The organism is Martinezella lusitana (assembly GCF_016901135.1).
GTDB classification, from domain to species: Bacteria; Pseudomonadota; Alphaproteobacteria; order Rhizobiales; family Rhizobiaceae; genus Rhizobium; species Rhizobium lusitanum_D.
Genome location: NZ_JAFEVL010000073.1, coordinates 339,799 through 394,775 on the forward strand (window position 1 = coordinate 339,799; position 54,977 = coordinate 394,775).

The window sequence follows — 54,977 nt, forward strand, 5'->3', positions numbered from 1 at the left end:
AGGTGCGTGAAGGCGGACGAAACGAAATAATCAAGATGTGGAGCCGTCGCTCCACCATCATGCCGCAGTTCGTTGGTCTTACCTTCGGCGTCTACAACGGCAGCAAGCACATTCCGGTCAGCGTCAATGAAGACATGGTCGGACACAAGTTCGGCGAGTTCGCCCCGACCCGTACCTATTATGGTCACGGTGCGGACAAGAAGGCGAAGAGGAAGTAACAATGGGCAAGGCAAAAACCGAACGCCGGCTGAAGGACAACGAGGCGCAGGCAATTGCGCGCACGCTCCGCGTCAGCCCGCAGAAGCTCAACCTGGTCGCGGCTTCGATCCGCGGCAAGAAGGTTGATCGTGCACTCGCAGAGCTGGAATTCTCCCGCAAGCGCATCGCAGGCGCCGTCAAGAAGACGCTTGAATCTGCGATTGCCAATGCAGAGAACAACCACGATCTCGACGTTGACTCGCTCGTCGTGGCGGAAGCCTACGTCGGCAAGTCGATCGTCATGAAGCGTTTCCACGCTCGTGGCCGTGGCCGTGCGTCTCGCATCGAGCGTCCGTTCGCGCATCTGACGATCGTCGTTCGTGAAGTGGAAGCTCAAGGGGAGGTCGCATAATGGGTCAGAAAATCAATCCGATCGGTTTTCGTCTTGGCATCAACCGTACCTGGGATAGCCGCTGGTTCGCGGACAATGCCGAGTATGGCCAGCTTCTCCACGAAGACCTGAAGATGCGCAAGTTCGTCATGAACGAACTGAAGCAGGCTGGTATCTCCAAGGTGGTCATCGAGCGTCCGCACAAGAAGTGCCGCGTCACGATCCACTCGGCTCGTCCGGGCCTGATCATCGGCAAGAAGGGCGCTGACATCGACAAGCTCCGCAAGAAGCTGTCGGACATGACGAATTCCGAAACGCACCTCAACATCGTTGAAGTGCGCAAGCCGGAAATCGATGCGACGCTGGTTGCCCAGTCGATCGCTCAGCAGCTCGAGCGCCGTGTTGCTTTCCGTCGCGCCATGAAGCGCGCCGTTCAGTCCGCGATGCGTCTTGGCGCCGAAGGCATCAAGATCACCTGCGCCGGCCGTCTCGGCGGTGCTGAAATCGCTCGTACGGAATGGTACCGCGAAGGTCGCGTGCCGCTGCATACGCTGCGCGCCGACATCGACTACGGTACGGCTGAAGCAGAAACCGCTTTCGGCATCTGCGGCATCAAGGTTTGGATCTTCAAGGGCGAAATTCTTGAGCATGATCCGATGGCCTCCGAACGCCGTGCGATGGAAGGCGACGCCCAGGGTCCGGCTAGCCGTGATCGCGATAGAGACCGCCGCCGCGACAACGCTTGATAGCGTTCGTGGCAGATAAGTTCGGAGAATAGGAAAATGTTGCAGCCAAAGCGTACGAAGTACCGCAAGCAATTTAAGGGCCGCATCAAGGGCGTTGCCAAGGGTGGTTCTGATCTGGCGTTCGGCGAATTCGGCCTGAAGTCGCAGGAGCCTAACCGCGTCAACGCTCGTGAGATCGAAGCGGCTCGCCGCGCGATCACCCGTCATATGAAGCGTGCCGGCCGTGTGTGGATCCGCGTGTTCCCGGATGTTCCGGTAACCAAGAAGCCGACCGAAGTCCGTATGGGTAAGGGTAAGGGCTCTGTCGAATACTGGGCATGCAAGGTCAAGCCCGGCCGTATGATGTTCGAGATCGATGGTGTGAGCGAAGAAATAGCTCGTGAGGCTCTGCGCCTTGGTTCCGCCAAGCTCTCGGTCAAGACGCGCTTCGTGCAGCGCATTGCAGAGTAAGGAAGAAGCTCATGAAAGCCGCAGATGTTCGCGCCCTGAGCGCCGACCAACTCAAGGACGAGCTTGCCAAGCTGAAGAAGGAGCAGTTCAACCTGCGCTTTCAGAAGGCGACCGGCCAGCTTGAGAAGTCCTCGCGCATCAACGAAGTCCGCAAGGACATCGCTCGCGTGAAAACCATTGCCCGCCAGAAGGCGGCAGAAGCAAAGGCCTAAAGGAAAAATAACATGCCGAAGCGCATTCTGCAGGGCGTCGTGGTCAGCGACAAGAACGAGAAGACGGTAGTAGTCCGCGTAGAGCGTCGTTTCGCTCACCCGCTGCTCCAGAAGACCGTTCGTCGTTCCAAGAAGTACAAGGCTCACGACGAGAACAATCAGTACAAAATCGGCGACACCGTTTCCATCGAGGAATGCGCGCCGATCTCCAAGGACAAGACCTGGACGGTCGTTTCCGCCCAGGCCAAGTAACAGAATTTCGCTCAGGCCCTTGCGCTTGGGCGAAATATCTGTATGAAGCACGAGCTTGGAAGCAGGACGCTCGAGTACGAGCGTTCTTTTGCTTTATTGATGGCCGGCGAAGATGACCCTGGTGGTCCCGAACGCTGGAGAAATCAGACAAGAGACTAGTCCATAAGCCGGGGTAGGGGGTCGTTAGGCCCAACCATTCCGGTAACAACAAGAAGGCGACCTGACATGATTCAGATGCAAACAAACCTCGACGTGGCGGATAATTCCGGCGCACGTCGTGTCATGTGCATCAAGGTGCTGGGCGGCTCGAAGCGCAAGTATGCCTCGATCGGCGACGTCATCGTCGTTTCGATCAAGGAAGCTATTCCGCGCGGCCGTGTGAAGAAGGGTGACGTGATGAAGGCGGTTGTTGTTCGCACCGCCAAGGACATCCGTCGTCCGGATGGCAGCGTCATCCGCTTCGATACCAACGCAGCAGTCCTCATCGACAACAAGAAAGAGCCGATCGGCACCCGTATCTTCGGACCGGTTCCGCGCGAACTTCGCGCCAAGAACCACATGAAGATCATCTCGCTGGCTCCAGAAGTACTGTAAGGAGCGGAGCGATGCAAAAGATCCGTAAAGGCGACAAGGTTGTCGTATTGGCCGGCAAGGACAAGGGCCGCACCGGCGAAGTCATTCAAGTAATGCCGAAGGAAGACCGTGCGGTCGTCCGTGGCGTCAACGTCATCAAGCGCCACCAGCGCCAGACGCAGACCCAGGAAGCTGGCATTATCAGCAAGGAAGCCTCGCTTCACCTGTCCAACCTGGCGATCGTCGACAAGGACGGTAAGCCGACCCGCGTCGGTTTCAAGGTTGTAGAAGGCAAGAAGGTCCGCGTGGCCAAGACCTCGGGAGAAGTGATCGATGGCTGAGGTAAAATACGAGCCGCGGCTCAAGAAGGAATACGGCGCCCGCATCCGTGCGGCCATGCAGGAGAAGTTCTCCTACGCCAACGAGATGCAGATCCCGAAGCTTGATAAGATCGTGATCAACATGGGCGTGGGCGAGGCAACGGCTGATTCGAAGAAGCCGACCGTTGCTGCTGCCGATCTCGCAGCGATCGCCGGCCAGAAGCCGGTCATCACGCACGCACGCAATTCCATCGCAGGCTTCAAGGTCCGCGAGAATATGCCGATCGGCGCCAAGGTGACGCTGCGCGGCGCCCGCATGTATGAGTTCCTGGATCGTCTGGTCAACATCGCGCTTCCGCGCGTTCGCGACTTTCGCGGCCTGAACCCGAAGAGCTTTGACGGTCGTGGCAACTTTGCCATGGGCATCAAGGAACACATTGTGTTCCCTGAGATCAACTACGACAAGGTTGATCAGATGTGGGGCATGGACATCATCGTTTGCACGACGGCGAACACGGACGACGAAGCTCGGGCTCTTTTGACAGAGTTCAACTTCCCGTTCCGTCAATAACCGTAACGACGAGCGTAGAAAAGGAACCCTGATATGGCGAAGACAAGCGCAGTTGAAAAGAACAAGCGCCGCCGCAATACGGTTGCCACCCAGGCCGCGAAGCGTGCTGCTCTGAAGGCAATCATCATGAACCAGTCTCTTTCGATCGAAGACCGGTTCAAGGCCACACTGAAGCTGGCATCGCTCCCGCGCGATGGATCGAAGACCCGTGTTCGCAATCGTTGCGAAGTGTCGGGCCGTCCGCGCGCCTACTACCGCAAACTGCGCATGTCGCGTATCGCGCTGCGTGAACTGGGCAATTTCGGCAAGGTGCCGGGCATTGTCAAGTCAAGCTGGTAAGGAGCAGATTAGATGACTATGACTGATCCTTTGGGCGATATGCTCACCCGCATCCGCAATGGCGCTTCGCGCCGCAAGTCGTCGGTTTCGACGCCTGCGTCCAAGCTCCGTGCACGTGTTCTCGATGTTCTGCAGGCTGAAGGCTACATCCGTGGCTACTCCGTCGTCGATTTCGGCAACGGCAAGTCTGAGCTCAGCATCGAGCTGAAATACTATGAAGGCTCGTCGGTGATCCGTGAGATCGGCCGCGTGTCCAAGCCGGGCCGCCGAGTTTATGTCTCGGTTAAGTCCATTCCGCAGGTCGCGAACGGTCTCGGCATCACCATCCTTTCGACTCCGAAGGGTGTGATGGCCGATCACCAGGCTCGTGAACAGAATGTTGGTGGCGAGGTTCTCTGCTCGGTCTTCTAAGATCGGACAGGGATCTCCTTCGAAACAGACAGGTTTGAAAAAATGTCTCGTATCGGTAAAAAGCCCGTTCAGGTGCCTGCAGGGATCACGGCCTCGGTTGATGGCCAAAAAGTGACTGCCAAGGGCCCCAAGGGTGAGCTGTTTTTCGTCGCTAACGACGAAATCGGTCTCAAGCTGGAAAACAATGCAATCGTCGTAACGCCGATTAACGACTCGAAGGATGCTCGCGCAAAGTGGGGCATGTCCCGCACGATGATCGAGAACATCTTCAAGGGTGTTAAGGACGGCTACGAGCGCAAGCTCGAAATCAACGGCGTCGGCTACCGTGCCTCCATGCAGGGCAAGAACCTGCAGCTCGCGCTCGGCTTCAGCCACGACGTGGTCTATGAGCCGCCGCAGGGTATCTCGATCGCTGTGCCGAAGCCGACGGAAATCGTCGTCACCGGCATCAACAAGCAGCAGGTCGGCCAGGTTGCCGCAGAAATCCGCGAATACCGCGGTCCTGAGCCCTACAAGGGCAAGGGTGTTAAGTATGCTGACGAGCGCATCGTCCGCAAAGAAGGCAAGAAGAAGTAAGGATCACGCGAAATGGCTAGCAGGAAAGAAGCACTTGCGCGTCGCGCCAACCGCGTGCGCCGTCAAATCAAGGCGGTGGCCAATGGCCGTCCGCGCCTGTCGGTTCATCGCTCGTCAAAGAACATCTACGCCCAGGTCATCGATGACGCGGCTGGCAAGACCCTTGCGGCTGCCTCCACGCTCGACAAGGATCTGCGCGGTTCTCTGAAGACCGGTGCCGATACCGCCGCAGCTGCCCTGGTTGGCAAGCTCGTTGCCGAGCGCGCCTCCAAGGCCGGCGTGAAGGAAGTCGTGTTCGATCGCGGCGCCTTCATCTATCACGGCCGCATCAAGGCTCTCGCCGATGCGGCTCGCGAAGGCGGCCTGACCTTCTAATCAAGTTTCCGGCCGGCAGCCAATAGGCGCCGGCCGGATTTCACCGGACCGCAAATCTCCGTTTGGAGGTTGATGCGGTCCTTGTTGTTTGCCGATTGCACCCGGAAAAGAAAAAGGAAGAGGACAATGGCACAGGAAAAGAGGGGCTCGCGGGATGACCGCCAGAGCCGTGACGAGCGCGATAGCGAATTCGTCGACAAGCTGGTCGCGATCAACCGCGTCGCCAAGGTTGTAAAGGGTGGCCGCCGCTTCGGTTTCGCCGCTCTCGTTGTTGTTGGTGACCAGAAGGGCCGCGTAGGCTTCGGTCATGGCAAGGCACGCGAAGTGCCGGAAGCCATCCGCAAGGCCACCGAAAGCGCCAAGCGCGACCTGATCTTCGTACCGCTGCGCGACGGCCGTACGCTGCATCACGACGTCCATGGCCGCCATGGCGCCGGCAAGGTTCTGCTGCGCTCGGCCAAGGTCGGTACCGGCATCATCGCCGGCGGTCCGATGCGCGCCGTTTTCGAAACGCTCGGCGTTCATGACGTCGTTGCCAAGTCGACCGGTTCGTCGAACCCGTACAACATGGTTCGCGCCACGTTCGACGCCCTGAAGCACCAGGTTCACCCGAAGGACATCGCAGCTCAGCGCGGCATCAAGTATGCCACCCTGCAGGCTCGTCGTACCGCTTCGGGCAACGCCTCCGAAGAATAAGGGAGTTTGACCTATGGCCAAGACGACCAAGAAGGCTGAAGCCAAGACCGTTACGGTCGAGCAGGTTGGCAGCCCGATCCGCCGTCCGGACGTTCAGCAGAAGACGCTGATCGGTCTCGGACTGAACAAGATGCACCGTCGCCGCACGCTGGAAGATACCCCGGCCGTTCGTGGCATGATCCGTGCTGTCCAGCATCTCGTTCGCGTTGTCGACGAGAAGTGAGCCGGAGGTAATTCGCTATGAAATTGAATGAGATCAAGGATAACGAAGGCTCGACCCACAGCCGCAAGCGCCTCGGCCGCGGCATCGGCTCCGGCTCCGGCAAGACCGGTGGCCGTGGTGTGAAGGGTCAGAAGTCCCGTTCGGGTGTTGCGATCAACGGCTTCGAAGGTGGTCAGATGCCCATCTATCGTCGCCTGCCGAAGCGCGGCTTCACCAACATCTTCGCCGCCGATTACGTTGTCGTATCGCTGGCTCGCATTCAGGCTGCCGTCGATGCCGGCAAGCTCGATGCCAAGAAGACCGTTGATGCCGCTGCCCTCAAGGCTGCAGGCGTGATTCGCCGCGTCAAGGATGGCGTTCGCGTTCTCTCGGACGGCGAGCTGAAGGCGAAGATTACGCTTGAAGTTGCAGGCGCTTCCAAGTCTGCGGTCGAAAAGATCGAAAAGGCTGGCGGCTCCATCAAGCTGCTCGCTGCTGCCGCCGAAGCTTCTGCCGCAGAATAATCTTATCAATAATCGCCCGAGGTGCTTCACTTCGGGCGATTTTTCTCCCATATGTGAGCCTCACGAATCTGAACGATGCGGCAGTGTCTTTCCGGTTGACAACGGGAACCAAGGGTGAGGCGCCCGATTGCATGGCAATCCGCCCGAAGCCCGAATTTTGAACAATTTACTTACTGATTCCGGACCCGGCCGATTATGCCGGAATTGGTAGTGCGGAGATTTGCATGGCTTCTGCAGCGGAACAACTGGCGTCCAATCTCAATTTCTCGACTTTCGCCAAGGCCGAGGATCTCAAGAAGCGCTTGTGGTTTACGCTCGGCGCTCTCCTCGTCTACCGGCTCGGCACCCACATTCCGCTTCCTGGCCTCAATCCTGCCGCTTACGCCCAGGCTTTCCAGAATCAGTCGGGCGGTATCCTTGGCCTGTTCAACATGTTCTCGGGCGGTGCCGTGCAGCGCATGGCGATCTTCGCGCTCGGCATCATGCCCTATATTTCAGCCTCGATTATCGTTCAGCTGATGACGTCGGTCGTGCCTTCGCTTGAGAACCTGAAGAAGGAAGGCGAGCAAGGCCGTAAGATCATCAACCAGTACACCCGCTACGGTACGGTGCTGCTCGGCGCATTGCAGGCTTACGGCATTGCGATCGGCCTTGAGCATGGCAACGGCGTCGTCATAGATCCAGGCTGGTTCTTCCGTCTTTCGACCGTCGTCACGCTGCTCGGCGGCACGATGTTCCTGATGTGGCTCGGCGAGCAGGTTACCTCGCGCGGCATCGGCAACGGTATTTCGCTGATCATCTTCGCGGGCATCGCGGCCGGGCTGCCGACGGCACTTGCCGGTACGCTCGAACTCGGCCGAACCGGCGCTCTGTCGACCGGTCTCATTCTTGCCGTGCTCGTCGTCGCTGTTCTGGTCATTGCGCTCATCGTTTTCGTCGAGCGCGCGCAGCGTCGTCTGCTGATCCAGTATCCTAAGCGACAGGTCGGCACGCGGATGTTCCAGGGCGATACGTCGCACCTGCCGCTGAAGCTGAACACGTCTGGTGTTATCCCGGCGATCTTTGCCTCGTCGCTGCTGCTGCTGCCTGCAACCGTCGCCGGTCTCGGCAACAACACGGCGCTGCCAACCTGGGTCACCTCGATCGTCGCGGCCCTCGGTCACGGCCAGCCGCTCTACATGGTGCTCTATGCCGGCCTGATCGCCTTCTTCGCCTTCTTCTATACCGCGCTGGTCTTCAACCCGAAGGACACGGCGGACAACTTGAAGAAGCACGGCGGCTTCATTCCCGGGATTCGTCCGGGCGAGCGCACCGCCGAATATATCGATTACGTGCTGACCCGCATCACGGTCATCGGCGCGATCTACCTCGTCTTCGTCTGCATTCTGCCCGAAATTCTCGTGTCCCAGACCGGTATTCCCTTGTCTCTGGGTGGCACTTCGCTTCTGATCGTGGTTAGCGTAACGCTGGATACGGTGGCGCAGATTCAGGGTCACCTGATTGCACAGCAATATGAAGGCCTGATCAAGAAATCGAAGTTGCGTGGAGGAAAGAGGGGGCGATGAGACTCATACTTTTAGGGCCGCCGGGAGCAGGTAAGGGGACCCAGGCCCAGCGTATCGTGGAAAAGCACGGCATTCCGCAGCTTTCCACAGGCGATATGCTGCGGGCTGCGGTGGCGGCTGGGACTGAAGTTGGCAAGCGCGCCAAGGCCGTCATGGACGCCGGCAAGCTTGTTTCCGATGAGATCGTCAACGCCATCGTTTCCGAGCGCATCGATCAGCCGGATTGCGCCAGGGGTTTCATTCTCGACGGTTTCCCGCGCACTCTGGTGCAAGCGGATGCCACCGAGCGGATGCTGAAGGCCAAGGGTCTGGAGCTTTCCGTTGTCATCGAGCTCAAGGTTGATGATGCTGAACTGATTCGCCGCGTCTCCGGCCGTTATTCTTGCTCGAACTGCGGCAGTGTCTATCATGACACCGACAAGGTTCCGGCGACGGCTGGTCTCTGCGACAAATGCGGCTCGACGCATTTCAAGCGCCGGCCGGATGACAATGCCGAGACCATGGCAACCCGTCTCCAAGTCTACTACAAGGAGACCTCTCCGCTGATCGGCTACTACTACGCCAAGGGCAAGCTGCAGAGCATCGACGGCATGGCCGATATCGAGCATGTGACGGACAGCATCGAAGGTATCCTGGCTAAGCTTTAGATAGCTTAAAATAAACTTGCCGGAGCGGTTGCTTTTTTGCGCTGATTCCGCTAAACACCGCGCCAACTCGCGACATGCTATGCGATCGGCGCGGATTTCCATCGGGAAGTCCGGGTACGGTCGTTTTGACATGTTGCGGACTCAATCGAACAAGCAGCTCCCGGGCTGCATAACAAGACCCTTTGCCCTAAGGCAAAAGGAATGCAAGGAGAACAGGCGTGGCTCGTATCGCTGGCGTCAACATCCCGACTGCAAAGCGCGTAGTTATTGCGCTTCGTTACATTCACGGGATCGGACCGAAGTTTGCACAGGAAATCTGCGAGAAGGTCGGTATTCCGGCCGAGCGTCGCGTCAATCAGTTGACGGATGCTGAAGTTCTGCAGATCCGCGAAACCATCGACCGTGACTATCAGGTCGAAGGTGACCTGCGTCGCGACACCGCGATGAACATCAAGCGTCTGATGGACCTGGGCAGCTACCGCGGCCTGCGTCATCGTCGCGGCTTGCCGGTTCGTGGCCAGCGCACGCACACCAATGCTCGTACCCGCAAGGGGCCGGCAAAGGCGATTGCTGGTAAGAAGAAGTAATTTCCGGGCAACCGGATGGGGGAGGCTGGCGGTCCGCCGGCCTCTTTTGAGTTTGGAACGGCGCTAATCGGGCGCCGCTCCGGTGGAGCCGCTGGCATTACGGCGGTGCAGAGATCCAAGAAAGGACTACCATGGCCAAGGAAGCCGTACGCGTTCGCCGTCGCGAGCGTAAAAATATTTCGTCGGGCGTCGCACACGTCAACTCGACCTTCAACAACACGATGATCACCATCACCGACGCACAGGGCAACGCTATTGCCTGGTCGTCTGCTGGTGCCAAGGGCTTCAAGGGTTCGCGCAAGTCGACCCCGTTCGCTGCTCAGATCGCCGCTGAAGACTGCGCCAAGAAGGCTCAGGAACATGGCATGAAGTCGCTGGAAGTTGAAGTTTGCGGTCCGGGCTCTGGTCGTGAATCCGCTCTGCGCGCGCTCCAGGCTGCTGGTTTCATGATCACGTCCATCCGCGACGTGACCCCGATCCCGCACAATGGTTGCCGCCCGCGCAAGAAGCGTCGCGTCTGATCATCGCCACTCTCGACACCGGCCGGGGCAGATGCGCCCGGCTTGGTGTTTCTCAAGCTCGGTTGCCACGATTGGATGGTGGCAACGAACGGAAGGCAAAAACATGATTCAGAAAAACTGGCAGGAACTGATCAAGCCCAACAAGGTCGAGTTCACCTCGAGCGGCCGCACCAAGGCAACGCTCGTGGCCGAACCGCTGGAGCGTGGCTTCGGTCTCACCCTCGGCAACGCGCTTCGTCGCGTTCTGCTGTCCTCTCTGCGTGGCGCCGCTGTGACGGCCGTGCAGATCGACGGCGTGCTGCATGAGTTCTCCTCTATCCCGGGCGTCCGGGAAGACGTGACGGACATCGTGCTGAACATCAAGGAAATCGCCATCAAGATGGATGGCGATGATGCCAAGCGCATGGTTGTCCGCAAGCAGGGCCCAGGCGTGGTAACGGCTGGCGACATCCAGACGGTCGGCGATATCGAAATCCTCAACCCCGAGCATGTTATCTGCACGCTCGACGAGGGCGCCGAAATCCGCATGGAATTCACCGTCAACAACGGCAAGGGCTATGTCCCGGCCGAGCGCAATCGTGCGGAAGATGCCCCGATCGGTCTCATCCCGGTCGACAGCCTTTATTCGCCGGTCAAGAAGGTGTCCTACAAGGTTGAAAACACCCGTGAAGGACAGGTTCTCGACTACGACAAGCTGAGCATGTCGCTCGAAACCGATGGTTCGATCAGCGGTGAAGATGCTGTCGCTTTCGCGGCTCGCATCCTGCAGGATCAGCTTGGCGTGTTCGTCAACTTCGACGAGCCGCAGAAGGAAACCGAAGAGGAAGCAGTTACCGAACTCGCTTTCAACCCGGCTCTCCTCAAGAAGGTGGACGAACTCGAACTGTCCGTTCGCTCGGCAAATTGCCTGAAGAACGACAACATCGTCTACATCGGCGACCTCATTCAGAAGACCGAAGCAGAAATGCTCCGCACGCCGAATTTTGGTCGCAAGTCGCTGAACGAAATCAAGGAAGTTCTCGCTTCCATGGGTCTACACCTCGGCATGGAAGTGCCGGCATGGCCGCCTGAGAACATCGAAGATCTCGCCAAGCGTTACGAAGACCAATACTAAGGCCGCAAGCGCTCCGATGGAGCGCTTAAAGCTTGGCCTTAGAATTTTTGAATTGCGCATGTACCTTTCGCTCCATAGAGCGGGACATGCGCTCGTTTCAAACGGCAGGCGAGTGATGCCTGCAAGTGAAGGAGAATAGCCATGCGCCACGGTAAAGCCGGCCGCAAGCTGAATAGAACCGCTAGCCACCGTAAGGCGATGTTCGCCAACATGGCGGCTTCGCTCATCAACCATGAGCAGATCGTCACCACGCTCCCGAAGGCGAAGGAAATTCGTCCGATCGTCGAGAAGCTGGTTACCCTCGGCAAGCGCGGCGACCTGCACGCTCGTCGTCAGGCCATCTCGCAGATCCGCGACGCCGTTGTCGTCGCCAAGCTGTTCGATGCGATCGCAACGCGCTACGCCACCCGCAACGGCGGCTACCTGCGCATCATGAAGGCCGGCTTCCGCCAGGGCGACAATGCCGCTCTCGCAGTCGTCGAATTCGTCGATCGTGACACCTCTGCCAAGGGCGCAGCCGACAAGGCTCGCGTTGCTGCCGAGGAAGAAGCTGCAGCCGCTTAAGGCAAGCTTCGAATAAAAGATCGAAGGCCGGATGATCGCTCATCCGGCCTTTTGGCGTTTGCGGTTTGCCACGCGTTGACTTCAGTTCCCGGTGGTCACCACGGAATATCAACATGCCGTAGCCGAGTCGTCCCATGACTTGTGCCGGGTTACCTGCGGGGAGGGCCGTTGGACATGCAGCGACAATTTATGCGCAGAAGGGTATCGCTGCTTCTGGCGCTGTTGCTGACAATAGCCGGCGGCCTCGCGCTCCGGCGATTTGGGTATGCGGCCAATCTTCCCTTTGCCGTCGTCAAATATGGCGGTTCGATATTGTGGGGAGCGATGGTCTATTGGCTGCTGGCCACGATATTCGTCTCCAGCAGGCCTTTCAGGATTGCCACCGTCGCCCTGATCGTGGCGGTGGCTGTCGAGTTCTTCAGGCTTTGGCATACGCCCGCTCTGGACGCGTTTCGATTGACCACCGCGGGAGCCCTGTTGCTGGGAAGAGTGTTCTCGCGCTGGAATATCGCGGCCTATGCCTTGGGAATAGCGGCGGCCCTGGCGCTCGATCGCATCCAGTCGGCGTCGAAACGCACGATCTGATATTTTTGGCAAAACCTGACGATCGAGCGCGGCATCGCGAAGGCCGGATGAGCGATCGTCCAGCCGTTTGCTGGCACGCGCGCTGAAGCCCGAGAGCTTCCGTTATTCGGCCGCCACGGCTTGTCGCCGCGAGGGTTCGCTGCGGTGAAGATAGACGGCGAATGTGTCCCAGGGCGGCGTGATGGAGAGCTGCGCCAGCAGCCGGCCAATCTCGCCCCTGTGATACCCTCCGTGAATGACGACCTGGGTGAGCATTTCCTGACGCGACATGCAGCCCCTATCTCCGTCGGTGAATACGAACGGCAGGGATTCGGCCAGCAGGTCGGGACTGACCGTTTCGAGATATCGGAGATACCATTGATCCGAGGCGACGACTGCGGTGCGAAGCTCCGCCAGCGACGGCGTGTCGGGCGTATTATCAGCCGTGAAGCCATGCTCTTGCCCGGTGAGATGAGCCGCAAATATCCGGCCGACGACATGGGAATGGTTCATCAACCGTATCGCCATGTGGCGCTCCTTGCCATGCCGTACGGGATCGAGATGACCGATACTGTCGAGCAGTTCCTCATTCGCCCAGGCCTGATAGCTGAAAAGAGTGCTTAGCAACGACAGTTCGCTCATGCTGAATCTACCTTTTGTTGTCCCGGAAAATGCGAGTAATGTGTGCACATTTTCCTGGAGCAGGGAGCACATGTCTACTCGCATTAAAAAGTCGGGATCGCCGATGCGGAAAGAGCCGAGCCAGGCGCGTTCCCGCGCGACGGTCGAGGCAATTATCGAAGCAGGTGCTCGCGTTTTGGGCGACCGCGGATGGGCAGGGTTCACGACCAATGCCGTCGCAGTGGTCGCCGGGATAAGCATCGGTTCGCTCTATCAGTATTTTCCCGACAAGCTTTCCTTGGTCGAGGCCATTCGTCGCCACCACTTCGATGAAGTTCTGGATGTTATGCGGAGGGCGACGGCCGGTGAACTGCCGTTACCACAGAGTGCCGAAGCTCTCGTTCAAGGCATGATCGATGCTCATAACGTGAATCCCGAGCTTCACAGGGTGCTCTTGGATGAAGCGCCGGGGTATGATGGTTCGAGGTTGGCCCATGATGCCTTCCTGACGGAGTATCACGGTCATTACAGGGGTTTTGTCGCCACACATCGTAACGGCCACGGCGGTCCCGCCGACAATGTTCTGGCGCAGCTGCTGTCCGGTGCGGTCGAGGGCGTGATCCATAGTGCGGCCCGAAAGCGTGCGCTCGGGTCGCCGGAACTGAAGCAGGAGTTGATCAGGATGATCTGTTCCTATCTGCGCAGCGCCGATTAGCCCCGGTTATAATCCGCGGCCCGTCGCTGCGTGCATAGCTGCGTTTCGCATTTCAGATGGCAATATGAGCCCATATGCTTTGAATCCTAATTAGTTTAGTGCTAATAGATTGCTATGAAATCGTTTAACGCCCTGCAACGCATCTTCACCGCCAATCTGCTGTCAACCGGTCGCCAATGGCGCCGCGTCGTCGATCTCGCGCTGAGCTCCTACGGCTTGTCGGAGGCCGCGGCAGCACCACTGCTGTGGATCGGCCGTCTCGGAGGAGGCGTCCGGCAGGTGGTTCTCGCCACCTATGTCGGCATCGAGGGTCCGTCCCTGGTCCGGCTGCTTGATCAGCTCGAAAGCATGGGCCTTGTCATCCGCAAGGATGATCCGACGGATCGGCGCGCGAAAGGTCTGTGGCTGACGGCGGAAGGCGAGGTGCTCGCCTCCCACATGGAGGACGCACTCGACACGCTGCGTGGCAGGATCCTCGCCAATGTCGACAAGGCCGATATCGAGGCCGCTATCCGCGTCCTGAAGGCCTTCGAGGAGTTTGAGACGCCGACGGTGGCCGGAGCCCAGCAGGAGCGAGAAAAGGTCTTATGAATATCCCATCCTGGCGCGACTGGCTGTTTTCGGTCAAGGCATTCGTGGCGGCTATCCTGGCGCTGTTCATCGCGCTGTCGCTGGATCTGCCACGCCCCTATTGGGCGATGGCCGCCGTCTACGTCGTTGCCAATCCTCTTGCCGGCGCAACGAGCTCGAAGGCGCTCTATCGCGCTCTCGGCACGCTTATCGGCGCCTGTGCCTCGGTGATCCTCGTTCCGCTCCTGGTCAATGCGCCGGAATTACTCTCCGTCGTCGTGGCGCTGTGGACTGGGACCCTGCTGTTCATCTCGATGCTCGACCGTACGTCGCGCAGTTATGTCTTCATGCTCGCCGCCTATTCGCTGCCATTGATCGCACTGCCAACAGTCGGCGCGCCCGAAACCGTATTCGATGTGGCGCTTGCCCGCTCCGAAGAAATTATCATCGGCATTGTTTGCGCAAGCGTCGTTAGCTCCATCATTTTCCCTAGCAGCGTCGGGACCGTGCTCGGCCAGCGCATCAGTTCCTGGCTCGACGACGCCGGCACCTGGGCCGATGAAATCCTGCGTGGCGAGGGCGCTTCGCCCGCGACGCCGCTGAAGCGGCAGAAACTTGCCGCCGACGTCTCCGGCCTCGATCTCGTCATCAGCCAGCTCAAGTACGATGCGGGCAGCCGCGATATTGTCAGGCATTCCCGTGAGTTGCGTGGCCGTCTGCTGATGTTGCTGCCACTCTTCTCGTCCCTGGCCGACCGCTTGCATGCACTGAAGGCCGGCGAAAAGCCGTTGCCCCAAGAGCTTATCTCGGTTCTGAACGAGGTTGCCGATTGGCTGGGGCAGGGCGGTCGCGGCAAGGCCGATAATACCGCCGATGCCCTGCCGAAAAAGATCGAGGAGCTGCAGCAGAATGACCTTGATCTCGGCTGGGACGACCTTGTCCGCTCGAGCGCTCTCGCTCGCCTGAAGGAAATCGTCGATCTCTGGCAGGATTGCCTGACGTTGCGCGACCAGATTGTCTCCGGACAGCAGGTTGGCACCTGGCGGCCCGCCTTTCGGCACCGCAACGTCGTCGGGCACATCAGGCACTATGACTATGCCCTGCTTGCCTTTTCAGCCTGTGCGGTCGTCGTCGGTATCGCCGTTGCCTGCTTCTTCTGGATCTATTCCGGATGGGAGGATGGCGCCGGTTTCGTCACCATGGCGGCCGTAGCATGTTCGTTTTTCGCCTCGCTCGATCGGCCCGCGCCCTTCATCACCTCGATGTTCATCTGGAGCGCGATGAGCCTGGTGATCGCCTGCCTCTATATTTTCGCCATATTGCCCTCCATCTCGGGCTTCGAGATGCTGGTATTGGTCTTCGCACCGCCCTTCCTGGTGATGGGTCTTTTGATCCCACGGCCGCAGACGAACCTGCTTGCCATGCTGCTCGCAGTGAACGGCGCGACCTTCATTGCGCTGCAGGATCGCTACACGGCCGATTTCGCCAGCTTCACGAACAGCGCGATCGCAGCCCTGGCAGGCATCGGCTTCGCACTCGTCTGGACTTTGGTCACCCGTCCTTTCGGCTCGGAACTCGCCGCATGGCGGCTGGTGCGGGCCGGCTGGGCCGACCTTGCCGAAACGGCCGCCGGCATCCGCCGTGCCGACCACGAGCGCCTGTCCGGCCGCATCCTCGATCGTCTCGGCCAGCTCGTGCCTCGCCTTGCCGGTATTGAGGACCGCGAGCTGAAGAAGGTCGATGGCTATGCCGATGTCCGGCTCGGCTTCAACGTGCTGATGCTGCAGAGGGAGCGTGGACAATTGAACGCCGCAGCGGCTTCATCCGTCAGCGAAGTCCTGATCGGTGTATCCGATTTCTATCGCTCACGGCTGAGGGCCAAGCGAGCCATCGATCCCTCCGACGAGCTGCGCGTATCGATCGATCGCGGCCTCGAAGCCGTAGCGCAGAACAAGCGCGAGCCCGGTCGAGCCAGTCTCGATGCCCTGGTGGGCCTTCGCCGCGCGCTCTTCCCCCATGCCGAGCCGCCGGCGAGCTGGCAACCGCCCGTATCGAACACGTCTCAATCTCTTCCCATTGCCGCCGAGTAATATCATGCCCGCAGAATTCGATCTTTATGGCGTCTACATTCCGCGCCTTCTCGTTCTCATGCTCGTGACGCTGTTTGTCGTCATCATCTTTCGACGCCTGCTCGCATGGGCCGGAGCCTATACTCTGGTCTGGCATCGCGGTCTCTTCGATCTCGCGCTCTACATCCTGCTGCTAGGCGCCGTTTCCTCAGTCTCCCGTTGGTACTTCACATGAACGCGTTAAAACTCATTGGCCGCGTGGCCGTCACTCTCATCTTCGTTGTTGCTGCCGTCTATGTCGGCCGTCAGCTCTGGGGCCATTACATGGACGAGCCCTGGACGCGCGATGCGCGCCTGCGGGCCGATGTCGTCGGTATTGCGCCTGACGTCTCCGGCCTCGTCAGCGAGGTCATGGTCAAGGACAACCAGACCGTCAAGAAGGGCGATCTTCTCTTCCGCGTCGATCGTGATCGCTTCGCCATCGCCCTCGAACAGGCGGATGCTGCGCTCGCAAGCAGCAAGGCGGCTCTCGATCAGGCCAGCCGCGAAAGTCAGCGACAGGAGCGCCTCGGCGACGCGGCCTCGCTGCAGCAGAAGGAGCAGGCGCAGACGACCGAACAGCAGGACGAGGCCGCTCTCCGTCAGGCAACGGCCAATCATGAACTCGCCCAGCTCAACCTCGATCGTTCCGAAGTCAGAGCCACCGTCAACGGCACGATCTCGAACCTCAGCCTGCGTCCAGGCGATTATGTGTCGGCCGGCACCGCCAAGGTGGCGCTGATCGATACCGATTCCCTGCGCGTCGAAGGCTATTTCGAGGAAACCAAGCTGCCGCGCATCCATGTCGGCGACGAGGTCTCCATCCATCTGATGGGTCAGGCGGAGAAGCTGACTGGCCATGTCGAAAGCATCGCCTACGGCATCGAGGACCGCGAACGCACGTCCGGCAGCCTGCTCGCCAACATCACCCCGACTTTCAGCTGGGTGCGCCTGGCGCAGCGCGTGCCGGTGCGCATCGCGCTCGACAAGGTGCCCGATGGCACGAAGCTGATTGCTGGCCTGACGGCGACCGTCGAGGTGCAGGAACAGGGCCAAGCCAAGATCGCCAGCGCTGCGGAATGACTATCGCTTGAAAAAGTCAGGGCGGCCGAGTTCAGGCCGCTCTGGAATTGGAAGCCGCAACCGGCCTGCGCGCGGCTCGGCGTCTCTCCATCATGATCGGCCTGTAGGATCTGTAGAGGATCATGGCGATCAGCAGGCCGATATAGATAAACTGCTCCAGCGACAGGATCTTGGTCGACAGCGCGAAGTGCAGCGCGCCGCAGGCGGCGACGATATAGACCAGACGGTGCAGCCAGATCCATTTCTTGCCGAGACGTTTGATCGAGAAGTTGTTCGAGGTCACGGCTAGCGCCAGCAGCATGACGAGGCCTGCCATGCCGAACATGATGAAGGGCCGCTTCAGCACGTCGTCGATGACGGCTTGCACGTCCAATGCCTGATCCAGGACCATATAGACGGTCAGATGCATCAGCGCGTAATAGAAACAGAGCAGGCCGAGCGCGCGGCGATAGCGTAGATAGTTCCAGCCGAAGAGATCCCGAAGCGGCGTCACCGCAAGCGTCAAGAGCAGGAAGCGGATCGCCCACAGTCCCAGGAAAAGCTCGAAGGTCTTCACGGCGTCGGCGCCGAGCTGGTCCGTGGCGCCGAGATAGAATTCCCAGGCAGCCGGCAGCAGCCCGACGACGTAGAGCGCCCAGACCGAGGCGGATTGCCAGCGCTTGGGCAGGGTGAAGGAAAAAGCCATCAGAAATTCACCCGAAGGTCCATACCGGTATAAAGGCTCGCAACCTGATCGGCATAGCCGTTGAAGGGCAGGGTGGGGTGACGGTTGGAGCTGAAGAAGCCGCCTTCACCGATCCGCCGCTCCGTTGCCTGGCTCCAGCGCGGGTGATCGACGGCCGGATTGACGTTGGCGTAGAAGCCATATTCTTGGCTATTGGTCACCTGCCATGTGTTCAGCGGCTGCTTGTCGGTCAGCGTGATGCGCACGATCGACTTGATGCCCTTGAAGCCGTATTTCCACGGCACGACGAGGCGGATCGGCGCGCCGTTCTGGTTCGGCAGCGTCTCGCCGTAGAGCCCGACGGCAAGCAGCGTCAGCGGATTGCGCGCCTCGTCCAGGCGCAGGCCTTCGACGTAGGGCCAGTCAAGCGATTGGAAGACGCCCGATTGCCCCGGCATCTCCTCCGGCCGGACCACTGTCTCGAAGGCGACAAATTTTGCGCTCCCCTGCGGCTCCACCTTGTCGAGCAGGGCGGAGAGCGGAAAACCGTCCCAGGGGATGACCATCGACCATGCCTCGACGCAGCGCATGCGATAGACACGCTCTTCCGGCGGGAATTCCTTGATCAGAGCGTCGATGTCGAAGCTGCCGGGCTTGTTGACCATGCCATCGACCTTGACGGTCCATGGCCTCGGCTTGAACTTGCCGGAGAGGTTGGCCGGATCTGATTTGTCGAGGCCGAATTCGTAGAAATTGTTGTAGGTGGTGACATCCTTGATCGGTGTCAGCTTCTCGTCGACGGTGTAGTTGCTTTTCGTCACGGTCAGTGCGTCCGCCAGCGCAGCCCTGCCGCCGACGCCAGCCATGCCGATGCCGGCCGCGGCAGCCGTCAGGAAGTCGCGGCGCTTGAGGTAGACTGAGCGCGGCGTGATCTCGGAAGACGCAATTTTCGGCGGACGGTAAGAAGGCATGACTATTCCTTTATGCGATCGCAGCTTCGATATGAGGTATACGCAGCAGACGCATATTTTGTTACACTCTTAGGCTCGCAATTCTTCGCTAGGGAAACCAACTTTTTGTGTGCACTTGTGATCGGGCCGCCTCGTTCCCAACTCTGATCATATCATTTGATCCTGCTGAGGCCGATCGTAGCTTCGAACCCGCGCTTGCCCTTGCGGCGTACCGGATTCGCTTGAGTTGATAGTGACAGTACTGCACGATTGGATTAGGACAATTCCAAAAAGCAGGAATGTCGGCGCTCCCTTCGGCGCAAAGCCCAGGCCGGCCGACACCGCATAAATTCCAGGATGACGAGGAAGACACCATGCCAGCTTATCGTTCCAGAACCACGACCCACGGCCGCAACATGGCCGGCGCACGCGGCCTTTGGCGCGCGACGGGTATGAAGGACAGCGATTTCGGCAAGCCGATCATTGCGGTGGTCAACTCCTTCACCCAGTTCGTGCCCGGTCACGTGCATCTCAAGGATCTCGGCCAGCTCGTGGCGCGTGAAATCGAAGCGGCCGGCGGCGTTGCCAAGGAATTCAACACCATCGCCGTGGATGACGGCATCGCCATGGGTCATGACGGCATGCTCTATTCGCTGCCGTCGCGCGAGCTCATCGCCGACAGCGTCGAATACATGGTCAACGCCCACTGCGCCGACGCCATGGTCTGCATCTCCAACTGCGACAAGATCACGCCAGGCATGCTGATGGCTTCGCTCCGTCTCAACATCCCGACGGTCTTCGTCTCCGGCGGCCCGATGGAAGCCGGCAAGGTTATCATGCACGGCAAGAAGGTCGCGCTCGATCTGGTCGATGCCATGGTTGCTGCCGCCGATGACAAGATCAGTGACGAGGACGTCGCCACCATCGAACGCTCGGCCTGTCCGACCTGTGGTTCCTGTTCCGGCATGTTCACCGCCAATTCGATGAACTGCCTGACCGAAGCGCTCGGCCTGTCGCTGCCCGGCAACGGTTCGACGCTCGCCACCCATTCGGATCGCAAGGAACTTTTCCTAGAGGCTGGCCGCCGTGTCGTCGCTCTGGCGAAGCGTTATTACGAGCAGGACGATGTGACGGCACTGCCGCGGACGATCGCCAGCAAGGGTGCGTTCGAGAATGCCATGGCGCTCGATATCGCCATGGGCGGCTCGACCAACACCGTGCTGCATATCCTCGCGGCAGCGCATGAGGGTGAGATCGATTTCACCATGGATGATATCGATCGCCTGTCGCGGCGCGTTCCCTGCCTTTCCAAGGTCGCTCCGGCCAAGGCCGACGTTCATATGGAAGACGTACATCGCGCCGGCGGCATCATGGCGATCCTCGGCGAGCTGAACCGTGCCGGGCTGTTGAACTCCGATCTGCCGACTGTCCACGCCCCGACGCTGGGCGAGGCGCTGGCGCAATGGGATATTGCGGTGACCGACAACAAGGCGGCTCTGGAGCTCTTCAGCGCTGCCCCTGGCGGTGTCCCGACGCAGGTTGCCTTCAGCCAGAGCGCGCGCTGGGAAGAGCTTGATCTCGATCGTGAAAAGGGTGTCATCCGCGATGCCCAGCATCCGTTCTCCAAGGATGGCGGTCTCGCCGTCTTGAAGGGCAATCTGGCGCTGGACGGCTGCATCGTGAAGACGGCCGGTGTCGATGAATCGATCCTGAAATTCTCCGGTCCGGCCAAGGTCTTCGAAAGCCAGGATTCGGCCGTCAAGGGCATCCTCAGCAACGAGGTCGTGGCCGGCGACGTCGTCGTCATCCGCTACGAAGGTCCGAAGGGCGGCCCCGGCATGCAGGAAATGCTCTATCCCACAAGCTACCTGAAGTCGAAGGGTCTCGGCAAAGCTTGCGCACTGATCACCGACGGCCGCTTCTCCGGCGGCACCTCGGGCCTCTCCATCGGCCACGCCTCGCCGGAAGCGGCAAACGGCGGCACGATTGGCCTGGTGCGCGAAGGCGACATGATCGACATCGACATCCCGAACCGCACCATCAGCCTGCGCGTCGACGACGCTGAACTCGCCGCCCGCCGCGAAGCCCAGAACGCCAAGGGCTGGCATCCGGCTGAGTACCGCAAGCGCAACGTCACCACGGCGCTGAAGGCCTACGCGGCTTTTGCGACCAGCGCGGACCGTGGTGCGGTCAGGGATTTGGGCGGGAAGTAACTAAGCCCCTTCGCCCCGCAAGGCGGGGAGAAGGTGGACTCGAACGGTCGCGCGGAGCGAGACTGTTCGAGGACGGATGAGGGGCCTTCTCGATATTCACAGCGACAGCAGAGTTTGCCGGCCCTGCGGTCGCCCCTCACCCTAGCCCTCTCCCCGCCTGGGGGGAGAGGGGACGACAGCGCAAGATCCCGTAACTCGTCACAGCGGCCGATTGATCTGCTTGTACGTCTCGTTCAGTTCCTTCAAACGATCCTGATAGGACGAGGTCAGGCAGGCGACATCGGCCGCGCAGGTCTGCCGCTTCTTCAGCCACTCCGTCTGCTGGTCCTGCATCGTGCCGCGCGCGCCCATGGCGAGGAGACCCGAGAGCAGGTCGAACGTCGTCACCATCTTCACGTCGGCATCGTTGAGTGCCCTGACGTCGCATATCGTCTTCTCATCCGGCTTCAGGTTCTGCGCCTCGCAATCGAAGCTCGCGGCATGGGAGGTGCCGGCTGCGCTGGAGGAGATGAGGAGGACGGCGGCGGCAAGGCTGTTCAATCGCATGATTCTGCTCCGGTTGAGGATCTCCAACGCAAAATGCATGACAGCATGTTTTTGTTCATCGAACCTGTTTTTTATCGCTGCAAACTTCCATTTATGCTTCATGCTTCCGCCCTCTTTCCTTTCTAGCGTCGGGCGCTACAACGTTGTTTCAAGAGCATTAAAAAAGGAAGTTTCCATGCATGTCCTCCTGAGGCGCACCGCCGTTTCGATGATTGCCCTCATCATGGCGATGCCGCTTTCCGCTGAGGCGCAGACGGCGAAGTCGGTGCCGCAAAGCCAGATGCAGATGCAGCTTTCCTTCGCGCCGCTGGTCAAGCAGACGGCTGGAGCGGTGGTGAACGTCTATGCCGAGCGTATGGTGCAGCGGCAGTCGCCCTTCGCCGGCGATCCCTTCTTCGAGCAGTTCTTCGGCCAGCGCATGCCGAATCGCACGGAGAAGCAGTCTTCGCTCGGCTCGGGCGTCATCGTGGAGGCGAACGGCACTGTCATCACCAACAATCACGTCGTCGACGGTGCAGACGACATCAAGATCGCGTTGTCGGATGGCCGCGAATTTCCCTGCAAGGTCGTGCTGAAGGATGACAGGGTCGATCTCGCAGTGCTGAAGATCCAGTCGAAGAACGAGAGCTTCCCGATCCTCCCCCTTGCCAATTCCGATGCGGTCGAGGTCGGTGATCTCGTGCTGGCGATCGGCAACCCCTTCGGCGTCGGGCAGACGGTGACAAGCGGCATCGTATCGGCGCTCGCCCGCAACCAGGTGAAGAACGAAGTCGGCTTCTTCATTCAGACCGATGCTTCGATCAATCCCGGTAATTCCGGCGGCGCGCTGGTGAACATGGGCGGCGAGCTGATCGCGCTTAACACCGCCATCTTCTCGCAGGGCGGCGGCTCGAACGGCATCGGCTTCGCCATCCCCGCCAACCTGGTCAAGGTCTTCCTTGCGGCAGCCGATCGCGGCGACAAATCTTTCGAGCGCCCCTATATCGGCGCTTCCTTCGAACCCGTGACCTCGGATGTCGCCGAAGCGCTCGGCCTGGACAAGGTGCGTGGCGCGCTGGTGACCAAGGTCGTCGATGGCGGTCCGGCTGCCAAGGCCGGTCTGAAGCCGGGCGAGGTCGTCACCGCCATCAACAATATCCCCGTCGAACACCCGGACGCGCTTGGCTATCGTCTGACGACGGCCGGTCTCGGCGCTACCGTGGCCTTGACCGTCCTGGATGGTGGCAAGGAGCATCAGGCCAGTATGACGCTTGCTGCAGCACCTGAATCCACGCCACGCGCGGAGAAGCTGATCCAGGGTGACAATCCCTTCGCAGGCACGACGGTCGCTAATCTTTCGCCGCGCGTTGCCGACGAACTGCATCTGCCTCCGGACACCGTCGGTGTCGTCGTCGAGAGCCTTAAGGCTGGCTCTCCGGCCGATCGTCTCGGTTTCGCGCCGAAGGATATCGTCATCTCCATCAACGGCGTCGCCATCACCTCGACGGACGTGCTACAGCAGACCGTTACTGGCAATCCAAGCTTCTGGCGCGTCGAAATCGAACGCGATGGCCAGCGTATACGGCAGTTCTTCCGATGAATGACGACCTGTTTGCACCGCGGATACCGGAAGAGGTCGCCAACAAGCGACCGCTTGCCGATCGTCTGCGGCCGCAAACGCTGGCCGAAGTCACCGGCCAACCGCATCTGACCGGTGAGGACGGCGTTCTGCGCCGGATGATCGAGGCGGGTTCGCTGGGCTCGATGATCTTCTGGGGGCCACCGGGCACCGGCAAGACGACGGTGGCGCGGCTGCTATCGGGCGAGGCGGGCCTGGCCTTCGAGCAGATCTCGGCAATTTTCTCCGGCGTCGCGGACCTCAAGAAGGTGTTCGAAACCGCACGTCTGCGCCGAATGGATGGCCGCCAGACGTTGTTGTTCGTCGACGAAATCCATCGTTTCAACCGCGCCCAGCAGGACAGCTTCCTGCCCGTGATGGAGGACGGCACGGTCATTCTGGTCGGCGCCACAACGGAGAACCCATCCTTCGAGCTCAACGCCGCTCTTCTCTCCCGCGCCCGCGTTCTGACATTCCACTCGCATGACGAGGAAAGCCTTGAGGAGTTATTGCGTCGCGCCGAAGCGGTCGAAGGCAAACCGCTGCCGTTGACCGAAGATGCCCGAGCCAGCCTGATCGGCATGGCCGACGGCGATGGCCGCTCGGTGCTGACGCTTGCCGAGGAGGTCTGGCGCGCTGCGCGCAAGGACGAGCTTTTCGATCCCGACATGCTTGTCAAGATCGTGCAACGCCGGGCTCCGGTCTACGACAAGGCACAGGACGGGCACTACAATCTCATATCGGCCCTGCATAAATCCGTGCGCGGCTCCGATCCCGATGCGGCCCTTTACTATCTGGCCCGTATGTTCGATGCCGGCGAAGACCCGCTTTATCTCGGCCGGCGGCTGGTGCGCATGGCGGTCGAGGATATCGGGCTTGCCGATCCCCAGGCATTGGTGATCTGCAACGCTGCCAAGGATGCCTATGATTATCTGGGGTCACCGGAGGGTGAGTTGGCGCTGGCGCAGGCCTGCGTCTATCTCGCCACCGCTCCGAAATCGAATGCCGTCTACACCGCCTTCAAGGCGGCCACGCAGGCAGCCAAGCAGAACGGCTCGCTGCTGCCGCCCAAGCATATCCTCAACGCGCCGACGAAACTGATGCGCACCGAGGGATATGGCGACGGCTATCATTATGATCACGATGAGCCGGATGCCTTTTCAGGCCAGAACTACTTTCCGGAGAAGATGGGCCGACAGACCTTCTACGATCCGCCCGAACGCGGCTTCGAGCGCGAAATCCGCAAGCGGCTGGACTGGTGGGCAAAGCTGCGCAAGGAGCGCGGCGAGCGCTAGATTTCACCTGCCGGTGACGTCCTGCGGTGCCTTCTGTATGCGCGGAACCGTTACTCTGTCCACCATTTTGACGCTCGATTCCGCCAGGCTTTTGTGACCTTCCATATCGACCACCAGATGCCAATGGCCGACCTCCGGAATGATCAGCCGTATTGGCGATTTCTTGGCAACGCCGCCGAGAAACTGGTGCTTGAGGGTTTCCGTGAAGCGCTCGAAATTCGAGCTGTTCATCAGCCGGACATTGGCGATCGCCGAGAGTGTGATTTCGATCACTGTCCCGGCGAGCTGTTCCTTGAGATCGTAATGGCTGTAGCGAAAGGCAGGCTTCGACATTGTGGTCTTGTTCTTTGCATATCTGGCCTGAAAGCTTACTCGAAAGCGGGTTAAGGAAGCGTTTGGCCGGATGGCTGTCGAAGCCTGCACCCGGGCGGGGGTCTAAAAGCATGTCGTGCAAAAATGTGCAGCGGTTTTGTGATCACGACATGCGAAGTGTCAGGAACCTAAAGCGCAAGGAGTGAATTTGAAGATTCGCGATGCGCTTTAGTGCAGATTGGACGAGGTGGATACGAAACCATCCAGGTCGAGGACTGCGCCTTCGGGCGCATGGCAGATGTCGGCCGGGTTATGGTTGCATTCTTCAGCCGCAAAGTGCAGGGCAGCGGCCTCGTTGCGGAACAGGCCGCCGACCAGACCCTGCCGGTCCTGAACGATCCAGCTGCCGCGACGGTCACGGCCGACGATGAAGCGGGCCGGAGCCGGCAGGAGAGAGCTGTGAGCCGAGCGGCGTTGGATATGCTGTGCGTTTGCCATGTGATTTTCCTCGTGGATCTCTTCGATTGCACTCAATGTCCGGCCCAATGCAGCAGCATCTGGAGGACGCCGGCGATGAGAAGGACAAGTCCGAGGCGCGGAGCGACGGCGTGAAGGCCGTCCAGCAACGCGTGTGAAGAGATGCGCCACTCGCTGGCTGCGAGGGTCGCAGCACGAGGGCGTTGGAGGGGATCGGCGGGTACGCCGGCATGCGTAAAGCGTGACATCATAGTTCCTTTCCAGTGTCACCGGCACCGTCTGGTCTGCTAAGACCGCTTCGGTTGCCACGCCTTTGAATCTATTGATGAGCCGCTAGGATTTCTATTTGTCTGAAATGGCAAAAATATAAAAATCTCATAGGGATGGAGCGGTTTTACAATCCCAGCCGGAGGGCATGGAGGGACGCAAGCCGACCGCTGCCGTCAAGCTGGAGCGGCGCGACTGCTGCCTGGATCGTCGCTGCGGTTTGACTTTCGACGCGGACCAGCGGCAGGCGTACCTCCGGTTCGAAGTCTCTGATGAGTGACAGGGCGTGCTTGGCCGTTGCGGGCTCGCTCTCTTGTCTCAGCGAGCCGAACAGTGGCCGCAAACGGTCATCGATTGACCGGGCGGCGGCGAGGTGGCCACAGGCGGCTGAATGCTGCATGGAATGGAAGAGCCGAGGCACGATATTGGCCGCGTCGGAAAAGCAGCCATGACCGCCCGCAATCGTAAAGGCGAGCGCGCTCGTGTCGCTTGATGTGTAGAGACCGAACCATTCCGGCAGCAGGGGACGCCAAAGATCCAGGCGCGTGATATCGCCGCTGCCATCAGCAATCCCGATAATGCCGGGAATTTCGGCCAACCGGGCGATCGTCGTCGGAGCGAGATCGATTGCGGTATGCGATGGCTGGTTATGGACGATAAGCGGCAGGTCGGTATGTTCAGCAACCTGCTCGAAGTGGTGAAGGACACCCTTCTGCGTCGGCTTCGAATAGTAGGGCACCGTCACGAGGGCGGCGCCGGCGCCAAGCCGTTGCGCCTGCAGCGTCTCTTCCACGGTCGTCGCCGTGTCGTTCGTGCCTGTTGCAACGATGACGGGCGTCCTGCCTTCGGAGAGCTCGACGCAGGTTTCTATGATGCGCATCCGCTCGGCATCGGTCAGCGTCGGCCCTTCGCCTGTCAGGGAGCAGGCGAGCAGCCCATCGATGCCGCTCAGCAATTGCCATTCGACATGTGCCGTCAGATTGACGGTATCAAGCGCACCGTCGCGAAATGGTGTGACGAGAGCGGTGATCGCACCGCCGATGCGCCTCTGCAAGCTCGGCCTGCTCATGTTCGCGGCGCCTCAGAGATAGTGCAGCACGATGAAGAGCTCCAGGCCGCCAAGCAGCAGTCCGAAGGCGAACATCGCCTGAAAGGTGCGCTTCTCGCGAACCTGACGATTGCGAACCCGGCGTCCGGGCTGGGTCTTTGCTGTTGGGGCCGACGCGGCAACGCGATGGTGTCTCTCGTCGCTGTCGTGAACGAGGACGCGGATGGATTCCGTCAGATTGGGTGCGTGCGTGTCGAGCATGGCATAGGCCTCCAGATTTCGACGCAAGCGTAATGCCGGGCAGCATAGGAAATCCATTCGCGGCGGGAGGCGAAGAAGTAAGGGAGATATAAAGAGCCGCGTTGCCGGGGCCTCAGCGAATCTCGCGGCATGCCGCATCCGTTGACGAATGCGGCATGCGAGATCCGCTGGCGAACCGCTATCCGGCGGCCTGCAGGTTTTTCCGGTCCAGCTGCGTCACCAATGCCAGGATCGTTGCCGAAGTCGGCGTCGGTACGCCCGTCAGCTTGCCGAGCGAGACGACGACGCCGACGAGGGGCGTGATTTCCAGCGCCTTGCCGGCAAGGAGATCCTGCAGCATCGAGGTGCGCACAGGCCCGATCTGGCGCGAACGCTCGAGACGCTCTTCGACAGACATCGCCATGTGCGATCCCAAAGCCTCGGCAACGGCCTTCACCTCGCTCATCACCTGACCGACCATCGCGGAAAGAGCGGGATCGTCCATGATGTCGGACATCAGTCCCCGCGTCAGCGCGCTGATCGGATTGAAGGCGGCGTTGCCCATCAACTTGCTCCAGATGTCGTCGCGAATGCGCGCCGAAATGGAGATGTTGATGCCCGCCTTCTGCAGCAGCGCTGCGATGGCCTCCATGTCCGAGGTCGTCTCGCCGGATGGTTCGCCAAGAATGAAATGGCCGTTATTGCTGAGCTTGATCTCGCCGGGGCTGATGACCTCAGCTCCCTGATAGGCAACGCAGCCAATGACGCGCTCGGGGCCGATCAGCCGCCAGAGATCGCCGTTCGGATCCAGTTCCTCCATCTGGTGCTCGGCATGGCCGCTCTGCCGGTCCCGGTGAAAATACCACCACGGCACGCCGTTGAGGATCATCACGATGCGCGTGCCGGCATGCAGGAGCTTGGCGATGCCGGGAGCTGCCGCGCCGAGCTGGTGCCCTTTAAGCCCTGTGATGACGAGATCCTGCGGTGGCAGCTCGCTTGCATCGTCGGTTGCTGTCATCCGGGCGACAAGGGGGCGATCCGCATCGGCTTCCCAAAGGCGTATGCCGCCAGAGCGAATGCCGTCCAGATGTGCTCCGCGCGCGATAACGGAGATGTGTACCTGCTCCTCTTGTGAGGAAGCCAGCTTTGCCGCAATAGCACCGCCAAGCGCGCCCGCGCCGTAGATGCAGATAGTCTTGGGAGGGGAGGAAATCATGGCGTAGTGCTCCGAGTCGATCACGGTTGCTGCAAGGTAGGTCATATCAGCGATTTGGCGAATGGTTTATTAGATCAGGCGCAATTGGAATTGAAATTCGTCGGGCCTTCATTCACATTACAGCCTTGTGGAAATTTCACCATTTCTTTGAACGGCTCGCTCGAGCTTGACTGAAACCAATCCGGCAAGGGATCACAGTTTCGGCTTGTCCTGCCAGCATTGGCTGATGCGGATTTCATGAACACGAATATGTTGTCGCTGCATACATTTGGTGGTTTGAAGCTTCTGGACGGTGATGGCCGCGAGATCGCGTTTCCTGAGAAGGGCCTGTTGATTCTGGCTTATCTGATGGCGGGGCCGGCGGAGCGCGCGCCGCGCAGCGCGATAGCCGAGCTTTTGTGGGGGCAGGACGATAACGGCAATGCCAAGGTCAACCTGCGCAAGCTGGTTTCGAGAATAAGAAGCCGCCAGGGCGAGCTGGGCAGGGCGTTTCTCCGGTTTAGCGAAACCACCATCGAGCTTGAGCCGCCGCGACTGGCTTCCGACATCTCGCTTCTGAACGCTGATCGGGCCGATCCGGTCTTTGCGAAGCTGAAACTGTTGTTGGAAACGCTCGAAGCGGAGTTCCTGCGCGGCATCAATTGCCAAAGCCCGATTTTCTTCCATTGGCGCGAAGCGCAGAAGCATCGCCATGCGCAGGTGCTGAAGGAAACTTTGATGGTGGTCGCCGCACAGGCCAGCACGAAGGACGAGATCGCTCTGGTGAAGGAGGCTGCACTCCTGGTTTTTGGTGCCGATCCGGAGGACCCGGATATCGGTCGAATTCTGCTGTGGATATTCGACGCGGCCGGGGAGGTCGAGCACTTCAGGCGCATTTTCGAACGACGAGGCGCGCTGCTGGCGTCATTTTCGCGGTCGGAGGATAAGTCACCAACTCATGGTCAAAGTGCCGCCGGCCCGGCGGAAGGATCTGTGGATGCGGGGCAAAAGATAGGGATACCGCTGCGGATATTGCGTCCCTCCGACACGCAGATGAGCGCATATGATGCGTCGTCCCTCATGGACGACATCACCATCGGCTTCTGCGCGCTGAATAGCCTGGAGGCGAATGATCGCTGCACCGCTATCCGCATTGGCCGGCGGGACGAGGATGCGGCCTCCGGTCAGCAAGATCGGTCTTATGTTCTGCACATGCGTCTAAGCACGCAGAACCACAACACCCTGCTATTTTCACAGCTTGTCGAAACTGCCAGCAACGAGATCGTCTGGGCGGACCGCCTCAGCCTTGAGCAATCTCCCCACGAACAACAGAGGCAGAAGATCGCGCGTCATATCGTGTTGTCCCTGACGGGGCAGATCGAACGCCGGGAAATGATGCGGGCTCATTTCGACAAAAGTCCAGCGGCCTATCAACGCTATCTCTCCGGTCGACGCTACCTTGGCCGTTTGTCGCTGCCGAATCTACAGAAGGCGCGAACGGAGCTCGAGGCTGTATTGCGCAGTGGCGACCATTTCGCCCCTGCCTTGAGCTCCATCGCCCGCACCTATTCCAAGCAATGGCTGTTGACGTCGGGCGGCGATGCGGCCCTGCTGAAGGAGGCTGAAGGTTATGCCATGCGGGCGATTGCCGCGCGGCGGGGCATCGCGGACGGCTATCGCGAGCTCGGCGTTGCGAAAACCTTCCAGGGCGCGAGTGACGAAAGCCTGGAGGCGCTGGAATTGGCCGAAGCCTTGAACCCGAACCATGCCGGCATCATTGCCGACCAGGCGGAGGCACTGATCTATTCGTCACGGCCGGATCTGGCCCTGCAAAAGATCGAAACTGCCATCGCGCTCCATCCGCTGAGCCCCGATTCCTATTTCTGGATCGCGTCGGCGGCCAGCTATATGCTCGGCTGCTTCGAGGCCGCCCTGGGCTATATCGACCGGATGGCGGATGCCCGCCTGGCGGACAGGATTTCGGCGGCGAGCTGGGCGATGCTCGGTGATAAGGAAAGGGCGGGTTTCTTCGTCCGGCGCGTTCATGACACCAATCCCGGCTTCGATATCGACAAGTGGCTTTCCGTGGTGCCGTTCAAGGAGCAATGGCAACACGAGATCTATCGCGAGGGGCTGCGCAGAGCGGGCTTCTGGGGGAGCAGTCCAAATCCGGCCGGAGCATAGTTCCTAAGGATAGATCGCCGTTGGAACCGCCAAGTCTGGCGCGGCCGGAACGAGCGTTTTCCGCTCACTGTCCCATCGGGCTAGTCTTTACCACAATCGCATCCTAACCTTGGCTAGATCGCTATGGACCGGGAACAACCGGTGCGGTATCGATCTATCGTTTGTCCTTTTTAAGTTGATGAATTCGCCGGGGAAGATCATTGCGTTTCGAAGCCTTAAACCGCCTCTGGGAAAGCGTTCGGGAGACCAGCCATGATTTCCGGGCCTCGACGGACGTCTTTCCCGTCGTCGATATCGACAAGCTCGGGTCGACCCTCGACTTGAAAGAGAAAGGTGCCGCAGCGGGACGGTTGAACCGGCCCGGATCAGACGCGCAATCATTCGACGAGACGGAGCAGCGGATCGTCGCCTGGGTCGAAGCGGAGAAGAAGAGCTCCTATCAGGTCCTCGAGGATCAGCTCCAGACCTTCGACAGCCGCCTGCGCAATCTCGATTTCGAAGGACAGTTCGGGCTGATCCGCCAGGCGAACGCCTCGAGCCTATCGGATTTCAAGGCGGAGGTGGCAAGCGGCGTCGACGAGCTGCACGGCCTGCGCCGCAATCTGAAGACCGCCGAGGATGAAATGGTGGATTTCAAGGCCAGGCACAGGCTGCAGCGCGCGGCAAAGGTCTCCAGCAAGGCCGCCTGGGGCTTCAAGGTCTCTCTCATCGTCTTTCTCGTTCTCATTGAAATGGTGATGAACGGCAGTTTCCTCGCCAAGGGGAGCGAGCAGGGCGTCGTCGGCGGCGTGACGGAAGCGGCTGCCTTCGCGTTTCTCAACATCGGAACGGCGCTGATGTTCTCCTTCTTCTGCGTCCGCTTCCTCCTGCATCGATCCTATGCACTGAAGCTGCTCGGCTTGATCGGGCTCGTCGCCTATGTCGGCGTGGCCTTGGGGATCAACATCGCGCTGGCGCACTACCGCGAGGTCTCGGCCACCATTTTGAGCGGCGCCGGCGCCGAGGTGATACAGCGCTTGAAGACGGCGCCGCTGGGGCTGCAGGAGCTGAACTCCTGGATGCTTTTCGCCGTCGGCCTGATGTTCTCGCTCGTCGCCTTTATCGACGGCTGCTATCTCACCGATCCCTATCCTGGCTTCGCCGGCGTGCAGAAACGCCTCGATGTCGCGAGAGACAATTATATCGACCGCAAGCTGGATCTGATCGAGGACCTTCGCGAGATCCGCGACGAGCACAACAGCAAGATCGAGGAAATCATCCGCGACCTCTCGCTGCGCCGGCAGGAGACGGCGGCCATCATCGCTCATCGCAGCAGGACCGCCGGCCTTTTCGCCGAACACCAGAACCATCTCGAACGCGCCGCCAACGTGCTGCTCACCGCCTACCGCGATGCCAACAGAGGCGCACGCACCGAGCCGGAACCGTCCTATTTCGCATCCGCCTACAAAATGGAGCGGTTGACGTCGGTGCTGCGCACCGAAGAAGAATGGGACGACAAGGTGCTTGGCGCACGCATCCAGAGCGCACAGGCCGAGCTGTCGGAGCAGATCAAGCGGATCGGCGACGAATTCGAGAGCGCCATCGAGAAGTACCACAAGCTCGACAATCTTTTCCCGGAGAGCACCCTTGGCGCGACGCAAGCGGCGTAGTCGGCGCGGCGGCTCCGCCGGCCTCATTATCGCAACGGTTTGCCTTGCCGTCCTGTCTCTCGGGATCGTCGGCGCCTATGGCTGGCTGCGCTACAAGGCGAGCGGCAATGTCGCCGTCGATCAGGCGTCGCTCTGCCAGGTGGACGGACCGAAGGCGGAAACGGCCATATTGCTCGATGTCACCGATCCGATCTCGGATACGACGGCGCTCGATCTGCGCAACCAGTTCCAGAAGATCGTCGCCGAAGTGCCCGTCGGTGGTGCGATCGACATCTACGCTCTGACGGAAAAGGAGGGCGAGCTCATCCAGACCTTCCACGGCTGTAACCCAGGAAGCGGGGCGAATGTGGACGAATGGACCAGCAATCCTCGCCTGGCGCAGGCGCGCTGGGAAAAGGGTTTCCAGAAGCCGCTTGCGGATATTGCCGGTAAGCTGAGTGTCGGAGAATCCGGCACGCAATCGCCGATCATGGCGGCCATCCAGAAGATCAACCTGGAGGTCTTCGCCGGCGCGCCGGGCGGCATGCCGAAACGCCTGTTCGTCGCCTCCGACATGATCGAACATACGACAGCCTTCTCGAATTATCGCGATGGCGCCTCCTACCAGAAGTTCCTGCATAGCTCCGCCAACGATAGGTTCCGCACGTCGCTGGACGGTGTCGCGGTCAAGATTCTCGCCTTTCAAAGGCCGAATATGAAGTTCAGCATTGAGGATCTCGCGAATTTCTGGGCGCAGTGGATCAAGGACAATAACGGCCATTTCGACGGATTCGTGCGATTGGAGGGGATACGCTGATGGCCGGCACCGAGGCGAGATACGTCATTCGAGACTACGGGCCGATGCTCCTCTTCGCATCGGTCACCATCGGCGGCATGATCTTCATCTGGTCGTCGAAGCTCATGGGCTTGTCGCTGCCGATCGTGACAGGCGTGCCTCTGCTGCTGATGGGCATCTACTTCGTGGTATCGCTGGCCTTCGCCGGATTTCGGCTGCACAACGAGCAGGCCGGCGACAATCTCTATTACATGGGCTTCCTCTTCACCCTGTCGAGCCTGGGCGTTTCGCTCTATCTCTTCGCCGGCGAAACATCGATCGAGACCATCGTCCGCAATTTCGGCATCGCCGTGACCTCGACGATCGCCGGTGTGACGCTGCGCATCCTCTTCAACCAGATGCGGCGCGACCCGATCGACATAGAACGCAGCGTGCGCCACGAGCTTGCCGAGATGACCCGGCGGGTGCGCACCGAACTTGACTCCTCGTCGCGCGAATTCTCTCATTATCGGCGGGTCAGCAATCAGATGCTGTCGGAAGGGTTCGAGGAGATCGCGCACCAGGCCGAGCGCAACGGCCAGGAGATCAGCAAGATCCTGGAGGTGCTGGCGAAGCAGGCGGTAACCCCGATCAACGATGCGGCGGCACAGCTGACGGCAACGACGTCGCAGCTCTCCGATATCATCGGCAAGTTCGGCACCACTGTCGAAAGCGTCGGCAAGAAGCTGGAGGAGATCCGTTCGCCTGAGGATGTTGTCAGTGCCGAGCTGGCGCCGGCGATTGTCGCCATCAAGGAGATGTCCGAGGCGCAGCTGCAGCCGTTGCGTAATATCGAAGAGGCGCTCAATCGCATGGCGGAGGCGATGGGGCAAACGCCGCCGCCAAAACCGAAAGCCGATGATGGCGGCACCGTAGCGAAGGACGAAGCCGTGCCACGAAAACGCTGGTGGCGCCTATGGTAACGGAAGCCCCGGACAGCACGACGAAACTGGAGCACAGGGGCTATAATCGTGGCCTTATCCTCGGTCTGACGATGGCCGAATCCATGTTGCTTCTGGTCTTCTGCCTGCTGCTCGTCGCTGCCGCCATGATTTCGGCAGAGAGAAATCGCCGCTACGAGGTCGAGCGCAAGCTTGAGAAGACCGAACAGCAAATCGTCTTGCTGGAAAGGAAGCGGGTCGAGCAGGCAGCGCAGATCGTACAGTTGCAATCGAAGCTCGTCTCTGGCGATCTCTCGGCAGCGGACAAGGCAATCGTGGAGAAGCAGTGGCGTGAGTTGGTCCTTGCGCGCGAGACGCTCGACAGCATAGCGAGCGACGGTGCGACACCAGCCGATCTACAGGCGCTTTCGAAGGTCGCGGCGGTGCTGAAGGAACATGGCGTCGCGTTGACGGCAGCCCCGGACGAGGTCGACAAGCTGCTGGCCGGCAATGCAGGCGGGAAGGGCGCCCATGACTGGCCCCCCATCATCAATCTCGACGATGCCAAGAAGAACTATTTCCAGTCGGGCAGCGCCGAGCTCACCGGCACTTTCGCGCGACTGCTCGACACCACGATCACGGACGAAATTGCCAGCAATCTGAGCCTCTACGGCGCCAATATCGTCGAGGTGATCGGCCACACCGACGAACAGCCGATAGCGCGCGAAAAATCCAATCTCGACGATACGCTGATCAGCGCGATGGACGGCAAGCTGCCGATATCGGCCTTGCTGCCGGCCGATAATGCCGGGCTGGGGCTCGCCCGCGCCATCGCGGTCGCCAACGTTCTCAAGGCCAATCCCAAGCTGAAGGATGCCACCATCCTGCCGATGTCCGCCGCTCAGCTGATCCTGCCCGGCGATACGATCACCTCAGGCCAAGGCGGTGCCGTGGAGTCACGCCGCCGCATCGAAATCCGCGTGCGCGGCAGAACGGTGCCCGTTGCCGTCATCAATGCCGGAGCCGCACTGCCTGCAGACGTGCACTGACGCTGGCTCGCAGGGGCGTCAGCTATGCAGACCGGGCGCCTCATGGCCGGTGCGCGCCACATATTCCGTATAGCCGCCGCCGTACTGGTGAACGCCCTCGGGCGTCAGTTCCAGCACACGATTGGAGAGCGCTGCGAGGAAATGCCGGTCGTGCGAGACGAACAACATGGTGCCCTCGTATTGCGACAATGCCTTGATGAGCATTTCCTTCGTGTCGAGATCCAGATGGTTCGTGGGCTCGTCGAGCACGAGGAGGTTCGGCGGGTTGAAGAGCATGATCGCCATGACAAGCCGCGCCTTCTCGCCACCCGACAGCACCCGGCATCTCTTCTCGACATCGTCGCCGGAGAAGCCGAAGCACCCTGCAAGTGCGCGCAGCGACCCTTGGCCCGCCTGCGGGAAATCGTGTTCGAGCTGCTGAAACACGGTGCGCTCGCCATCGAGAAGATCCATGGCGTGCTGCGCGAAATAACCCATCTTGACGCTGGCGCCCAAGGCAACGCTGCCAGCGTCCGGCTGCGTCGAGCCCGCCACCAGCTTCAGCAGGGTGGACTTGCCGGCGCCGTTGATGCCCATGATGCACCAGCGTTCCTTGCGGCGCACCATGAAATCAAGCCCTTCATAGATGATGCGGCTGCCGTATTTCTTATGGACGTTTTTCAGGTTGACCACGTCTTCGCCGGAGCGCGGCGCCGGCTGGAATTCGAAAGCGACCGTCTGGCGCCGCTTCGGCGGTTCGACGCGATCGATCTTCTCCAGCTTCTTCACGCGGCTCTGCACCTGAGACGCGTGCGAGGCGCGCGCCTTGAAGCGCTCGATGAACTTGATTTCCTTGGCGAGCATCGCCTGCTGGCGTTCGAACTGTGCCTGCTGCTGCTTCTCGTTCTGGGCGCGCTGCTGCTCATAGAACTCATAGTCGCCCGAATAGCTGGTCAAGTTGCCGCCATCGATTTCGATGATCTTGGTGACGATGCGGTTCATGAACTCGCGGTCGTGCGAGGTCATCAAAAGCGCGCCTTCATAGCCCTTCAGGAAGGACTCCAGCCAGATCAGGCTTTCGAGATCCAGATGGTTGCTCGGCTCGTCAAGCAGCATGACATCAGGGCGCATGAGCAGGATGCGGGCAAGCGCCACGCGCATCTTCCAGCCGCCCGAAAGCGCGCCGACATCGCCGTCCATCATCTCCTGGCTGAAGCTCAAGCCATCAAGCACTTCGCGGGCACGGCCTTCCAGCGCATAGCCGTCAAGCTCCTCGTAGCGCGCCTGCACTTCGCCGTAACGCTCGATGATCTCATCCATCTTGTCGGCCTGGTCCGGATCGACCATGGCGGCTTCCAGCTCGCGCAATTCGGCAGCAACGATGCTGACAGGGCCGGCTCCCTCCATCACTTCGGCAACGGCGCTGCGGCCCGCCATCTCGCCGACATCCTGGTTGAAGTAACCGATGGTCACGCCCTTATCGGCCGAGACCTGGCCCTCATCGGGCTGCTCCTGTCCGGTGATCATCCGAAAAAGCGTCGTCTTGCCGGCGCCATTGGGGCCGACAAGCCCGACGCTCTCACCCCTGTTGAGCGCAGCGGACGCCTCGATGAAGAGGATGCGATGGCTGTTCTGCTTGCTGATGTTTTCTATACGGATCATGTCTACGAGAGGCCCAAAGAATAAGTTTCGGGGGCCTTATGCCACGGGTTGGCGGCTCTGTCGCAGGTTTTTGAGAGCATGACGGTAAGTAGTGGAGTTCAGTGGCATGGATAGAGGATCTCTGTCTATGCCGCCCGTCACGGAGCCGTCTGTAAGTCCTTATATCGGCGTGCAGAACAACTGCACGAATTTGAAGCTCGTCAGCCAAGTAATATCCAAGGCTGTGCCGACATCCGCAATGTCCTTGCCATCGTAGCAGTCCACTTTGAAGCTGTATTCCAGATCCTCAAATATCTCGACGATTTTGGAGACTGTCCTCGTGGGGTTTTCGAAGAGAAAATTGTGAAGCTCGAGGTTGATATAGGGACGATCAGACAGAATTCGGGGCGCCCCCAGCATAACTTCGAGCTCGGCGCCATCTACGTCGATTTTCAGGAAGTCAACCTTTCTGGAGTGATCATAATCATCGTCGAGCCTGACGACCTCGACTTTCGTCGATAGTCTTGGATCATCGTCAGACGGTAGAACCATGAATGAACCCAGGCTATCGTGAACCGGGAGCAATCCATCCCTGTCTCCGGCCGCGCGCGGGTGAACGACAATATTGTGCAGATTGTTCAGCTTTGCATTGCGCTCGATCATCTCGGCATTGCTGGGTGATGCCTCCCAGGCATGAACTACCCCTGTCGGCCCCGTGCATAAGGCCAGGAGAACGGTCGTCAGGCCCTGATGGGCACCGCATTCGAGGACCATCGAGCCCGGTTTGATAGTGTCGATCCACCATTGCCGCTCGCTCTGCCATTGATTGGGATAGTTGTACCATTGGCGCGCCAGTTCGTCCTCAATGTAGACATCGAACTTGTGCGGGCCGACAATCCGCTCTCTGGCAATAAACGATTCAAAGACATCAGACATGCAATCGCCCCTTATCCAACATTGAAGTCATTCACTCAAAGACGGAGAGCTTCCCGCAAGTCATTGAAGTCGTGCATGATTACGCGACACCGACAACCGATCTGCAGGCAAGTGCACACGGACGATATCGTCGTTCCCGCTGTGGTGGTATTTTTAAAGCGAGAATTTAGTACAGATTGCGCCTGATGCGTTGATTGGGTTTCGTATACCCTGGGTCGCTGCTTTTGACTCCGGAATCGCTTCATCGCGATGAGAGCGGATTATTGAGGATATCCGCTGTGCCGCCGACAAGCGTGGCGATTAGCCGGCCGGCAGGCGCTATGCGCGCACCGCATCGATTGCCTCTTCGTCGCAGATGATATCCCGACGCGTAGGCTCGATTGCCACGACCTGCGCCTCCTCTTTGCGCCGGAATGAATACGTCGGATCGGCTGTGTAATTCCTGACAAAGCAACGCATGGCGTGGGCAACGCCGCGTGAATTCACCTCGCGGTAATCGGCTTCATAATAGAGACCGCCGGCATAGCTCCCGGTGATGATTTCATATGAGGGAAAATAGTCGACCCACTCGAAGCGCGAAACGACCTGATCCGCGACCACCCGCAACACAGACTTGCTGTAGGTCGTCGACACAAGAACATTTCTGTTCTCGTAAGTGGCAATGAGCGGCACCGGAGAAACGGTCAGCAATATTTTTATGCGAGGGTTCCTTTCCTTAAGCTTCTCGAGGAAAAGCGTAAGGTCCGTATCGACGTCAGCCACGGTGAAATTAATGAACTCGTGCCGTTCCGGATCGAAAGAGCCCGCAACCACGCCAGGGGCAAGGGGAAATACGGAACCGTCGACCTTCGATTGCCACGCTTCCGTAAGACCCAGAGTGAAAACCAGCACATCCGCTTCCGTGAAAACGGAGCGTACGTCGGCAAGATGCTGTCTGCGGGCATCCTTCACCGCTTCGATCGTTTCGAACCCGTCCGGCTCGATCTGCGGCCTGTAGGGGTCGACATACCGCCCGTCGCTGCGTTGCCAAGCCTGTTCCGCCGGTGCTCTACCCTCGAAAGCCTCCTCGAACAGTTGCAGCAACTGCCGGGCGGTATAGAGATTGCCATAACGTGCTGAGAAAACGCCGAAATTCCGCCGCATGCGCTCGTCTTCCGCCAACCCCTCGCCACTTTCCGGAACAAAGTAATGGAAGCCGATCCGCTGGAGCTGGCGAGAAATATGCTGAGCGAAACAGCTTCCAGCGGTTGCGATCTTCGTCGTCTTGTCGAGGCGGAATTTCGGATTCACGACCGGATCAAAAAGATGAGTTTCGACACGCGCTACCGAACGCCGCCAAAGCTGGTAACTCTTTATCGCCGTATAGGGATTTGTCATCAGGCTGCCTCCGCAATGACTGCTTTGACGTTTTCGTACCGCGGGCGAACCGCGCCCTCGACGTGGATCGAGCGAGGTGGAAGACGCGAATAGATCCCGAAGCTGAACTCAATGAACTGCTCCAGGGAAATGAGGCGATATTCATTAGGCAGTTTGAAAAGATATGATCCCTTGACGCCAAGCGTCTCGGCAATCTCCGGATAGACCGGATAGCATGGACCATTCAAAAGATTGTCGGCAGGCATGATCTCGCCGTCGGCGGTATCGACTCCCAGCCGCCGCAGGAAGGTGCGGGCTATATCATATATGCAGCGAATCTTCGGATGGTTCACGGAATACATGAAGGCATCGCCGCGAGACCATTGCATGAAGGAGGACGAAATATCCAGGCCATGCTCTGAAAAGTGTTGGAGGAGCTGTGCCCGCTCCTGTTCCCAGCGTGAGAAGAAGCCGCAGCCTTCGAAGACATCGCGCCGGAAGAGCCTGCGCGTTGCCTCTACGCCCAATCCAGCCTCATATGCCGCCAGAACGATCATGGAATGATAGGACCCCATCGGGCTTTCGATCGGACCGTCCGAAAAGGCGTAGCAGACGTCCGGATGGTAAGCGTCGAAATTGATCGAGGGGATGAAGTCAAGATTCTGAGCGATACCGAAATCAAAGTCGATATTGCGGAATTGTGGGTGAATGATAACCCTGAAATATCGGGGCAATTCTTCCTTGTATTTTTCGATGTTCTTTCTGAACGCCCATACGTCCATGGAGTCTATGTGGAAACGAGGACCGAGAAGCTTCAAGGAATTCGCAAGACCAAATGTTTGGCAATTCGATAGTACGAGCCATGTCTCCATCAGAAAACTACCCCAAACAGCCGCACTCAAACCTCCGCTATCATATTGAAAAATAGAATATTTACGTCACTTAGATCTTCCAGAGACGTTGAATTTCGCGGCAACGGCCCATTGTTTTCCCGGAGTTTGGGCTTGTCTATATAAATGGCGTCAGAGTTGGTCGATTTGCGGGGGAGGAGAGGTAATTGACGTTTAATCCATCATGCGGCACGGCACAAAGCGCTCGAACGGCATCGCCGTAACGTCTATTCGAACTATCGATTTTTTCAGAAAGATTTGGTGGACATTGATCTCAACAAAAAGGCCCCGGAAGCTTTCGCCTCCGAGGCCTTTCCAATGTCTCCGTTACAGCACGCCAGGTCTATCGAGACGCGCCTTCAGGCCTCCTAACCCGCTTCCTTGTCAGCCGGTACGTCCAATGTTTGCACGCCGAAACACATTTGGTATCTGCAGGTGCTTGAGGGAGTGCTGGCATCTATTGCAGCGCACCATCCCCGAAGAAATCGTCCAGCCCACGAAAGCTCAAAGTGGGTGCCGTCCAAATTGCTTCAATCGATCTAATGGATGTAACGATTTGCTCTCGCATTATGATGATGTCTTTGGGAATTGTTATGTTGCGCTTCTCTGCTTTCGCAATGTTGCTATCGATTTTCTCAAGCAGGAAGACACCAGCTTTGTCGTCAATATGCGCGATTTCGCGCGACAAATAGCAAAACGCACGGAACGCCAAGCCATGATTCTTTCGATTGATCGCCTTCTCCATGGCTTCGATGTATTTATCTAAACCACTTTCGGGACGGCTTTCACGAAAGTCGAGCAACCCGCTTGAGGCCAATACGATAATTTCTTCGTCTTCGTCGCCGTCCGTTGCTTGAGCTCGCAGCAGCAGGGCATGCGACTCTTCGAGCTGACCTTGGAATGCTTTGACGACCGCCAGATTGTTCAAAAGCGTCTTGTTTTTCGAGTTCGCAAGCAGACCTAGGGTTCCAAGTGCGGATGCAGCACCGAGTGCTTCCATCGATACGCAGGCAACGAAAGTTCCGTGAATTACCGGGCGAGCACTGAAAGGCTCAATCTTTCTCCAAGCCTCGCAGTGGCTAACAGCTTCACTCCAATTCCCCTGCTCATATGACGCGTATGCGGAAGCCTCATGGGACAGAGAAACGTCAACATCCAGCTCTCCCGCTCGGAGTCCTCTTTTTTTGCGGGCTACCCATCCGATTTGCGCAACAGCATTCTCCGTTGGACTAACTGCACCAAGGCGCAGCATGCGAAGAGCCTGCTTTCGGGAACCCGCTTCATACTCCATCGAGCCCATTTGCACGGCGAGCTCGGACAAATCCCTTGGAGAGAAACTTGAATCTGTGAGGAGCGCCTTCGCCTTCTTCCAGCCGCTGGGAGATCGACCTGATACAGCCTCGATCGCAAGCCGTGCTGACTTTAGCCACGGATCAATGCGAACGGCCGGCGAATGGGATAATACGTCCAGCGCTACGTCGGGCTCACCTCTGTGCATGAAGAATCGAGACGTTGCCCGCAAAACGTACCGATCGTCAGGACGTAAAATCAATGCACGACGAAGCAAGGACCAAGCCTGCTTCGTCTGGCCGATGATCACATACAAAAGAGCAGTCTCTGTAAGGCGAAGAGCATCGCGAGGGTTCAGATCCAGCAGCCTCTTGCGCCTAGATATTTCAACCCTTATCTGCGCTTCCTCCGTAGGCAGAGAACCGTTCGAAGTATTCCTATGCTCTAATAGTCGGCTTAGGAAACCTTGCCGGATTTCGTCTCGTTGCAAGCGCTGCAGAAGAAAGTCACTTGCACGTTTTACTTCGGGGTCATCGATTCGGTTCGCAATCGACGCTATGCTGATCAATTCTTCGGCATCGGCATCGGCATCAGATCGGCTGGCGAGCCATCTTTCCAACCCGAGTTTATACTCAGCCTCTAAGAAACGCTCCGCTTGAGCAATTATGTCAGTATGAGACAAGAGAACCTTGGTGCTGGGCGCGCCGAGTTCCCCTAGCAATCGCGACTCCTTTATCGACAACCAGCGTGGGATAGTTTGCCGGTTTGAGAGGTCGTCATTCTCGATCACTTAGATGGCCGTTCTGAAATTAATTTCGGCTTGCTTTGCAAGGCGGTCAAAAAGCGCGATATACCGAACGAGCGAGAAGCGGTTTCCTGCTCGACCTCGGTCAATTGGATGGCCTCGATAGGCGGGATCCGGGTTGCAAAGTTCCGATGCCGCCTTGATAAGCTCATCGGCAACCGCAGTATCAAGTCCCTCGCGAAGTTCGGCGAGAAGATCTGTAAAATAGTGCTGAATGATCGGAAGGGCGGAAGCATAGTCGCTCTTCCATGTACCACGCAAAGTCTGGGGGCGTTCCGATACAGATAGGCGAGAAATCAGTTGCTGAGTGCATCCGAATCCAGTTGCGAAAAAGAAAATCATGCTTCCGAGCAAATAAAGGTCACATCCAAGGCGACGGGTGGCCCAATCAGGGTCGAGCTGCGTATACAGAATTTCTGGCGGTGCATATCCAAAATCGCCAGAGAATAGTAGTTCGTCGTGTGGGCCTGCCGTTCCGTCCCAGATGGCGCGTCCAAGGTCGGCAACTCGAAAGTCGCGCGTATTGCCGAAAGCCAGCACATTCGATGGCTTCAAGTCTTGATGGGCTATACGTCTCGAGTGAAGTTGGTTCAATCCGACGGCTATGTGGTGCATAGCATGGAGCCACCAAGCAAGTCTGTGGCCGTCGTTAATCTTCTGGACACGGCGACGAACGTCTCCGTCAGCTAACTCGAAGATGAGATAAGGCGCTTTGTCTTGTAGGTTTGGACCGACCGAAACCTGTCCGCTTTCGAGCGCTACAACGACTCGATCCATTTTTTCGCCGTCACATATCTTGAGGATCCGTGCCTCGAAGCTGTGGGCGGAAGTGATCTGATGAAGCGCATCAAGAACATTCATCGATCGCATAGCAGACGTTAGATCGATGGCTTTTAGAAAGGCACGTATTCCATTCCTTTCAACGATGTACGGTACTGAGAAATGGCCACCAGTTCCGTTGTAGTGGTCAATCCCCATACCCGTTGAGGGATCCCAGCCAACGGTTTCAACAATCCTCCAACCGCTAGGAAGCTGCACGTCGAGCAACCGCCATGCACCTGCAAGATGTTCTACCGTCATTCTGGAGTCCCTTCCGGCGTAAGCCCTTTCAACTAACGTGTATCATGATGTCCCCATATGGCGCCGAGTCATACTTCATGGCACGGCACTAACCCCAACTAGGTGAATGCTCAGCTGCAGCCGCTCGTGCTTCCGCAGGTGTCGCACTTCTCGCAAGTCCCGTTCCGAACCATCGTGAAGTTCTGGCATTCCGTGCACATGTTGCCGGTGTAGCCCTGCATGATGGAGCGGGCGCGGCGTTCGGATTCCAGCTTCTTGGCAGCTGCCGCTTCGCTTGCGGCCTTGTCGGTGAAGAGGCCGGTGGATTCGGCGACTTCGCTGACAACTTCTTCTGCGATCTCTTCGGCCAGCTCCTTGGCGCGTTCCTCATAGTCGCGCTTGAAGGCGACGACTTCCGAGGTGGAGATGGCGGTCGCCGGTTCCAGCTTGCGCACCGTGTTGCCGGCAAAAGCCGTGACGGTCGCGAGCGAGGCTGCGCGTGCCGGGGCGGCTGTGGCAGCGCCCTTTACCTCGGCTGCCGGGCGCTCGCCGCTGGTTGGCACCAGCGTCGGCTTGTAGCCACGGGTCAGACCCTTTGAAAAGACATCGGCCTTGCCTTCCGATACGCCGCGGCCAAGCGCCGTATTGTTGAAGTCGGACGTATCGACATGGGCGAGGTCGTGACGGCCGAGATAGGAGATGGCCAGTTCACGGAACACATAGTCGAGGATCGACGTGGCGTTCTTGATCGCGTCGTTGCCGGTGACGATGCCGGCGGGCTCGAACTTGGTGAAGGTGAAGGCGTCGACATATTCCTCGAGCGGCACGCCGTATTGCAGGCCGAGCGAGACCGAGATAGCGAAGTTGTTGATGAAGGCGCGCAGCGCCGAGCCTTCCTTGTTCATGTCGAGGAAGATTTCGCCAAGGCGGCCGTCGTCATATTCGCCGGTGCGCAGGAAGATCGTGTGTCCGCCGATCTTGGCCTTCTGGGTGTAGCCCTTGCGGCGACCCGGCAGCTTCTCCTGCGTGCGTATGACCTTTTCGATCACGCGCTCGACGATCTTCTCGGTGATGGTGACGGCCTGGGCGGCAGCCGGAGCCTGCAGGAATTCCTCCATCGCATCCTCGTCGCTGTCGTCCTCGATCAGCGAAGAGTTGAGCGGCTGGCTGAGCTTCGAGCCGTCGCGATAGAGCGCGTTCGCCTTGAGGCCGAGCTTCCAGGACAGCATGTATGCGTTCTTGCAATCTTCGACGGTTGCTTCGTTCGCCATGTTGATCGTCTTGGAGATGGCGCCAGAGATGAAGGGCTGGGCAGCCGCCATCATGCGGATATGGCTCTCGACCGAGAGATAACGCTTGCCGATCTTGCCGCAGGGGTTGGCGCAATCGAAGACGGCGAGGTGCTCGTTCTTCAGGAACGGCGCGCCTTCCAGGGTCATCGCACCGCAGACATGGATGTTGGCGGCCTCGATGTCCTTCTTGGAGAAGCCGAGATGGTCGAGCAGGCTGAAGCTGATGTCGGCCATCTGCTCGTCGGAAACCTTGAGCACGCCCTTCAGGAAGTCGGCGCCGAGCGTCCACTGGTTGAAGACGAACTTGATGTCGAAGGCGCTTTTGAGGGCAGCGTTGACGGCGTCGATCTTCTCGTCGGTGAAGCCCTTGGCCTTCAGTGTCGAGGGGTTGACGGCCGGAGCCTGGTTCAGATTGCCATGGCCGACGGCATAGGCCTCGATCTCGGCGAGCTGGCTTTCGGAATAGCCGAGTGAACGCAGCGCTTCCGGAACGGCGCGGTTGATGATCTTGAAGTAGCCGCCGCCGGCGAGCTTCTTGAACTTTACGAGAGCGAAGTCCGGCTCGATGCCGGTCGTGTCGCAATCCATGACGAGGCCGATCGTGCCGGTCGGCGCAATCACGGTCGCCTGAGCATTGCGGTAGCCGTGCTTCTCGCCGAGTTCCAGCGCCTTGTCCCAGGCGGCCTTGGCATGGGCAACGAGATCCTTGTCCGGATTTTCGGAGTGGATCAGCGCCACCGGGTTGACCGACAGGCCTTCATAGCCCGAAGTCTCGCCGTAGGCGGCGCGACGATGGTTGCGGATGACGCGCAGCATATTCTCGCGGTTCGGCTTGAACATAGGGAACGTCCCGAGTTCCGACGCCATCTCGGCCGAGGTCGCATAGGCGACGCCGGTCATGATCGCGGTCAGCGAGCCGGCGATGGCGCGAGCTTCGCCGCTATCATAGGGAATGCCCGACGACATCAGCAGGCCGCCGATGTTGGCGTAGCCGAGGCCGAGCGTGCGATACTCATAGGAAAGCTCGGCGATGCGGCGCGACGGGAACTGCGCCATCATCACGGAGACTTCGAGAACGACGGTCCAGAGCCGGACGGCATGTTCGTAATCGGCGATGTTGATGCGCTTCGTCGCCGCGTCCTTGAAGGTCATCAGGTTCAGCGAAGCAAGGTTGCAGGCCGTGTCGTCGAGGAACATGTATTCCGAGCACGGATTGGATGCGCGGATCGGGCCGGCAGCCGGGCTGGTGTGCCAGTCGTTCATCGTCGTGTTGAAATGCAGGCCCGGATCGGCCGATGCCCAGGCGGCATAGGAGATCGATTCCCAGAGGTCGCGGGCTTTCAGCGTCTTGATGACCTTGCCGTCCTTGCGGGCCGTCAGGTTCCAGTCGCCATCGTTCTCGACGGCGCGCAGGAAGTCGTCCTTGATCGAGACCGAGTTGTTGGAGTTCTGACCTGATACAGTGAGATAGGCTTCCGAATCCCAGTCGGTGTCATAGGTCTTGAACTCGAGATCCTTGTAGCCCTGGCGAGCGAACTGGATGACGCGCTGGACGTAGTTTTCCGGAACCTGATCCTTCTTGGCGGCGCGGATTTCGCGCTTCAGGGCAGGGTTCTTGGCCGGGTCGAAGCAATTGTCGTTGTCGCCTTCGCAATTGACCGTGGCCTTCATGATCGCCTTCAGGTGCTTGGCGACGATCTTCGAGCCGGTGACCAGGGCGGCAACCTTCTGCTCTTCCTTGACCTTCCAGTTGATGTATTCCTCGATATCGGGATGATCGATGTCGACGACGACCATCTTGGCGGCGCGGCGCGTCGTGCCGCCCGACTTGATGGCGCCGGCAGCGCGGTCGCCGATCTTCAGGAAGCTCATCAGGCCGGAGGAACGGCCGCCGCCGGACAGCTTTTCGCCTTCGCCGCGCAGCAGCGAGAAATTCGAGCCGGTGCCGGAGCCGTACTTGAAGAGGCGGGCTTCACGAACCCAGAGGTCCATGATGCCGCCTTCGTTGACGAGGTCGTCCTCGACCGACTGAATGAAGCAGGCATGCGGCTGCGGATGCTCATAGGCCGACTTGGACTTGGTGATCTTGCCGGTGAAGGGGTCGACATAGAAGTGGCCCTGGCCGGGGCCGTCGATGCCGTAGGCCCAGTGCATGCCGGTGTTGAACCACTGCGGAGAGTTCGGCGCGACGCGCTGGGTGGCAAGCATATAAGCGAGCTCGTCCTGGAAAGCGGAGGCGTCTTCCTCGGACGAGAAATAGCCGCCCTTCCAACCCCAGTAGGTCCAGGTGCCGGCCAGACGGTCGAAAACCTCACGCGCATCGGTTTCGGAGCCGGTCTGTTGCTCTTTGGGCAAATCCTTCAGGGCAGCATCATCGGGAACGGAACGCCACAGGAACGAAGGAACGTCGTTTTCCTCGACCTTCTTAAGCTTGGCGGGCACGCCGGCCTTGCGGAAATACTTCTGCGCCAGAATGTCGGCGGCAACCTGCGAGAACTGCGCGGGCACATCGATATTCTCAAGGCGGAACACGATCGAACCGTCGGGGTTCTTGATCTCGCTGGTCGCCTTGCGGAATTCGATATCCGCGTAGGGTGACTGACCGGCCTTCGTAAAGCGACGTTCGATGCGCATGGTCCCAATCCTCATTCGTTGGCGCGCCTGTGGGGAGAACAGGGCGCAAAAATCCCAATCCGGCCTCGCGATTTCAACGCGCAGCCAGTCTTCAATCCGCTTTCAGACAGGAGGTGTCATCCGGAGATGGCCTTCCTGTATCTTGTGGTGATGGTGGCTGCAAACACTAAATATAGTATTAACAGCTTATTGCCGCCAGTCCCCGCATACGTTTTTTTGGCAGCATCGATATCGGCACAAAAACCCTCACGGCGGCCACCGGTCATGGTGCATCGCCCTGAATCCAAATCCGATTTCGAGTTGAGGACCAGCCCTCGTCATTCCATCCGGTCCAGTCGCCGCCGCAACGTCGTCCATTAACTTTGAAAGACCCGTTTTCGTCAAGGGGTGGTTTGAGAAGGATTGTTAACCACAATATCTTGTGGGCTTGTCTGTGGAAACTGGGGAAATGTCAGGAGATCAAAGGATTCAACAGCTTGTGGGCGGACGCTCGCCCATCGCTCGATCGGGGATGCGGTAAAATCCATCGCTGCGGGGGTCAAACGCGACAATATTGTGACCGTGACCCTGAAACCATTGGCGGCGAGGCAAAAGCATGCCGTGGTGTCTTATGATTCGCTGGGAAAGCCTTGAATCTCACATGTTCTCATCGTTTAGCATCCGCTAAATATAGTGGACGCCGCAGCGCCCACCTCTATTTCGATAGTCCGAGTCCCGCTTTGGTACAGCGGACAGAATCATTGCTGATTCGCGCGGCTTGCGCGGAATTCAGCCGCGATGACCCTTGGCGATCGGCTCCTGATAGGTGAAGCCCATGTCCCAGGGGAAGTAGATCCAGGTGTCCTGGCTTACCTCGGTGATGAAGGTATCGATGGTCGGCACGCCCTTGGGCTTGGCATAGACGCAGGCGAAATGCGCCTTCGGCAGCATGGCGCGGACTTCGACGGCTGTCTTGCCGGTATCGGTCAGATCGTCGATGACGAGGACGGCTTCGCCGCCGTTGACCGCCAGTTCCGGCGCAATGCCCTTGAGAAGGTTCATCTCCCCCTGGCTTGTGTAGTCGTGATAGGACGCGACGCAGACGGTCTCTATCACGCGGATATTGAGTTCGCGCGAGATGATAGCGGCCGGTACCAGGCCGCCGCGGGTGATACAGACGATCGCCTTGAATTCGCGGTTGAGGCCGGCAAGCCGCCAGGCAAGCGCGCGGGCATCGCGATGGAACTGATCCCAGGATACGGGAAAGGCTTTATCGGGCAGGGACATGGCAGCAGGCTCCGGGGCATGGAATAACGACGCGCCGGCGCTGCCGGCGACCCTGAGCAGACCCCCGCGGCGGGCGCGGACCATAAACCAAATCCGGAACGCGATTCGCTTGATATCGACTTGAACAGGATCTCATCCGGAAAAGAGCGATATGCCTTTCGGGATCATGTTCCATGGACCGCGCGAACGGTTCCCTGACGGGAATTCTGTCATCGGTCGCTGCTTTCTGCTGGATTTGCGGTCAAAAGGCAATAGCTGCCATGCAGCGAACCGGTGCAGTTTCCAGTGGGGAACCGTCTGGTTTAAGCGGCAAAGCCGATCAGCGGGCCAGAAGCGTCATCGCCGTCATGGATTGCAGCAATGTCCGCGTCGTGCCGCCGAAGATCATCTGCCAGAGCCAGGAATGCGTATAGGCGCCCATGACGAGCAGATCGATGCTGTTGTCGGCAAGGCGATTTTCGATGACTTGCGATGGCGTGGACTTGCCGGTACAGGCCGCCGTTTCGAATCTGGCGCGAACGCCGTGGCGCGTCAGCGCCGCCGCGATCTGAACGCCGCTTTCCTTCGAGGGGTGTGTGTCTCTCTCGGATGTGCTGACCGAAAGAATTTCCACGGAATCGGCGGCTTTCAGGAAGGGCAGGGCATCGAAGGTGGCGCGCGCCGCCTCCTTGGAGCCATTCCAGGCAATCAGCACGCGACGCACGGGTTTCGGCGTACTCAGGATATAGGGGATCAACAGTACCGGGCGGCCGCTATCGAACAGGAAAGTTTCGACATCGACCTGGGTGTCGGAATATTTGGACGGATCCGGTTGCACGGCAACCAGCAGATCGGCGCTGCGGGCACTTTCGACCAAGGGCTCGGTGCCGTAGCCGACGGTGCTGGTAAAGCTGCGCCATTCATAGTCGAGGCCGGCACCCTCCATCTTCGTGCGAAACAGCCGCTCGATTTCGATAGCCTGACTATGGGCGACATCCTGAAGCGCCTGCACGGCGACGGGATCCGGGATTTCCATCGGCGCCACGAGCGGCACGGTCGAGATGATTTCCGCATGCAGGCCGACAATGTGGGCGCCATGCTCCTTTGCGAAGGCCGCCGCAAAATCGGTGGCGATGCGCGTGTTGTCGGGATTGTCGAGAACGGTCACTATGGTTTTATAGGACATGACGTGATCTCCCATGCGGAGGGTTGGATCGCTTCATTATATCAGCATTCCGCATCGAAATAATGCGCTGAACCCGTTCATGGTTCCCTGATAAAATGCACGCCATCGTTGAACGTCATGCCTGGGCGGACTGATTTTCCTTGGCTTTCGACTGTCGGATGGCCTCGATCATCGCGCGCACTTCCGCTGCGACACTTTCAACCAGTTCGGCAGAGCGGGCTCTGACGACAATTTCGGTCGAGAAGGATTGGCCGATATAGCGCGGATAGGAACCGATGCTGGTATCCGGATGGGCTTTCTGGATGATGCCGAGCGGCGTGCCGATCTCACCTTCACCGTAAGGGCAGGAAATCGTGGTGGAGAGCATGCGCACACCGGTCCGAAGCGTCGGCACGACATTGTCGAGCATCGCCTGGAAAACCTGCGGCACGCCGGCCATCACATAGACATTGCCGATATTGAAGCCGGGTGCGGTCGAGACCGGATTGGCGATGTGGTTCGATCCCACAGGCATGCGCGCCATGCGCTGGCGGGCCTCGGTGAATTCCATCTCGCGCTTGGCATACATCTCAGCCATCAGCCGCATGGCCTCGGCATCGTGCTCGCAGGGCACGCCGAACGCCTTGGCGATAGCATCGGCGGTAATATCGTCATGCGTCGGGCCGATGCCGCCTGAGGTGAAGACATAATCATACGTGCCGCGCAACGCATTCAGCGCCGATACGATGGCGTCTTCATCATCCGCGACGATACGAACCTCCTTCAGATCGATGCCGGCAAGCAGCAGGATATCGGCGAGATGGCCGATATTCCTGTCCTTCGTCCGGCCGGAGAGCAGCTCGTCGCCGATGGCCAGCATGGCGGCGGTGACAATGGTTTCGTTTGTCATGAAAACATCCGTGAAATTGCGCAGCGGCGCGTTCGCAAAAGGTTCGAAATAGGTAGCGCCGTTTTTCGCGAATGCAAACTGTCGTTTTCACGGCCAGTGCTAGTCGCCTTGAGGCCGCGCAAGTGAATTTTCGTCTATAGGGGATGAACAGTGCGTTCCGGGCATGGGGGCTGCGCCCCCGTCTCATCACTGATAAAACTTGCCTCGACACTCAATGCGTCCAACAAACAGGAGACGTTCATGGCTAAGGTTTTGGTTCTTTACTATTCCGCCTACGGTCACATCGAGACGATGGCCTATGCCGTTGCAGAGGGCGCAAAGTCCGCCGGTGCCGAAGTCACCGTCAAGCGCGTGCCCGAGCTGGTGCCGGAAGAGGTTGCAAAGGCCTCCTACTTCAAGGTCGACCAGGAAGCACCGATCGCAACGCCGGACGAGCTGGCCGAGTATGATGCGATCATCGTCGGCGCCGGCACGCGTTTCGGCACGGTTGCCTCGCAGATGCGCAATTTCTGGGATCAGACCGGCGGCCTCTGGTTCGGCGGCAAGCTCGTCGGCAAGGTCGGCTCGGCCTTCACCTCGTCCGCCACGCAGCACGGCGGCCAGGAATCGACCATCCTCGGCTTCATCCCGACCTTTCTCCATCAGGGTATGGTCGTTGTCGGCCTTCCCTATGCCTTCCAGGGCCAGATGGGCACCGAGGAAGTCAAGGGCGGCTCGCCCTACGGCGCTTCTACCATCACCAACGGCGACGGCTCGCGTCAGCCTTCCGAAATCGAGCTGGAAGCAGCAAAGTTCCAGGGCGCCCATGTCGCCAAGATCGCTGCCAAGCTTTTCGCTTAATTCGAGTTTTGCATAACACCTAGAGAGAGGCGCGGCGAAAGCTGCGCCTTTTTCGTTGCGGATGACGAGCGACCAAAGCGCGCCGTGCGTTATTGGGCCGGAGTTAGTGGCTCAGGCGTAAGGCGTGCCTGCCAGTGCGGCTTTCAGGCCGATAGTTCCCTTATCGACAATAGCGAGAAAGGCGGCTTTCGCTTCCTCTGTATCTCGCGTCTGCCGAAAGGTCCGGTGAGCCTGGAGGAAGGCTACGGTCCACGTCGCCAGGAGCAGGCTAGCCGCCAGACCGGCATCGGGATCGGTAGGTTCTCGCCCTGCGCATTCTGATAGCGCCACCGCGACGAGCTGCGCGAGCTCGTCGCGTATTGCCCGAGCCCGAGCCTTGAGGGTTTCGCTGCGCTCGATCGTTTCTATAAAGCCTTGGCTCCTGGCGGAGAACTCGACATAAGGTTTCTGTTCCGCAACCAGTCGATGCGCGAGCAGACGCAACGTCTCGATCGGAGCGACGCTGATATCGCGCTGTCGCAAGGCTTCGCGCAGGGTCTCCCGACCCTCTTCATCGCGATCGAAGAACATGTCTTCCTTGCGGGGGAAGTGATTGAACACGGTCATCCGCCCGACATCGGCAGCCGCCGCGATTTCGTCCACCGTCACATTCTCGAAGCCGCGCTCCAAGAAGAGGCGGTCGGCAACTAGCGAGATCGCTCGTCGCGTGGCGAGGCGCTTACGGGATCGACGGTCGAGCGGCATTGACATGAAGCTCACGGTAGCAGGGTTTATGTACTGAGTACACTATCATTGACATGTGACTCTTAACGACGTATTTATGTACTGAGTACATATTGGAACGCGGTATAGATACGCGGCTGTGCGAGCCGGGCTCCTGCCTGCCGTCCCACCGATTTTGGGCGGTGGGCGCGTCGTTCTGCCGGAGCGTATGGCGCTTGGATCGCAGAAAACCGAAGGAGACATTCATGAAGGCAGTTCAGTTCAGCGAATATGGAGGCCGGGAGGTCGTGCATGTGGTCGAGACCGATGAGCCCCATGCCCGCCCCGGTCAGGTGCGGATTGCCGTCCGAGCCGCCGGGGTCAATCCCTCGGACTGGAAACGCCGGGACGGGCAATATCGCGATTTCGAGGAGGTGACATTTCCCTCGGGTCTCGGTGTCGAGGGATCGGGCATCGTGGACGAGGTCGGCCCAGGTGTGTCCAACGTCGCGGTCGGAGATGCCGTCTTCGGCTTCGGCGAAAACACGATGGCCGAATATGCGGTCCTCACACACTGGGCGCACAAGCCGGATGATCTGTCGTTCGAAGTGGCCGGCGGCCTGCCTGTGATCGTCGACACGGCTACACGCGCTCTGGATGAAGTGGGCGTCAAATCCGGTGAGACGCTTCTGGTGAGCGGTGCCGCAGGTGGGATTGGTTCGGCAGCTATCCAGTTTGCACACCTGCGCGGGATTACCGTCATCGGCACTGCGAGCGCGCCAAAGCATGATTATCTGCGCGGGCTCGGCGCCATCCCGACGACATACGGGCGGGGGCTGGCGGAACGCGTAGGAAAGCTGGCGCCCATGGGCATCGACGCAGCCCTCGATCTCGCCGGCTCTGGAATCATCCCGGAACTGATCGAAATTGTCGGCGATCCCTCGCGCGTTCTTTCCGTCGCCGACTTCTCGGCTGAAGAGTACGGCGCGAAGTTTTCTCACGGGCCTCCGAAAGACCCGGAGCGGATCTTTGCCGATGTTGCTCGGCTTTATTCCCTAGGCCTTTTCCGCTTGCGCGTGGAACAGACTTTTCCGCTTGAGCAAACGGCAGCGGCACAGGACGTCAGCGCCAAGGGGCGCGTGACGGGCAAACTCATTATTTCCATGGATTGAAACCTATTATGAACAAACCCCTTATCGTTATCTTCGCCGCAATCTGTCTCGACGCAGTCGGCATAAGCCTCATCTTTCCTATTCTCCCGCGCCTTCTTGAGGATGTGACGCACACCCACAATATCGCGCCCTATATCGGGATCATGACTGCGCTCTATGCCGTCATGCAGTTCATCTTCGCGCCTGTGCTCGGCGCTTTGAGCGACAACCTCGGCAGACGTCCTGTGCTGCTCATTTCGCTCGCGGGCGCGGCGATCAATTACGTCATCATGGCGTTCGCGCCGCAGCTTTGGATGCTGCTGCTTGGCCGTGCCATTGCCGGCCTGACCAGCGCCAATATCTCCGTGGCAACGGCCTACATCACGGACATTTCGTCCGAGGACAGGCGAGCCCGTCGCTTCGGCCTGTTAAACGCGATGTTTGGCATCGGTTTCATCATCGGGCCGGTTCTCGGCGGATTGCTCGGCGATTATTGGCTGCGGCTCCCTTTCATCGCGGCCGCCGTTCTGAACGGATGCAATCTGCTGCTGGCGCTGTTCATCCTGCCTGAATCTCGCAGCCCGTCCGGCCAGAAGATCGATCTGGCCGTGTTCAACCCGCTTCGGCCGCTGCGTTGGGTCTTCTCGATGAAGGGGCTTCTGCCCATCGTCCTCGTGTATTTCATCCTGAGCGCCACCGGCGAGTCCTACGGCACCTGCTGGGCATTGTGGGGCTTCGACACGTTCCAGTGGAATGGCCTCTGGATCGGTCTTTCGCTGGGCATGTTCGGTATCTGCCAAACGCTGGTGCAGGCATTCTTGCCTGGCCCTGCGACCAAGCTGCTCGGCGAACGCTGGGCCGTTGTCGTCGGGATCGCCTTCGCCTGCATCGCTCTTGTCGCCATGGCTTTTGCCAACCAAGGCTGGATGGTGTTCGCCATCATGCCGATCTTCGCTCTCGCCGGCATCGGCACACCGGCGTTTCAAGCGCTGGCGACCCGGCAGGTTGATCCGGCGCGCCAAGGCCAGCTCCAGGGCGTGCTGACATCGGCCATAAGTTTGGCCTCCATTATCAGCCCGCTCGTATTCTCGACATTCTACTTTGTCGTCCAGAAGGCGTGGCCCGGAGCCATCTGGCTCTCGGTGGTCGTCATCTATGGAATCGCGGTCCCGCTGGTTTTGCTCGGCACACGGACTGCCGGCTCTACGCAGCCCGCGAGCGTGTAACGTCAACAACAATCTGATCTAGCGAGAGAAATCTTTGAATGGTGCGGACGACGGGGGTCGAACCCGTACAGCCAAAGGCCGAGGGATTTTAAGTCCCTTGCGTCTACCAGTTTCGCCACGTCCGCGTGCTTTGTATTTCAAATACTTACGCCATTTAGTCAAGTGGATGTTTTGCAGTAAATCCGTAGCGTTTTGCAAAACCTGTTCTATTGCTGTTCTGCAGACTTCCGATTTTTACCGGCGAATGCCCTGATAACTTTCGTCTCATTTTCGACATGACGGGTGTAATGAGCACCCATCCTCTCGGACTTGTCCCCGAGCGCGGCCGCGACTCCTGCGGTGTCCGCCCCATGCCGGCTTAGATCGGCCGCATAGCTCGTCCTGAGCCCATGCAGGGTCGTTCCGGGCCCCACATTCCCCAATGCTTCCTGATCTCTCAGATAGTGGCTAACAGACGTCTGCATCTGTTTTTCGTCAATCCAGGGCGTTCCGTCTTGCCGCGTGCATATCATCAGTGCGCTGCGATCAAGGCTGTCAAGGTGTTGCTGTAATTCCGGAACGATCGGAATCATGACGTTTTCCTGATTCTTCTTCGTGACCTTCCGAAAGCAAGCGAATCCGGCTGAATGTGTGCCGATGTCCTTCCACCCCAATTTTACAATTGTTTGACCTCGATAGCCTGCATAACGGGCGATCATCATGGGGGTGAGGAGATAGCGTGGCGCGTTCTCCATTACGAATTCCCATTCTTGGGGAAGCCATTCACGATTCGCGTTCGGATCTGCGCTATGGGCTTTGTCGAGGCCGAGTGCGGGGTTCATTGCCATCTTGCGGCGTTTTACCGCCTGGCTGAACATGGAGGAGAGCGCCGACACCATTTTGTCGGCAAAGCGGCCCTTCTTCTCCTTGGCGCATCTATCACGGATATCATAGATATCAGCCTGCGTGATGTCGCCGACGAGGTAATCGAATTCCGGGCG

Annotated in this window: 61 protein-coding genes and 1 tRNA gene (2 of these 62 only partly in view); 39 read left to right on the plus strand and 23 right to left on the minus strand. The window is 59.2% G+C overall.

The genetic code is table 11. The annotated features are described in order from the left end of the window. The 23 genes from rpsS to JTP94_RS31410 all read left to right on the plus strand — a co-directional run. Positions 1-218, plus strand: partial view of a 30S ribosomal protein S19 gene (rpsS, locus tag JTP94_RS31300; protein WP_015339602.1) — the 3' portion only. The gene continues 61 nt to the left of window position 1, outside the view; the window shows 218 of its 279 coding nt (coding positions 62-279); the start codon falls outside the window, past its left edge; the stop codon is at positions 216-218. A gap of 2 nt (positions 219-220) precedes the next feature. Then, positions 221-610, plus strand: coding sequence for a 50S ribosomal protein L22 (gene rplV, locus JTP94_RS31305; RefSeq protein WP_034507393.1), 390 nt, complete (start codon positions 221-223; stop codon positions 608-610). Continuing rightward, positions 610-1,335 carry a 30S ribosomal protein S3 gene (rpsC, locus tag JTP94_RS31310; protein ID WP_034507390.1) on the plus strand — a complete coding sequence of 242 codons (726 nt, stop codon included), beginning with the start codon at positions 610-612 and terminating at the stop codon, positions 1,333-1,335. The genes rplV and rpsC overlap by 1 nt, the downstream gene beginning before the upstream one ends. Positions 1,336-1,371: 36 nt before the next feature. After that, positions 1,372-1,785, plus strand: coding sequence for a 50S ribosomal protein L16 (gene rplP, locus JTP94_RS31315; protein WP_034507389.1), 414 nt, complete (start codon positions 1,372-1,374; stop codon positions 1,783-1,785). Between the two features lie 11 nt (positions 1,786-1,796). Then, entirely contained in the window at positions 1,797-1,997 is a 201-nt protein-coding gene (gene rpmC, locus JTP94_RS31320; RefSeq protein ID WP_007690763.1) for a 50S ribosomal protein L29, read from the plus strand. Positions 1,998-2,009: 12 nt separating this feature from the next. Continuing rightward, positions 2,010-2,249, plus strand: a complete 240-nt coding sequence (gene rpsQ / locus JTP94_RS31325) for a 30S ribosomal protein S17 (RefSeq protein WP_034507387.1) — start codon at positions 2,010-2,012, stop codon at positions 2,247-2,249. Between the two features lie 225 nt (positions 2,250-2,474). Further along, positions 2,475-2,843, plus strand: a complete 369-nt coding sequence (gene rplN / locus JTP94_RS31330; protein ID WP_003573790.1) for a 50S ribosomal protein L14 — start codon at positions 2,475-2,477, stop codon at positions 2,841-2,843. Positions 2,844-2,854: 11 nt separating this feature from the next. Next, the gene (gene rplX / locus JTP94_RS31335; RefSeq protein ID WP_007690770.1) at positions 2,855-3,163 is read left to right on the plus strand and encodes a 50S ribosomal protein L24; all 309 of its coding nucleotides are present in this window, start codon (positions 2,855-2,857) and stop codon (positions 3,161-3,163) included. Then, on the plus strand, positions 3,156-3,713 hold the full coding sequence (gene rplE, locus JTP94_RS31340) for a 50S ribosomal protein L5 (protein WP_034507385.1): 558 nt from the start codon (positions 3,156-3,158) through the stop codon (positions 3,711-3,713). Before rplX ends, rplE begins: the two co-directional genes overlap by 8 nt. A 33-nt stretch (positions 3,714-3,746) precedes the next feature. Then, complete coding sequence (rpsN, locus tag JTP94_RS31345; RefSeq protein ID WP_204854264.1) at positions 3,747-4,052, plus strand: 30S ribosomal protein S14; 306 nt, start codon at positions 3,747-3,749, stop codon at positions 4,050-4,052. Between the two features lie 12 nt (positions 4,053-4,064). Beyond that, complete coding sequence (gene rpsH, locus JTP94_RS31350; protein WP_034480422.1) at positions 4,065-4,463, plus strand: 30S ribosomal protein S8; 399 nt, start codon at positions 4,065-4,067, stop codon at positions 4,461-4,463. Between the two features lie 42 nt (positions 4,464-4,505). Further along, positions 4,506-5,039 carry a 50S ribosomal protein L6 gene (rplF, locus tag JTP94_RS31355; RefSeq protein WP_037199963.1) on the plus strand — a complete coding sequence of 178 codons (534 nt, stop codon included), beginning with the start codon at positions 4,506-4,508 and terminating at the stop codon, positions 5,037-5,039. Positions 5,040-5,051: 12 nt separating this feature from the next. After that, entirely contained in the window at positions 5,052-5,414 is a 363-nt protein-coding gene (gene rplR / locus JTP94_RS31360; protein WP_034507377.1) for a 50S ribosomal protein L18, read from the plus strand. Between the two features lie 126 nt (positions 5,415-5,540). Continuing rightward, positions 5,541-6,110: a 30S ribosomal protein S5 gene (rpsE, locus tag JTP94_RS31365; RefSeq protein ID WP_034507374.1), complete on the plus strand. Its 570-nt coding sequence runs from the start codon at positions 5,541-5,543 to the stop codon at positions 6,108-6,110. A 13-nt stretch (positions 6,111-6,123) separates the two neighbouring features. Beyond that, positions 6,124-6,333 carry a 50S ribosomal protein L30 gene (gene rpmD, locus JTP94_RS31370; RefSeq protein ID WP_034507370.1) on the plus strand — a complete coding sequence of 70 codons (210 nt, stop codon included), beginning with the start codon at positions 6,124-6,126 and terminating at the stop codon, positions 6,331-6,333. A 17-nt stretch (positions 6,334-6,350) separates the two neighbouring features. Further along, positions 6,351-6,836 (plus strand): 50S ribosomal protein L15, encoded by a 486-nt coding sequence (gene rplO, locus JTP94_RS31375; RefSeq protein WP_204854265.1) that lies wholly within the window; start codon positions 6,351-6,353, stop codon positions 6,834-6,836. A 224-nt stretch (positions 6,837-7,060) separates the two neighbouring features. Continuing rightward, positions 7,061-8,401, plus strand: coding sequence for a preprotein translocase subunit SecY (secY, locus tag JTP94_RS31380; RefSeq protein ID WP_204854266.1), 1,341 nt, complete (start codon positions 7,061-7,063; stop codon positions 8,399-8,401). After that, positions 8,398-9,048: an adenylate kinase gene (locus JTP94_RS31385; protein WP_204854267.1), complete on the plus strand. Its 651-nt coding sequence runs from the start codon at positions 8,398-8,400 to the stop codon at positions 9,046-9,048. Before secY ends, JTP94_RS31385 begins: the two co-directional genes overlap by 4 nt. A gap of 218 nt (positions 9,049-9,266) precedes the next feature. Beyond that, positions 9,267-9,635 carry a 30S ribosomal protein S13 gene (gene rpsM, locus JTP94_RS31390; RefSeq protein WP_015339612.1) on the plus strand — a complete coding sequence of 123 codons (369 nt, stop codon included), beginning with the start codon at positions 9,267-9,269 and terminating at the stop codon, positions 9,633-9,635. A gap of 131 nt (positions 9,636-9,766) precedes the next feature. After that, entirely contained in the window at positions 9,767-10,156 is a 390-nt protein-coding gene (rpsK, locus tag JTP94_RS31395; protein WP_003547577.1) for a 30S ribosomal protein S11, read from the plus strand. 103 nt (positions 10,157-10,259) lie between these two features. Continuing rightward, positions 10,260-11,270, plus strand: coding sequence for a DNA-directed RNA polymerase subunit alpha (locus JTP94_RS31400; protein ID WP_034507362.1), 1,011 nt, complete (start codon positions 10,260-10,262; stop codon positions 11,268-11,270). Between the two features lie 141 nt (positions 11,271-11,411). Continuing rightward, complete coding sequence (gene rplQ, locus JTP94_RS31405; RefSeq protein ID WP_204854268.1) at positions 11,412-11,834, plus strand: 50S ribosomal protein L17; 423 nt, start codon at positions 11,412-11,414, stop codon at positions 11,832-11,834. Positions 11,835-12,008: 174 nt separating this feature from the next. Continuing rightward, on the plus strand, positions 12,009-12,419 hold the full coding sequence (locus JTP94_RS31410) for a DUF2809 domain-containing protein (protein WP_204854269.1): 411 nt from the start codon (positions 12,009-12,011) through the stop codon (positions 12,417-12,419). Positions 12,420-12,521: 102 nt separating this feature from the next. Here the strand turns inward: JTP94_RS31410 and JTP94_RS31415 are convergent, their stop codons facing one another. Further along, the gene (locus tag JTP94_RS31415) at positions 12,522-13,040 is read right to left on the minus strand and encodes a DinB family protein (protein WP_204854270.1); all 519 of its coding nucleotides are present in this window, start codon (positions 13,038-13,040) and stop codon (positions 12,522-12,524) included. Between the two features lie 70 nt (positions 13,041-13,110). Between JTP94_RS31415 and JTP94_RS31420 the strand changes: the two genes are divergently transcribed. From JTP94_RS31420 to JTP94_RS31440, 5 genes are all read left to right on the plus strand, one after another. Continuing rightward, positions 13,111-13,734: a TetR/AcrR family transcriptional regulator gene (locus JTP94_RS31420; RefSeq protein WP_246755431.1), complete on the plus strand. Its 624-nt coding sequence runs from the start codon at positions 13,111-13,113 to the stop codon at positions 13,732-13,734. Between the two features lie 114 nt (positions 13,735-13,848). Next, on the plus strand, positions 13,849-14,325 hold the full coding sequence (locus JTP94_RS31425) for a MarR family winged helix-turn-helix transcriptional regulator (protein WP_204854271.1): 477 nt from the start codon (positions 13,849-13,851) through the stop codon (positions 14,323-14,325). After that, positions 14,322-16,394, plus strand: a complete 2,073-nt coding sequence (locus tag JTP94_RS31430; protein WP_204854272.1) for an FUSC family protein — start codon at positions 14,322-14,324, stop codon at positions 16,392-16,394. The genes JTP94_RS31425 and JTP94_RS31430 overlap by 4 nt, the downstream gene beginning before the upstream one ends. 4 nt (positions 16,395-16,398) lie before the next feature. Continuing rightward, entirely contained in the window at positions 16,399-16,608 is a 210-nt protein-coding gene (locus JTP94_RS31435) for a DUF1656 domain-containing protein (protein ID WP_204854273.1), read from the plus strand. After that, positions 16,605-17,495 (plus strand): HlyD family secretion protein, encoded by an 891-nt coding sequence (locus JTP94_RS31440; protein ID WP_204854274.1) that lies wholly within the window; start codon positions 16,605-16,607, stop codon positions 17,493-17,495. The genes JTP94_RS31435 and JTP94_RS31440 overlap by 4 nt, the downstream gene beginning before the upstream one ends. A 31-nt stretch (positions 17,496-17,526) precedes the next feature. Here JTP94_RS31440 and msrQ read toward each other — a convergent pair whose 3' ends face one another. Together msrQ and msrP are read right to left on the minus strand one after the other, a co-directional pair. Further along, a complete protein-coding gene (gene msrQ, locus JTP94_RS31445) occupies positions 17,527-18,180 on the minus strand; it encodes a protein-methionine-sulfoxide reductase heme-binding subunit MsrQ (protein ID WP_204854275.1) in 654 nt (217 codons plus the stop codon). After that, positions 18,180-19,130 carry a protein-methionine-sulfoxide reductase catalytic subunit MsrP gene (gene msrP, locus JTP94_RS31450; RefSeq protein ID WP_204854276.1) on the minus strand — a complete coding sequence of 317 codons (951 nt, stop codon included), beginning with the start codon at positions 19,128-19,130 and terminating at the stop codon, positions 18,180-18,182. Before msrP ends, msrQ begins: the two co-directional genes overlap by 1 nt. Before the next feature lie 353 nt (positions 19,131-19,483). On the opposite strand from msrP, the gene ilvD reads away from it, so the two are divergent. Further along, entirely contained in the window at positions 19,484-21,322 is a 1,839-nt protein-coding gene (gene ilvD, locus JTP94_RS31455) for a dihydroxy-acid dehydratase (protein WP_204854277.1), read from the plus strand. Positions 21,323-21,520: 198 nt separating this feature from the next. Here ilvD and JTP94_RS31460 read toward each other — a convergent pair whose 3' ends face one another. Next, positions 21,521-21,868, minus strand: coding sequence for a lysozyme inhibitor LprI family protein (locus JTP94_RS31460; RefSeq protein ID WP_204854278.1), 348 nt, complete (start codon positions 21,866-21,868; stop codon positions 21,521-21,523). A gap of 175 nt (positions 21,869-22,043) precedes the next feature. On the opposite strand from JTP94_RS31460, the gene JTP94_RS31465 reads away from it, so the two are divergent. Continuing rightward, positions 22,044-23,447 (plus strand): DegQ family serine endoprotease, encoded by a 1,404-nt coding sequence (locus tag JTP94_RS31465; RefSeq protein WP_204854279.1) that lies wholly within the window; start codon positions 22,044-22,046, stop codon positions 23,445-23,447. Next, on the plus strand, positions 23,444-24,760 hold the full coding sequence (locus JTP94_RS31470; RefSeq protein WP_204854280.1) for a replication-associated recombination protein A: 1,317 nt from the start codon (positions 23,444-23,446) through the stop codon (positions 24,758-24,760). The genes JTP94_RS31465 and JTP94_RS31470 overlap by 4 nt, the downstream gene beginning before the upstream one ends. A gap of 3 nt (positions 24,761-24,763) precedes the next feature. Here the strand turns inward: JTP94_RS31470 and JTP94_RS31475 are convergent, their stop codons facing one another. From JTP94_RS31475 to JTP94_RS31500, 6 genes are all read right to left on the minus strand, one after another. Then, positions 24,764-25,093: a DUF1883 domain-containing protein gene (locus JTP94_RS31475; RefSeq protein WP_204854281.1), complete on the minus strand. Its 330-nt coding sequence runs from the start codon at positions 25,091-25,093 to the stop codon at positions 24,764-24,766. 207 nt (positions 25,094-25,300) lie between these two features. Continuing rightward, entirely contained in the window at positions 25,301-25,570 is a 270-nt protein-coding gene (locus JTP94_RS31480) for a hypothetical protein (protein WP_204854282.1), read from the minus strand. A gap of 32 nt (positions 25,571-25,602) precedes the next feature. Then, the gene (locus JTP94_RS31485; protein WP_204854283.1) at positions 25,603-25,800 is read right to left on the minus strand and encodes a hypothetical protein; all 198 of its coding nucleotides are present in this window, start codon (positions 25,798-25,800) and stop codon (positions 25,603-25,605) included. Between the two features lie 143 nt (positions 25,801-25,943). Then, entirely contained in the window at positions 25,944-26,885 is a 942-nt protein-coding gene (gene dapA / locus JTP94_RS31490) for a 4-hydroxy-tetrahydrodipicolinate synthase (RefSeq protein WP_204854284.1), read from the minus strand. Between the two features lie 12 nt (positions 26,886-26,897). Next, the gene (locus JTP94_RS31495; RefSeq protein WP_204854285.1) at positions 26,898-27,125 is read right to left on the minus strand and encodes a hypothetical protein; all 228 of its coding nucleotides are present in this window, start codon (positions 27,123-27,125) and stop codon (positions 26,898-26,900) included. Between the two features lie 178 nt (positions 27,126-27,303). Next, on the minus strand, positions 27,304-28,320 hold the full coding sequence (locus JTP94_RS31500) for a ketopantoate reductase family protein (RefSeq protein ID WP_204854286.1): 1,017 nt from the start codon (positions 28,318-28,320) through the stop codon (positions 27,304-27,306). Positions 28,321-28,557: 237 nt separating this feature from the next. On the opposite strand from JTP94_RS31500, the gene JTP94_RS31505 reads away from it, so the two are divergent. The 5 genes from JTP94_RS31505 to JTP94_RS31525 all read left to right on the plus strand — a co-directional run bounded on the left by JTP94_RS31505 (position 28,558) and on the right by JTP94_RS31525 (position 34,876). Further along, positions 28,558-30,483, plus strand: coding sequence for a hypothetical protein (locus tag JTP94_RS31505; protein ID WP_204854287.1), 1,926 nt, complete (start codon positions 28,558-28,560; stop codon positions 30,481-30,483). A 200-nt stretch (positions 30,484-30,683) separates the two neighbouring features. After that, entirely contained in the window at positions 30,684-32,132 is a 1,449-nt protein-coding gene (locus JTP94_RS31510; protein WP_204854288.1) for a hypothetical protein, read from the plus strand. Next, on the plus strand, positions 32,110-32,928 hold the full coding sequence (locus JTP94_RS31515) for a hypothetical protein (RefSeq protein ID WP_204854289.1): 819 nt from the start codon (positions 32,110-32,112) through the stop codon (positions 32,926-32,928). The genes JTP94_RS31510 and JTP94_RS31515 overlap by 23 nt, the downstream gene beginning before the upstream one ends. Further along, positions 32,928-33,869 (plus strand): hypothetical protein, encoded by a 942-nt coding sequence (locus JTP94_RS31520; protein ID WP_204854290.1) that lies wholly within the window; start codon positions 32,928-32,930, stop codon positions 33,867-33,869. Before JTP94_RS31515 ends, JTP94_RS31520 begins: the two co-directional genes overlap by 1 nt. Beyond that, positions 33,863-34,876: an OmpA family protein gene (locus JTP94_RS31525; protein WP_204854291.1), complete on the plus strand. Its 1,014-nt coding sequence runs from the start codon at positions 33,863-33,865 to the stop codon at positions 34,874-34,876. Before JTP94_RS31520 ends, JTP94_RS31525 begins: the two co-directional genes overlap by 7 nt. Before the next feature lie 18 nt (positions 34,877-34,894). On the opposite strand, the gene JTP94_RS31530 is transcribed toward JTP94_RS31525, so the two are convergent. The 10 genes from JTP94_RS31530 to JTP94_RS31575 form a co-directional block, all read right to left on the minus strand. After that, complete coding sequence (locus JTP94_RS31530) at positions 34,895-36,517, minus strand: ABC-F family ATP-binding cassette domain-containing protein (protein WP_204854292.1); 1,623 nt, start codon at positions 36,515-36,517, stop codon at positions 34,895-34,897. Positions 36,518-36,676: 159 nt separating this feature from the next. After that, a complete protein-coding gene (locus JTP94_RS31535; RefSeq protein WP_204854293.1) occupies positions 36,677-37,432 on the minus strand; it encodes an FkbM family methyltransferase in 756 nt (251 codons plus the stop codon). Positions 37,433-37,750: 318 nt separating this feature from the next. Then, on the minus strand, positions 37,751-38,809 hold the full coding sequence (locus JTP94_RS31540; RefSeq protein WP_204854294.1) for a GSCFA domain-containing protein: 1,059 nt from the start codon (positions 38,807-38,809) through the stop codon (positions 37,751-37,753). Continuing rightward, positions 38,809-39,660: a WcbI family polysaccharide biosynthesis putative acetyltransferase gene (locus JTP94_RS31545; RefSeq protein WP_204854295.1), complete on the minus strand. Its 852-nt coding sequence runs from the start codon at positions 39,658-39,660 to the stop codon at positions 38,809-38,811. The genes JTP94_RS31540 and JTP94_RS31545 overlap by 1 nt, the downstream gene beginning before the upstream one ends. 475 nt (positions 39,661-40,135) lie before the next feature. Then, positions 40,136-41,689, minus strand: a complete 1,554-nt coding sequence (locus tag JTP94_RS31550) for a hypothetical protein (RefSeq protein ID WP_204854296.1) — start codon at positions 41,687-41,689, stop codon at positions 40,136-40,138. Positions 41,690-41,758: 69 nt separating this feature from the next. Further along, positions 41,759-42,853 carry a protein kinase domain-containing protein gene (locus tag JTP94_RS31555; RefSeq protein WP_204854297.1) on the minus strand — a complete coding sequence of 365 codons (1,095 nt, stop codon included), beginning with the start codon at positions 42,851-42,853 and terminating at the stop codon, positions 41,759-41,761. A gap of 110 nt (positions 42,854-42,963) precedes the next feature. Continuing rightward, positions 42,964-46,758 (minus strand): vitamin B12-dependent ribonucleotide reductase, encoded by a 3,795-nt coding sequence (locus JTP94_RS31560; RefSeq protein WP_204854298.1) that lies wholly within the window; start codon positions 46,756-46,758, stop codon positions 42,964-42,966. Between the two features lie 768 nt (positions 46,759-47,526). Further along, positions 47,527-48,024 (minus strand): xanthine phosphoribosyltransferase, encoded by a 498-nt coding sequence (gpt, locus tag JTP94_RS31565; protein ID WP_204854299.1) that lies wholly within the window; start codon positions 48,022-48,024, stop codon positions 47,527-47,529. A gap of 319 nt (positions 48,025-48,343) precedes the next feature. Then, positions 48,344-49,189: a universal stress protein gene (locus JTP94_RS31570; protein WP_204854300.1), complete on the minus strand. Its 846-nt coding sequence runs from the start codon at positions 49,187-49,189 to the stop codon at positions 48,344-48,346. A gap of 115 nt (positions 49,190-49,304) precedes the next feature. After that, positions 49,305-50,078: a competence/damage-inducible protein A gene (locus JTP94_RS31575; protein WP_204854301.1), complete on the minus strand. Its 774-nt coding sequence runs from the start codon at positions 50,076-50,078 to the stop codon at positions 49,305-49,307. A 240-nt stretch (positions 50,079-50,318) separates the two neighbouring features. On the opposite strand from JTP94_RS31575, the gene wrbA reads away from it, so the two are divergent. Beyond that, positions 50,319-50,918, plus strand: a complete 600-nt coding sequence (gene wrbA, locus JTP94_RS31580; RefSeq protein WP_204854302.1) for an NAD(P)H:quinone oxidoreductase type IV — start codon at positions 50,319-50,321, stop codon at positions 50,916-50,918. 111 nt (positions 50,919-51,029) lie between these two features. Here wrbA and JTP94_RS31585 read toward each other — a convergent pair whose 3' ends face one another. Further along, positions 51,030-51,668, minus strand: coding sequence for a TetR/AcrR family transcriptional regulator (locus JTP94_RS31585; protein ID WP_204854303.1), 639 nt, complete (start codon positions 51,666-51,668; stop codon positions 51,030-51,032). A 218-nt stretch (positions 51,669-51,886) separates the two neighbouring features. Here JTP94_RS31585 and JTP94_RS31590 point away from each other — a divergent pair, with 218 nt between their 5' ends. Next, positions 51,887-52,792, plus strand: a complete 906-nt coding sequence (locus JTP94_RS31590; RefSeq protein WP_204854304.1) for an NADP-dependent oxidoreductase — start codon at positions 51,887-51,889, stop codon at positions 52,790-52,792. 8 nt (positions 52,793-52,800) lie between these two features. Further along, a complete protein-coding gene (locus tag JTP94_RS31595) occupies positions 52,801-53,997 on the plus strand; it encodes a TCR/Tet family MFS transporter (protein WP_204854305.1) in 1,197 nt (398 codons plus the stop codon). A 39-nt stretch (positions 53,998-54,036) separates the two neighbouring features. On the opposite strand, the gene JTP94_RS31600 is transcribed toward JTP94_RS31595, so the two are convergent. Together JTP94_RS31600 and JTP94_RS31605 are read right to left on the minus strand one after the other, a co-directional pair. Further along, positions 54,037-54,122, minus strand: a tRNA-Leu gene (locus tag JTP94_RS31600). A gap of 81 nt (positions 54,123-54,203) precedes the next feature. Then, positions 54,204-54,977, minus strand: the 3' portion of a protein-coding gene (locus tag JTP94_RS31605; RefSeq protein ID WP_204854306.1) for a tyrosine-type recombinase/integrase. 309 nt of this gene lie beyond the right edge of the window; only the last 774 of its 1,083 coding nucleotides appear in the window; its start codon lies beyond the right edge, outside the window; it ends in the stop codon at positions 54,204-54,206.

Bases quoted from the DNA above. Each gene is read 5' to 3' on its own strand.
- rplV (WP_034507393.1), top strand. From the start codon at position 221: ATGGGCAAGGCAAAAACCGAACGCCGGCTGAAGGACAACGAGGCGCAG.
- rpsC (WP_034507390.1), top strand. From the start codon at position 610: ATGGGTCAGAAAATCAATCCGATCGGTTTTCGTCTTGGCATCAACCGT.
- rplP (WP_034507389.1), top strand. From the start codon at position 1,372: ATGTTGCAGCCAAAGCGTACGAAGTACCGCAAGCAATTTAAGGGCCGC.
- rpmC (WP_007690763.1), top strand. From the start codon at position 1,797: ATGAAAGCCGCAGATGTTCGCGCCCTGAGCGCCGACCAACTCAAGGAC.
- rpsQ (WP_034507387.1), top strand. From the start codon at position 2,010: ATGCCGAAGCGCATTCTGCAGGGCGTCGTGGTCAGCGACAAGAACGAG.
- rplN (WP_003573790.1), top strand. From the start codon at position 2,475: ATGATTCAGATGCAAACAAACCTCGACGTGGCGGATAATTCCGGCGCA.
- rplX (WP_007690770.1), top strand. From the start codon at position 2,855: ATGCAAAAGATCCGTAAAGGCGACAAGGTTGTCGTATTGGCCGGCAAG.
- rplE (WP_034507385.1), top strand. From the start codon at position 3,156: ATGGCTGAGGTAAAATACGAGCCGCGGCTCAAGAAGGAATACGGCGCC.
- rpsN (WP_204854264.1), top strand. From the start codon at position 3,747: ATGGCGAAGACAAGCGCAGTTGAAAAGAACAAGCGCCGCCGCAATACG.
- rpsH (WP_034480422.1), top strand. From the start codon at position 4,065: ATGACTATGACTGATCCTTTGGGCGATATGCTCACCCGCATCCGCAAT.
- rplF (WP_037199963.1), top strand. From the start codon at position 4,506: ATGTCTCGTATCGGTAAAAAGCCCGTTCAGGTGCCTGCAGGGATCACG.
- rplR (WP_034507377.1), top strand. From the start codon at position 5,052: ATGGCTAGCAGGAAAGAAGCACTTGCGCGTCGCGCCAACCGCGTGCGC.
- rpsE (WP_034507374.1), top strand. From the start codon at position 5,541: ATGGCACAGGAAAAGAGGGGCTCGCGGGATGACCGCCAGAGCCGTGAC.
- rpmD (WP_034507370.1), top strand. From the start codon at position 6,124: ATGGCCAAGACGACCAAGAAGGCTGAAGCCAAGACCGTTACGGTCGAG.
- rplO (WP_204854265.1), top strand. From the start codon at position 6,351: ATGAAATTGAATGAGATCAAGGATAACGAAGGCTCGACCCACAGCCGC.
- secY (WP_204854266.1), top strand. From the start codon at position 7,061: ATGGCTTCTGCAGCGGAACAACTGGCGTCCAATCTCAATTTCTCGACT.
- JTP94_RS31385 (WP_204854267.1), top strand. From the start codon at position 8,398: ATGAGACTCATACTTTTAGGGCCGCCGGGAGCAGGTAAGGGGACCCAG.
- rpsK (WP_003547577.1), top strand. From the start codon at position 9,767: ATGGCCAAGGAAGCCGTACGCGTTCGCCGTCGCGAGCGTAAAAATATT.
- JTP94_RS31400 (WP_034507362.1), top strand. From the start codon at position 10,260: ATGATTCAGAAAAACTGGCAGGAACTGATCAAGCCCAACAAGGTCGAG.
- rplQ (WP_204854268.1), top strand. From the start codon at position 11,412: ATGCGCCACGGTAAAGCCGGCCGCAAGCTGAATAGAACCGCTAGCCAC.
- JTP94_RS31410 (WP_204854269.1), top strand. From the start codon at position 12,009: ATGCAGCGACAATTTATGCGCAGAAGGGTATCGCTGCTTCTGGCGCTG.
- JTP94_RS31415 (WP_204854270.1), bottom strand. From the start codon at position 13,040: ATGAGCGAACTGTCGTTGCTAAGCACTCTTTTCAGCTATCAGGCCTGG.
- JTP94_RS31420 (WP_246755431.1), top strand. From the start codon at position 13,111: ATGTCTACTCGCATTAAAAAGTCGGGATCGCCGATGCGGAAAGAGCCG.
- JTP94_RS31425 (WP_204854271.1), top strand. From the start codon at position 13,849: ATGAAATCGTTTAACGCCCTGCAACGCATCTTCACCGCCAATCTGCTG.
- JTP94_RS31430 (WP_204854272.1), top strand. From the start codon at position 14,322: ATGAATATCCCATCCTGGCGCGACTGGCTGTTTTCGGTCAAGGCATTC.
- JTP94_RS31435 (WP_204854273.1), top strand. From the start codon at position 16,399: ATGCCCGCAGAATTCGATCTTTATGGCGTCTACATTCCGCGCCTTCTC.
- JTP94_RS31440 (WP_204854274.1), top strand. From the start codon at position 16,605: ATGAACGCGTTAAAACTCATTGGCCGCGTGGCCGTCACTCTCATCTTC.
- msrQ (WP_204854275.1), bottom strand. From the start codon at position 18,180: ATGGCTTTTTCCTTCACCCTGCCCAAGCGCTGGCAATCCGCCTCGGTC.
- msrP (WP_204854276.1), bottom strand. From the start codon at position 19,130: ATGCCTTCTTACCGTCCGCCGAAAATTGCGTCTTCCGAGATCACGCCG.
- ilvD (WP_204854277.1), top strand. From the start codon at position 19,484: ATGCCAGCTTATCGTTCCAGAACCACGACCCACGGCCGCAACATGGCC.
- JTP94_RS31460 (WP_204854278.1), bottom strand. From the start codon at position 21,868: ATGCGATTGAACAGCCTTGCCGCCGCCGTCCTCCTCATCTCCTCCAGC.
- JTP94_RS31465 (WP_204854279.1), top strand. From the start codon at position 22,044: ATGCATGTCCTCCTGAGGCGCACCGCCGTTTCGATGATTGCCCTCATC.
- JTP94_RS31470 (WP_204854280.1), top strand. From the start codon at position 23,444: ATGAATGACGACCTGTTTGCACCGCGGATACCGGAAGAGGTCGCCAAC.
- JTP94_RS31475 (WP_204854281.1), bottom strand. From the start codon at position 25,093: ATGTCGAAGCCTGCCTTTCGCTACAGCCATTACGATCTCAAGGAACAG.
- JTP94_RS31480 (WP_204854282.1), bottom strand. From the start codon at position 25,570: ATGGCAAACGCACAGCATATCCAACGCCGCTCGGCTCACAGCTCTCTC.
- JTP94_RS31485 (WP_204854283.1), bottom strand. From the start codon at position 25,800: ATGATGTCACGCTTTACGCATGCCGGCGTACCCGCCGATCCCCTCCAA.
- dapA (WP_204854284.1), bottom strand. From the start codon at position 26,885: ATGAGCAGGCCGAGCTTGCAGAGGCGCATCGGCGGTGCGATCACCGCT.
- JTP94_RS31495 (WP_204854285.1), bottom strand. From the start codon at position 27,125: ATGCTCGACACGCACGCACCCAATCTGACGGAATCCATCCGCGTCCTC.
- JTP94_RS31500 (WP_204854286.1), bottom strand. From the start codon at position 28,320: ATGATTTCCTCCCCTCCCAAGACTATCTGCATCTACGGCGCGGGCGCG.
- JTP94_RS31505 (WP_204854287.1), top strand. From the start codon at position 28,558: ATGAACACGAATATGTTGTCGCTGCATACATTTGGTGGTTTGAAGCTT.
- JTP94_RS31520 (WP_204854290.1), top strand. From the start codon at position 32,928: ATGGCCGGCACCGAGGCGAGATACGTCATTCGAGACTACGGGCCGATG.
- JTP94_RS31525 (WP_204854291.1), top strand. From the start codon at position 33,863: ATGGTAACGGAAGCCCCGGACAGCACGACGAAACTGGAGCACAGGGGC.
- JTP94_RS31530 (WP_204854292.1), bottom strand. From the start codon at position 36,517: ATGATCCGTATAGAAAACATCAGCAAGCAGAACAGCCATCGCATCCTC.
- JTP94_RS31535 (WP_204854293.1), bottom strand. From the start codon at position 37,432: ATGTCTGATGTCTTTGAATCGTTTATTGCCAGAGAGCGGATTGTCGGC.
- JTP94_RS31540 (WP_204854294.1), bottom strand. From the start codon at position 38,809: ATGACAAATCCCTATACGGCGATAAAGAGTTACCAGCTTTGGCGGCGT.
- JTP94_RS31545 (WP_204854295.1), bottom strand. From the start codon at position 39,660: ATGGAGACATGGCTCGTACTATCGAATTGCCAAACATTTGGTCTTGCG.
- JTP94_RS31555 (WP_204854297.1), bottom strand. From the start codon at position 42,853: ATGACGGTAGAACATCTTGCAGGTGCATGGCGGTTGCTCGACGTGCAG.
- JTP94_RS31560 (WP_204854298.1), bottom strand. From the start codon at position 46,758: ATGCGCATCGAACGTCGCTTTACGAAGGCCGGTCAGTCACCCTACGCG.
- gpt (WP_204854299.1), bottom strand. From the start codon at position 48,024: ATGTCCCTGCCCGATAAAGCCTTTCCCGTATCCTGGGATCAGTTCCAT.
- JTP94_RS31570 (WP_204854300.1), bottom strand. From the start codon at position 49,189: ATGTCCTATAAAACCATAGTGACCGTTCTCGACAATCCCGACAACACG.
- JTP94_RS31575 (WP_204854301.1), bottom strand. From the start codon at position 50,078: ATGACAAACGAAACCATTGTCACCGCCGCCATGCTGGCCATCGGCGAC.
- wrbA (WP_204854302.1), top strand. From the start codon at position 50,319: ATGGCTAAGGTTTTGGTTCTTTACTATTCCGCCTACGGTCACATCGAG.
- JTP94_RS31585 (WP_204854303.1), bottom strand. From the start codon at position 51,668: ATGTCAATGCCGCTCGACCGTCGATCCCGTAAGCGCCTCGCCACGCGA.
- JTP94_RS31590 (WP_204854304.1), top strand. From the start codon at position 51,887: ATGAAGGCAGTTCAGTTCAGCGAATATGGAGGCCGGGAGGTCGTGCAT.
- JTP94_RS31595 (WP_204854305.1), top strand. From the start codon at position 52,801: ATGAACAAACCCCTTATCGTTATCTTCGCCGCAATCTGTCTCGACGCA.